General features: G+C 46.0%; 50 protein-coding genes and 2 pseudogenes (2 of these 52 running past the window's edge). 19 read left to right on the forward strand and 33 right to left on the reverse strand.

The window, feature by feature from the left end:
* Positions 1 to 538: the 5' portion of a hypothetical protein gene (locus KGF65_RS01890; RefSeq protein WP_216747943.1), read on the reverse strand. 1,304 nt of this gene lie to the left of the window's left edge; the window shows 538 of its 1,842 coding nt (coding positions 1-538); it begins with the start codon at positions 536 to 538; the stop codon falls past the left edge of the window.
* Positions 539 to 766: 228 nt separating this feature from the next.
* On the opposite strand from KGF65_RS01890, the gene KGF65_RS01895 reads away from it, so the two are divergent.
* The 4 genes from KGF65_RS01895 to KGF65_RS01910 all read left to right on the forward strand — a co-directional run bounded on the left by KGF65_RS01895 (position 767) and on the right by KGF65_RS01910 (position 4,166).
* Positions 767 to 1,273, forward strand: a complete 507-nt coding sequence (locus KGF65_RS01895; protein WP_050339600.1) for a DUF2798 domain-containing protein — start codon at positions 767 to 769, stop codon at positions 1,271 to 1,273.
* Between the two features lie 409 nt (positions 1,274 to 1,682).
* Positions 1,683 to 2,405 carry a hypothetical protein gene (locus KGF65_RS01900; protein ID WP_158296971.1) on the forward strand — a complete coding sequence of 241 codons (723 nt, stop codon included), beginning with the start codon at positions 1,683 to 1,685 and terminating at the stop codon, positions 2,403 to 2,405.
* Between the two features lie 265 nt (positions 2,406 to 2,670).
* Complete coding sequence (locus tag KGF65_RS01905; protein WP_216747944.1) at positions 2,671 to 3,159, forward strand: MerR family transcriptional regulator; 489 nt, start codon at positions 2,671 to 2,673, stop codon at positions 3,157 to 3,159.
* Between the two features lie 80 nt (positions 3,160 to 3,239).
* Positions 3,240 to 4,166, forward strand: coding sequence for a DMT family transporter (locus KGF65_RS01910; protein ID WP_216747978.1), 927 nt, complete (start codon positions 3,240 to 3,242; stop codon positions 4,164 to 4,166).
* Between the two features lie 540 nt (positions 4,167 to 4,706).
* On the opposite strand, the gene KGF65_RS01915 is transcribed toward KGF65_RS01910, so the two are convergent.
* The 4 genes from KGF65_RS01915 to KGF65_RS01930 all read right to left on the reverse strand — a co-directional run bounded on the left by KGF65_RS01915 (position 4,707) and on the right by KGF65_RS01930 (position 9,509).
* The gene (locus KGF65_RS01915) at positions 4,707 to 5,156 is read right to left on the reverse strand and encodes a hypothetical protein (RefSeq protein WP_216747945.1); all 450 of its coding nucleotides are present in this window, start codon (positions 5,154 to 5,156) and stop codon (positions 4,707 to 4,709) included.
* 34 nt (positions 5,157 to 5,190) lie between these two features.
* Complete coding sequence (locus KGF65_RS01920; RefSeq protein ID WP_003639375.1) at positions 5,191 to 5,571, reverse strand: hypothetical protein; 381 nt, start codon at positions 5,569 to 5,571, stop codon at positions 5,191 to 5,193.
* A 13-nt stretch (positions 5,572 to 5,584) separates the two neighbouring features.
* On the reverse strand, positions 5,585 to 6,598 hold the full coding sequence (locus KGF65_RS01925) for a lipoate--protein ligase (protein WP_216747946.1): 1,014 nt from the start codon (positions 6,596 to 6,598) through the stop codon (positions 5,585 to 5,587).
* Between the two features lie 535 nt (positions 6,599 to 7,133).
* Positions 7,134 to 9,509, reverse strand: coding sequence for an SH3 domain-containing protein (locus tag KGF65_RS01930; RefSeq protein ID WP_101873084.1), 2,376 nt, complete (start codon positions 9,507 to 9,509; stop codon positions 7,134 to 7,136).
* A 488-nt stretch (positions 9,510 to 9,997) separates the two neighbouring features.
* On the opposite strand from KGF65_RS01930, the gene KGF65_RS01935 reads away from it, so the two are divergent.
* The gene (locus KGF65_RS01935; RefSeq protein ID WP_050339609.1) at positions 9,998 to 10,456 is read left to right on the forward strand and encodes a universal stress protein; all 459 of its coding nucleotides are present in this window, start codon (positions 9,998 to 10,000) and stop codon (positions 10,454 to 10,456) included.
* A 94-nt stretch (positions 10,457 to 10,550) separates the two neighbouring features.
* Positions 10,551 to 11,453, forward strand: a complete 903-nt coding sequence (locus KGF65_RS01940; protein WP_216746625.1) for an RluA family pseudouridine synthase — start codon at positions 10,551 to 10,553, stop codon at positions 11,451 to 11,453.
* 96 nt (positions 11,454 to 11,549) lie between these two features.
* Here KGF65_RS01940 and KGF65_RS01945 read toward each other — a convergent pair whose 3' ends face one another.
* From KGF65_RS01945 to KGF65_RS01970, 6 genes are all read right to left on the reverse strand, one after another.
* Complete coding sequence (locus KGF65_RS01945) at positions 11,550 to 12,899, reverse strand: LPXTG cell wall anchor domain-containing protein (protein ID WP_216747947.1); 1,350 nt, start codon at positions 12,897 to 12,899, stop codon at positions 11,550 to 11,552.
* A gap of 116 nt (positions 12,900 to 13,015) precedes the next feature.
* Positions 13,016 to 13,879 (reverse strand): zinc ribbon domain-containing protein, encoded by an 864-nt coding sequence (locus tag KGF65_RS01950; protein ID WP_101873081.1) that lies wholly within the window; start codon positions 13,877 to 13,879, stop codon positions 13,016 to 13,018.
* Positions 13,880 to 13,911: 32 nt separating this feature from the next.
* The gene (locus tag KGF65_RS01955) at positions 13,912 to 15,366 is read right to left on the reverse strand and encodes a zinc ribbon domain-containing protein (protein WP_101873080.1); all 1,455 of its coding nucleotides are present in this window, start codon (positions 15,364 to 15,366) and stop codon (positions 13,912 to 13,914) included.
* Positions 15,367 to 15,383: 17 nt separating this feature from the next.
* Positions 15,384 to 15,821 carry a zinc ribbon domain-containing protein gene (locus KGF65_RS01960; protein WP_101873079.1) on the reverse strand — a complete coding sequence of 146 codons (438 nt, stop codon included), beginning with the start codon at positions 15,819 to 15,821 and terminating at the stop codon, positions 15,384 to 15,386.
* Between the two features lie 27 nt (positions 15,822 to 15,848).
* Positions 15,849 to 16,928, reverse strand: coding sequence for a zinc-ribbon domain-containing protein (locus KGF65_RS01965; protein WP_101873078.1), 1,080 nt, complete (start codon positions 16,926 to 16,928; stop codon positions 15,849 to 15,851).
* A gap of 51 nt (positions 16,929 to 16,979) precedes the next feature.
* Entirely contained in the window at positions 16,980 to 18,227 is a 1,248-nt protein-coding gene (locus KGF65_RS01970; protein ID WP_216747948.1) for a hypothetical protein, read from the reverse strand.
* A gap of 387 nt (positions 18,228 to 18,614) precedes the next feature.
* On the opposite strand from KGF65_RS01970, the gene KGF65_RS01975 reads away from it, so the two are divergent.
* Positions 18,615 to 18,935, forward strand: a complete 321-nt coding sequence (locus KGF65_RS01975; RefSeq protein WP_054397942.1) for a helix-turn-helix domain-containing protein — start codon at positions 18,615 to 18,617, stop codon at positions 18,933 to 18,935.
* Positions 18,936 to 19,493: 558 nt separating this feature from the next.
* On the opposite strand, the pseudogene KGF65_RS17390 reads toward KGF65_RS01975, so the two are convergent.
* The 5 genes and pseudogenes from KGF65_RS17390 to KGF65_RS02000 form a co-directional block, all read right to left on the reverse strand.
* A pseudogene (locus KGF65_RS17390) lies at positions 19,494 to 19,759 on the reverse strand (glycosyltransferase); the annotation flags it as partial.
* Positions 19,760 to 19,935: 176 nt separating this feature from the next.
* A complete protein-coding gene (locus KGF65_RS01985; RefSeq protein ID WP_050339617.1) occupies positions 19,936 to 20,136 on the reverse strand; it encodes a DUF2929 family protein in 201 nt (66 codons plus the stop codon).
* A gap of 130 nt (positions 20,137 to 20,266) precedes the next feature.
* Positions 20,267 to 21,415, reverse strand: a complete 1,149-nt coding sequence (locus KGF65_RS01990) for a glycosyltransferase (protein ID WP_181185347.1) — start codon at positions 21,413 to 21,415, stop codon at positions 20,267 to 20,269.
* Between the two features lie 421 nt (positions 21,416 to 21,836).
* On the reverse strand, positions 21,837 to 24,203 hold the full coding sequence (locus KGF65_RS01995; protein WP_216747949.1) for a phosphoketolase: 2,367 nt from the start codon (positions 24,201 to 24,203) through the stop codon (positions 21,837 to 21,839).
* 248 nt (positions 24,204 to 24,451) lie between these two features.
* On the reverse strand, positions 24,452 to 25,177 hold the full coding sequence (locus KGF65_RS02000) for a GntR family transcriptional regulator (RefSeq protein WP_021337648.1): 726 nt from the start codon (positions 25,175 to 25,177) through the stop codon (positions 24,452 to 24,454).
* Between the two features lie 123 nt (positions 25,178 to 25,300).
* Here KGF65_RS02000 and ybaK point away from each other — a divergent pair, with 123 nt between their 5' ends.
* The gene (ybaK, locus tag KGF65_RS02005) at positions 25,301 to 25,804 is read left to right on the forward strand and encodes a Cys-tRNA(Pro) deacylase (RefSeq protein WP_003639395.1); all 504 of its coding nucleotides are present in this window, start codon (positions 25,301 to 25,303) and stop codon (positions 25,802 to 25,804) included.
* Positions 25,805 to 25,808: 4 nt separating this feature from the next.
* Positions 25,809 to 26,588: a hypothetical protein gene (locus KGF65_RS02010; RefSeq protein WP_216747950.1), complete on the forward strand. Its 780-nt coding sequence runs from the start codon at positions 25,809 to 25,811 to the stop codon at positions 26,586 to 26,588.
* A gap of 179 nt (positions 26,589 to 26,767) precedes the next feature.
* On the opposite strand, the gene KGF65_RS02015 is transcribed toward KGF65_RS02010, so the two are convergent.
* From KGF65_RS02015 to KGF65_RS02030, 4 genes are all read right to left on the reverse strand, one after another.
* Positions 26,768 to 27,556 carry a CPBP family intramembrane glutamic endopeptidase gene (locus tag KGF65_RS02015; RefSeq protein WP_216747951.1) on the reverse strand — a complete coding sequence of 263 codons (789 nt, stop codon included), beginning with the start codon at positions 27,554 to 27,556 and terminating at the stop codon, positions 26,768 to 26,770.
* A gap of 397 nt (positions 27,557 to 27,953) precedes the next feature.
* Positions 27,954 to 28,607 (reverse strand): HD domain-containing protein, encoded by a 654-nt coding sequence (locus tag KGF65_RS02020; protein WP_105922483.1) that lies wholly within the window; start codon positions 28,605 to 28,607, stop codon positions 27,954 to 27,956.
* A 9-nt stretch (positions 28,608 to 28,616) separates the two neighbouring features.
* On the reverse strand, positions 28,617 to 29,366 hold the full coding sequence (locus KGF65_RS02025; RefSeq protein ID WP_216747952.1) for a LytTR family DNA-binding domain-containing protein: 750 nt from the start codon (positions 29,364 to 29,366) through the stop codon (positions 28,617 to 28,619).
* 184 nt (positions 29,367 to 29,550) lie between these two features.
* Positions 29,551 to 30,075, reverse strand: coding sequence for a DUF1836 domain-containing protein (locus KGF65_RS02030; RefSeq protein ID WP_003639400.1), 525 nt, complete (start codon positions 30,073 to 30,075; stop codon positions 29,551 to 29,553).
* 165 nt (positions 30,076 to 30,240) lie between these two features.
* On the opposite strand from KGF65_RS02030, the gene KGF65_RS02035 reads away from it, so the two are divergent.
* Complete coding sequence (locus KGF65_RS02035; RefSeq protein ID WP_050339628.1) at positions 30,241 to 30,624, forward strand: hypothetical protein; 384 nt, start codon at positions 30,241 to 30,243, stop codon at positions 30,622 to 30,624.
* Here the strand turns inward: KGF65_RS02035 and KGF65_RS02040 are convergent.
* The 5 genes and pseudogenes from KGF65_RS02040 to KGF65_RS02060 form a co-directional block, all read right to left on the reverse strand.
* Positions 30,614 to 31,164 (reverse strand): annotated as a pseudogene (locus tag KGF65_RS02040) (hypothetical protein). The gene KGF65_RS02035 and the pseudogene KGF65_RS02040 sit on opposite strands and share 11 nt — an antisense overlap.
* Entirely contained in the window at positions 31,154 to 31,435 is a 282-nt protein-coding gene (locus KGF65_RS02045) for a type II toxin-antitoxin system RelB/DinJ family antitoxin (RefSeq protein WP_088770923.1), read from the reverse strand. The pseudogene KGF65_RS02040 and the gene KGF65_RS02045 overlap by 11 nt, the downstream one beginning before the upstream one ends.
* Before the next feature lie 472 nt (positions 31,436 to 31,907).
* On the reverse strand, positions 31,908 to 32,447 hold the full coding sequence (locus KGF65_RS02050; RefSeq protein WP_225083276.1) for an Ltp family lipoprotein: 540 nt from the start codon (positions 32,445 to 32,447) through the stop codon (positions 31,908 to 31,910).
* Between the two features lie 424 nt (positions 32,448 to 32,871).
* Entirely contained in the window at positions 32,872 to 33,291 is a 420-nt protein-coding gene (locus KGF65_RS02055; protein ID WP_088770921.1) for an Hsp20/alpha crystallin family protein, read from the reverse strand.
* A gap of 28 nt (positions 33,292 to 33,319) precedes the next feature.
* Positions 33,320 to 33,661 (reverse strand): hypothetical protein, encoded by a 342-nt coding sequence (locus tag KGF65_RS02060; protein ID WP_050339634.1) that lies wholly within the window; start codon positions 33,659 to 33,661, stop codon positions 33,320 to 33,322.
* A gap of 238 nt (positions 33,662 to 33,899) precedes the next feature.
* On the opposite strand from KGF65_RS02060, the gene KGF65_RS02065 reads away from it, so the two are divergent.
* Both KGF65_RS02065 and nrdI read left to right on the forward strand, forming a co-directional pair.
* Positions 33,900 to 35,270 (forward strand): hemolysin family protein, encoded by a 1,371-nt coding sequence (locus KGF65_RS02065; protein ID WP_216747953.1) that lies wholly within the window; start codon positions 33,900 to 33,902, stop codon positions 35,268 to 35,270.
* A 261-nt stretch (positions 35,271 to 35,531) separates the two neighbouring features.
* Positions 35,532 to 36,017 carry a class Ib ribonucleoside-diphosphate reductase assembly flavoprotein NrdI gene (gene nrdI, locus KGF65_RS02070; protein WP_050339638.1) on the forward strand — a complete coding sequence of 162 codons (486 nt, stop codon included), beginning with the start codon at positions 35,532 to 35,534 and terminating at the stop codon, positions 36,015 to 36,017.
* Positions 36,018 to 36,296: 279 nt separating this feature from the next.
* Here the strand turns inward: nrdI and KGF65_RS02075 are convergent, their stop codons facing one another.
* On the reverse strand, positions 36,297 to 37,889 hold the full coding sequence (locus KGF65_RS02075; protein ID WP_105923851.1) for a sodium:proton antiporter: 1,593 nt from the start codon (positions 37,887 to 37,889) through the stop codon (positions 36,297 to 36,299).
* 126 nt (positions 37,890 to 38,015) lie between these two features.
* Positions 38,016 to 39,179, reverse strand: a complete 1,164-nt coding sequence (locus KGF65_RS02080; RefSeq protein ID WP_056952440.1) for an MFS transporter — start codon at positions 39,177 to 39,179, stop codon at positions 38,016 to 38,018.
* 320 nt (positions 39,180 to 39,499) lie between these two features.
* Between KGF65_RS02080 and KGF65_RS02085 the strand changes: the two genes are divergently transcribed.
* Together KGF65_RS02085 and zwf are read left to right on the forward strand one after the other, a co-directional pair.
* Positions 39,500 to 39,847 (forward strand): SdpI family protein, encoded by a 348-nt coding sequence (locus tag KGF65_RS02085; RefSeq protein ID WP_003639409.1) that lies wholly within the window; start codon positions 39,500 to 39,502, stop codon positions 39,845 to 39,847.
* Between the two features lie 123 nt (positions 39,848 to 39,970).
* On the forward strand, positions 39,971 to 41,458 hold the full coding sequence (gene zwf / locus KGF65_RS02090; RefSeq protein WP_050339640.1) for a glucose-6-phosphate dehydrogenase: 1,488 nt from the start codon (positions 39,971 to 39,973) through the stop codon (positions 41,456 to 41,458).
* 267 nt (positions 41,459 to 41,725) lie between these two features.
* On the opposite strand, the gene KGF65_RS02095 is transcribed toward zwf, so the two are convergent.
* Entirely contained in the window at positions 41,726 to 43,099 is a 1,374-nt protein-coding gene (locus KGF65_RS02095; RefSeq protein WP_216747954.1) for a PLP-dependent aminotransferase family protein, read from the reverse strand.
* Between the two features lie 99 nt (positions 43,100 to 43,198).
* Between KGF65_RS02095 and KGF65_RS02100 the strand changes: the two genes are divergently transcribed.
* The 3 genes from KGF65_RS02100 (at position 43,199) to KGF65_RS17240 (ending at position 45,449) form a co-directional block, all read left to right on the forward strand.
* Complete coding sequence (locus KGF65_RS02100) at positions 43,199 to 44,365, forward strand: aminotransferase class I/II-fold pyridoxal phosphate-dependent enzyme (RefSeq protein WP_101873065.1); 1,167 nt, start codon at positions 43,199 to 43,201, stop codon at positions 44,363 to 44,365.
* Positions 44,366 to 44,372: 7 nt separating this feature from the next.
* Positions 44,373 to 45,242: a 4-hydroxy-tetrahydrodipicolinate synthase gene (gene dapA / locus KGF65_RS02105; protein WP_216747955.1), complete on the forward strand. Its 870-nt coding sequence runs from the start codon at positions 44,373 to 44,375 to the stop codon at positions 45,240 to 45,242.
* Positions 45,243 to 45,317: 75 nt separating this feature from the next.
* Complete coding sequence (locus KGF65_RS17240; RefSeq protein ID WP_080390157.1) at positions 45,318 to 45,449, forward strand: hypothetical protein; 132 nt, start codon at positions 45,318 to 45,320, stop codon at positions 45,447 to 45,449.
* A 433-nt stretch (positions 45,450 to 45,882) separates the two neighbouring features.
* Here the strand turns inward: KGF65_RS17240 and KGF65_RS02110 are convergent, their stop codons facing one another.
* Complete coding sequence (locus KGF65_RS02110) at positions 45,883 to 46,656, reverse strand: sulfite exporter TauE/SafE family protein (RefSeq protein ID WP_216747956.1); 774 nt, start codon at positions 46,654 to 46,656, stop codon at positions 45,883 to 45,885.
* Between the two features lie 127 nt (positions 46,657 to 46,783).
* Between KGF65_RS02110 and KGF65_RS02115 the strand changes: the two genes are divergently transcribed.
* Positions 46,784 to 47,677, forward strand: coding sequence for a LysR family transcriptional regulator (locus KGF65_RS02115; RefSeq protein WP_101873062.1), 894 nt, complete (start codon positions 46,784 to 46,786; stop codon positions 47,675 to 47,677).
* Between the two features lie 92 nt (positions 47,678 to 47,769).
* Here the strand turns inward: KGF65_RS02115 and KGF65_RS02120 are convergent, their stop codons facing one another.
* Positions 47,770 to 48,417 carry an SDR family oxidoreductase gene (locus tag KGF65_RS02120; protein WP_216747957.1) on the reverse strand — a complete coding sequence of 216 codons (648 nt, stop codon included), beginning with the start codon at positions 48,415 to 48,417 and terminating at the stop codon, positions 47,770 to 47,772.
* A gap of 161 nt (positions 48,418 to 48,578) precedes the next feature.
* Here KGF65_RS02120 and KGF65_RS02125 point away from each other — a divergent pair, with 161 nt between their 5' ends.
* Positions 48,579 to 49,103, forward strand: a complete 525-nt coding sequence (locus KGF65_RS02125; protein ID WP_105923849.1) for a GNAT family N-acetyltransferase — start codon at positions 48,579 to 48,581, stop codon at positions 49,101 to 49,103.
* Between the two features lie 273 nt (positions 49,104 to 49,376).
* Here KGF65_RS02125 and addA read toward each other — a convergent pair whose 3' ends face one another.
* From addA to KGF65_RS02140, 3 genes are all read right to left on the reverse strand, one after another.
* Positions 49,377 to 53,129, reverse strand: coding sequence for a helicase-exonuclease AddAB subunit AddA (gene addA / locus KGF65_RS02130; RefSeq protein WP_101873060.1), 3,753 nt, complete (start codon positions 53,127 to 53,129; stop codon positions 49,377 to 49,379).
* Positions 53,126 to 56,725, reverse strand: a complete 3,600-nt coding sequence (locus KGF65_RS02135; RefSeq protein ID WP_101873059.1) for a PD-(D/E)XK nuclease family protein — start codon at positions 56,723 to 56,725, stop codon at positions 53,126 to 53,128. Before KGF65_RS02135 ends, addA begins: the two co-directional genes overlap by 4 nt.
* A gap of 216 nt (positions 56,726 to 56,941) precedes the next feature.
* Positions 56,942 to 57,671, reverse strand: partial view of a DMT family transporter gene (locus tag KGF65_RS02140; protein WP_210847576.1) — the 3' portion only. The gene runs 227 nt beyond the window's last position; the window shows 730 of its 957 coding nt (coding positions 228-957); its start codon lies beyond the right edge, outside the window; it ends in the stop codon at positions 56,942 to 56,944.

The following is a 57,671-nucleotide window of genomic DNA, read 5'->3' on the forward strand; positions in this document are numbered from 1 at the left end:
CGTCGTCATCATCCATAAATCCTTCAGTCTCAACTGGTGTCGAAAATAATGCCAATAAAAACTTCGGAAGACTGCCAGCTTCAGGATTCTCTTTTTTAATTTCCGCCATCACCTTCGAAATGTCAGCGGGCTTCGCATTAATTTGTTTCGTTCGTGCTAAGTAAGTACAGTACGGTTCACCGATGACGACCGGTCCTTCCACCAAGAACTGCGTGCCATCGATGTCGTCATCATGCTTGACTTGAGTCAAATAAGCGCCAATGGATGCTGCTGTCCAATCAGCATGGGACTTACTGATATAATCAGAAAGAGCTGCATCTAGCTGGTTACCCACCGTTTCACTTAAATTATCCCAGCTCAATCCGATGATATCAGAGACACCATCCATCTGATCATATTGTGTCTTAAGTGGCTGGTATTCCGGGGATGCTTTAAACCCAGCCCAAATTGATTTAAATGTTGCCATGTTACCCCTCGTTTCATTATCTTTTGATCTTTTAATTCCAAAAACTGAGCCCACGCCATCACTAACACTCACCAGGCTTGACTGATGGCTGCGTGGTCACGACGCATTCATTTAATAGTTCTATTATACCGTACAGTCCTAATTAGTACTTAATGAGACCAAGTATCTGTCACTAAATCCGTTTTTCTGCTTACAAAATGTAACCGGTTCATAATTTGTCATCAAATTGTTACTTATGTGAAGCCCAGTTTGCATGCTATAGTAATCAACCGATACTAAAATTAGGAGTGTGTCAATAGAATGCCACGTAATTTAAAAGAAGAAGTTGTTTTCACTGCCATCATGGCTGGCTTAATGGTCTTTGTCATGACCGCCTACAACGTTACCCTCGCTCAAGGCTTTAGTAGCGGCTTGGTAATGGCAATCCTTAGTGGCTACCCACTCGGTTTATTCGTTGCGATCCTGTTAGACTTATTGGTCGTGGGACCAATTGCCAAACGATTAGCTTTCAAATATATCATTAATGATTACATGCGTAAAAAGGTCGTCTTAATCGGAATTACGATTTCCGTCTTGATGGTGCTGGGCATGGTGACTTGCATGTCCTTCTTCGGCATCGCAGTCGAAGGTGAATTGGCTGGCGGTCACGTCTTAGCGACTTATGGTCATACTTGGATCTTTAACTTGATTGTTGCCCTTCCACTCCAACTGCTCATCGTTGGCCCAATCGCCCGCGCTGTGCTTGGAAAGATGCAACAAGCAACGGCGAACACTGAGTCCGCAGCTACGGTAGAAGAAGAAGATTAATCGTCACATTTAATACTTGAACGCGTGCCTGACTGGGTAAATCCTAGTTGGGCACGCGTTTTTTGAATTAGACGTCCAATCGTGTCGCTCCTTCGCCCATCCAGCATGACGATTCAACAACACGACTCACAGGTATGACCGTGTTTTAGACATCTCACAGCTACAATGATAAGCTTTCACTGCCAATGCCTGGATACGACCATCTTTTAAATACTTCCGAAGCAACCTGCTGCCAATGTCCAACCCCTGCCACCAATTCCACTGACAAGTTCAGGATACCCCCAACGACTTCACGATAATTTATTCAGCAGTCATACCAGCCGCCACACCGTCCACCCCCAACAGCTTAACTTTCTTAACCGCAATCCATGCTATGCTAATTGAATGAACTTAATTGGGGTGAAACGTATTGAAAAGATGGTTAAGCTTTGGGGGCTTATTCCTATGCTTATTAATGGCACCACTCAACGTCCAAGCACGTGCAGGTGGCAATTACGGCGGTGGTGGTGGCAGTGACTCGACGTCTACTTGGAATCGGTCGAGCAGCGACGAATATTATGATGACCGCCGCGAATTTGACCGTCCCAGGATAATAACTGGTTGGCAGCACAATGCAACTGGTGGCGGTTTCGGCTTACTAGTCGCTGTTATCGCTATTAAACGCTTATTACGACGGCGACGCCAGAACTTATTCGCCAATCAAACAGACCTGCCGCCGACCCTAGCAGCGGCCTTTGAAACGCTGTTCTATGAGGTTGAGGCCGCCTGGACGCGTAATGATTTGACGGCGCTACACCGCTTGATGGGACCAGGATATTATCAATATCAACGCTGCATCATTATCGGTTTTATGATCCAGCGCAAGTTCAACGAGCTTGACTCACTGCACCTGATTTCACTCCGCCAGCTCGACAATGGTCCGGGTCGCGCTATCAACATCTTAGTCACCGCGCAGGCCCGCGACTACTTCCGATATGCCAATAAAAGTGCCACGTTCAACCAACAGGCCAAGGATTCAGCTTACATTGAACGCTTTCAAGAAATTTGGACGGTCAAATGGGATGCCCAGCATCAACTGCGGTGCCACCAAATTACGGCGGTTCAGCCAGATACAGACGACAACGTGCGCTAAGGCTCAAGTACTATGCGTTGATTTTAAGCCATACGCTGTGAACAGAAGCGCGACACACCTTATGCAAGTTGCCTGCAGTGCCGCAACTAATTTTTAATGATTAACCACAAATCGCCCCGACCAGCAGTCAAATTTTCTGCTGATTGGGGCGTCTTGCGTTTCAAGTTGTCATCATGTAATTCAGGGATAATTTGAAACTAAATCGACCCCAATTTCCCGTACATCATGGTATGGTAATGATAACGATTAAGGAGGTATCACGAGGGTGAAAACATACGGAATTGGTGCGGTGGCTGAGCGCATGGGACTTTCAGTTGCGACGATTAGATATTATGACGAGACGGGATTACTGCCATTCGTCAAACGCGACCAGGCTGGCCGGCGCCGGTTTACCGACGATAATATTCAGCTATTACAAATGATTTTGGATTTAAAACATGCCGGCGTTGCCATAAAGGATATTGCCCACTTTGTCTCCTGGCGCTTAGATGGCGACGACTCATTGCACGAGCGCTATCAATTCTTGGCGAAACATGAACAGACGCTCGAAGACGAGATTAGCCAACTCGAAAGTTCGCTGGCCTACTTGCGTTTTAAGAAATGGTACTATCGAACTGCCGAAGAAGCTGGTACAGAGAAGATTCATCTACGGGCTGGTTCCAAACAAGTCGACCCGCAAACTTATCGTGAGTATCAAGAATTACTTCAAGCAGGTCACACCGCTCAGGAACTTGGGAACGGTTCCAAAAAATAATTCAGGCTTTAGACTTGACCTCAAGTTTACTTGAGCTAGTAAGCTATGATTCATCAACTGTTATAGGAGTGTGATGAATGATGTTCTTACTCGCTTTAATTCCAATTTTAATGGGCGGTGGTCTGGCCATGCAGACCGCGGTCAATGCCAAACTACGTCAATTTGTGGGGTCTCCCTACTTAGCTTCTGCGGTCTCCTTTAGCGTCGGTGCGCTATTCTTGATCGTACTCACGTTACTGAGTGGCGTCTCACCGTTCGTCTCACTGACGACAATTGCGACCAACCCGTGGTGGATCTGGCTTGGTGGCCTTTTAGGCGTCATTGGTCTAACGGTCAACTTGCTACTCTTCCCACGACTAGGCAGTATTCAAACGGCGGTATTACCGATTTTTGGACAAATGGTGATGGGGATTCTCATCGACCAATTCGGCTGGTTTGCATCGCCGCGCGAACCGCTGACGATTGTGAAAGTCATCGGATTAGTATTGGTCACCTTGGGCATGCTGGTCGCCACCGTCCGCTTTAATCATGCGACCGCTGAACATCCGGTCAAAGGGCTCTGGCTGTGGCGGTTACTTGGCATCGGTGCTGGGATGCTAATTGCAACTCAGGCAGCCATCAATGGTCATCTAGGCACGATTCTCCAGTCATCCGTCCACGCTGCTATGGTTTCGTTTACCGTCGGCGCAGTGCTCTTACTGTTACTGATTACCGTCTTACGGGTACCCACTAAGCCACTTCAAATCGCCCTTCAAGCTGGTCGAAGTTACTGGTGGATGTGGATCGGTGGCTTCTTAGGTGCAGCCTATGTTTTCGGTAGTGCCTGGTTAGTCCCTCAGATTGGGACGGGTCAAGTGGTCGTGATTGCATTATTTGGCCAATTGCTGTTCAGTGCCATCATTGAACAATTCGGTTGGTTCGAAGCCCAGGCACAACGGGTCAAACTTCCCCGCTTAGTCGGCCTATTGCTGATGTTAGTAGGCGTGATTGGAATTCATTTTTTGTAAATATCATTGACGGGCCTATCTCAAAGTGGGATAGACCCGTTTTTGTATCAAAACAATGCCCGATACTGACCAGGCAATGAAAAAAACGTCTCGTCATTCCTGGCAAATTCGTTGCAATTACTCATCGATTTAACTGTGAATCACAAATACAAAAAAAGACGCGTATCAGCCATCCGAAAATGGTCAACACGCGTCTATTCACGGCACTGGCAAAGCCAGCGGGGGTGACACTCCACAATGTCAGTGACCCAAGCACTCTGAAATACGTCAGAGAAACGTGCCCCGCTATCAATATTAGTCACTAGCCGCTCGCGCGGAACCGTTATTACTAACGATCTGACTCTATCGACTCATCGCAAGAACAACCATAACATCTTAATCTCTAAAATGCAAGGTAGCCGCAAAAAAACGGTGGTGCAATTGACTAGCAATCGACGCCACCGTTCCCATTGGTATTTTGATTTTGGCTTGGCTCCAATATCAATTTTAACAATACCACATGTTTGTAAACATTCAGTAACTGGCAGGTAAAGATTGTGTTTAATCTTCAACCGCCGTGATCTGATTCAAACGGTCGACTTGCGCTGACAACCAGTCCGTCAACAACTTTTCGGCGTTGGCCTGATCAGCCAGCACATCATCAACTGAGCCTAATTCATCGATTCGCAAGCCGGATTGGAGCGCTTCGGATTCGGCAATCATATAGACATTGATTGGCATCGTGTCGTCTGCGACCGTCACCTTGCCAATTTCAGTTAAGTTTGCAAGTGGCAGGTTAATGACACTCGTCTCAAGCCGAAAGCTAATCGCGGGCTCGTGAGTCATCGTCAAGGTGATCTGGGCCAGCTGGTCTTGCTTGACCGCTGCGACCAACTTCGCTAACCACGGTTGAACTTGCGCTGTTAATTGGTCATAGGTGCCCGTTAAACTGGCCTGGGTCACCTTTTCGGCCGTGACATCATCGATAAAAGTTTGTACGTTTCGTTGCATAAAACTCGATCCCTCATTCATTTTGTCAATTTCGTTAATTTGTTCGTCGCCAACGTGTGAGTAGCACCAACGTGTAAAAGTTGATTCCGAGTCCAATCACACCCATAATCTCTAGCAAAAGCTTGATTTCCATTCCAGCCGTACTTTGATAGCCAGACATCAGCGCACTGATGAGTCCAAGACTGTATATCAGCACCACTAGTCCGAGCACGTAGAAGCCCAACATTCGGTTAATATAAACCGCCAGGACGCCTAAAAAGTACAACACGAGCGCAATCAGTAAGCCCTGCCACATTTCTGCGACCGAGATATGCTTGGCTTGCAAGTGAAAATGGCTGGTCGACATCATCCAATTGACGATACCGTAACAAAAAAAGGACACAAACGCAAATGCAACTAAGCGAGTCAGTTTCAACAAATCACTCCTATTACTGGGCAATTAAGTCGATGATAGCAGTCCGTTCAATGCCAGTGAAGTACTGGTTTAAGTCGATATCAGCTAGGGCGTCCGCGATGGCTTCATGGTCATAACGCACCCCGTTCAGCGCTGCTTCGATATCTTGGACGTTACCGCTACCAAAGAAATCACCGTAAAATTTAATATTATTGATCAAGCCGTCATCCACTTTGATCCGGACATCAATGGTTCCCATATCAAAATGTTGCCGCCGTTTAACTGAGAATTCAGGCGATTTGCCGTAAACCCAATCCCAATTAGCATAATAGTCTTCGTAAATTTTATCAATAGCTTTTTGTTGTTCAGGTGTCACGTGATATTCCTTATCGGCGATTTGGTCGAGTGAATCAACGTGAAATAATTCCTTCAATAACGCGTCTTGGAATTCTGGCACCGTGATATTTTGATACTCTGGTGCCAGGTATGGCCGCAAGTTCGTGACCCGACTCCGGACCGACTTGATGCCCTTCGATGCAATCTTATCGGTTGGAACAGTTAACGCCTGTGGCACGACGTTTAAGTCGACATTCAACATCAATGTCCCATGTGAGAAGGTCTTGCCATTCCGCGAATACATAGCGTTACCAGAAAACTTCTTGCCATCAACGAGTAAGTCGTTACGACCACTGACCGTTGCCGTCATTGCACCCATATCGTGCAGTGCATCGATAATTGGCTTGGTAAACGTCTTAAAGTCACCAAATTCTTGGCTATCACTGTCGACCACAAAGCTGAAACAGAGATTGCCTAAGTCCTGATAAACAGCACCACCACCAGATAACCGACGAGTGACGGTAATATGATGTTCACGAACATAATCTGCATTGATTTCTTCAAGCGTATTTTGATTACGCCCAACGATAATGCAAGGTTCCTCATAATAGAACAAGACCAATGGTTCATCAAAATCTACATTGTTCATTAAATACTGTTCCGTAGCCAAGTTGCGGCCAATTTCATGATCTTTCATTGCGACATAGTACATGGTTTAAAATCTCCTTCAGCTTTAGGTTACTTTAATCATACAGCAAGATGAAAAAAGGACCCACAATGTGAGCCCATTTTTTGGAAGAATCATACAAAAAAGTTTAGCGTGGCGTTCTTCACACCACAAGATGACTGATTCACTATCCACATCCATGAACGTTTGATTGGCGGCAATCCGTTCTCCGTGGAGCTAACCGTGCCATCAATAGATGGAGGTTGGGTCAGTCAGTTATCCGAAATTAGCGGAAACGCTGCTATACTGCACTAGCTATCACTTGACGGGTTTGTTACAACAATTGGGTAACGGTTTGATACTGACCTGTGATTCTTCCGATGAATCCAATATAGCATACAATGTAAGCGATTGCAAACCTGGCAAATAAATGTTGTTCCCGTCGACAGATCTTAAAAATCAAAAACGACCTAGTCAGCCGAAGCCAACTAGGTCGTCGAAACTTAATAGCGGCCGTGGTCGCTATCCATTTCACTAACGCTATTATAGAACCTCATGAAAGCAGTTACAACTTAAATGCTTAATTCTTGATCATTGCGACATAGTGGGTCGCTCCAGAGCGACTAAGGTACCGTAACCAAGTATAGCCTTCTGCTTGTACCGTCCCGTTATAGTAGACCGTTTCACCTGGATTATATTGTCCAACGATCCCTGCACGAGTTGTTGGCGCCGTCCGAATGTTAGTCGTCGTGACAAATCGGAATGCACCGGTGGTATTAGTTGGCGTGCTCGTCGTGTTCGATGACGATGATGACGCCCCACTAATCGCAACGTAGTGTTGGGCACCAGAATAGGACAAGTACCGTAACCAAGTTTGCCCATCAGCGGTCACCTTGGCGTTATAGTACACCGTCTCGCCAGCATTGTAAGTGCCAACATTGGCAGCATTACCCGCTGGGGCGTTCTTAATCGCTGTCGTCTGGTTGAACCGGTAACTACCGCTTTGTGGTGTCACTTGTGGCTTTGAAACACTGTTGCCACCGGTATTACCACTGATTTGAACGTAGTGTTGGGCACCAGAATAAGATAAGTAACGTAACCAAGTCTCACCGTTAGTCGTCACCTTACCATTATAGTAAACGGTGTCGCCAGCGTTATACGTTCCCACCGTGGCCGCGTTATTGGCCGGCGCATTCTTGATGGCCGTCGTATTTGTGAAACGATAAGCCCCACTAGTTGCAACGACGTTAGGCTTGTTGACTGGCGCAACTTCATCGCCACTCGTGGCCACGTAATGTTGGGCCCCAGAGTAAGACAGGTACCGCAGCCAAGTCGTACCGCCTGTAGTTACCTTACCGTTGTAGTAAACCGTCTCACCGGCATTGTAAGTGCCAACGACCGTGGCCGACTTGCTAGCTGCGGAGCGAATATTGGTTTTGACCGTGAACTTATAACTCCCACTAGCTGGTGTGACCGTAGCTTGATTTTCATGGTTATTGTTATTATTAGTTGCTTGGCTGATCATGACATACCGTGAGACCCCTGAGTAGGATTGGTAACGTAGCCAAGTGGCATTATTGACCGTCAATTTACCATTATAGTTGACAGTTTCACCGGCATAATACGTGCCAACTGAAGCACTATTTTGGTCAGGTGAATTGTGAATCGTCGTGGTCTTGGTGAACTTATGTGTACCACTCGTTACCGTCACATTTTCGTCAGGTAGCGTCTGAGTATTATTGTTATTACCAGTATTCGTCTGACCATTTAAAACTTCTTGATCCCACTGGTGTAACTGGTTATATTCAATGATGCTGATCAGTGAGCTAGCATAGGTTGGCGCGGTTGCGTAACCATCTTGTTGTAAGAGGCTCGCAACGCGGCGATAGTCCGTGACACCCAGCAAATTACTGTAACGTGGGTTCTCCACTAAGAAGGCGCCGTGGTCTTCAACACTAGCTGACCAGTTCGGATATTTCCGGAACGCATCTTGAATCGTGATGTATTGTGAACCGTTCCATTCCTGAGTCGGGAAGTAAATCGATTGTCCTTGATAACTCCCCTTGATACCAAATAAATTATTACCGGCAGTGGCCAATTGTGACCGGCCCCAACCACTTTCGAGAATGGCTTGGGCGGCGGTTACGGATGGTAAGACTTGATACTTATTCCAACCAGAGACCGCACCCGCTTTAATCTGACTTAAGAAGATTTCTTGGCTGGTAAGTGCCCGCGTTGCCCGTGCTGCCACAGCTGGTGATTGAATCGCAGCCGCAACTTTGGCCGTCTCAACTTGTGGCGTGGCTTTTGGCGTCGCCTGTTCAGCCGCTGGTTTGGTTTCTGCGGACTTAGACTCTGCCGACTTCGCTTCTGCTGACTTGGCTGCAGAATCCGCCGAAGCAGCCGATTTAGCAGCTGAACTGGTCACTGCCGAATTGGCGTGGTCGCTTGTCGCTTGGCTATCTTGGCTGGTTGCCGCACTTGCTTTAGCCGTTTCATCTAACTTGTCGACCGCACTTGTCGTTGAAGCCGCCGTTGCACTGGCCGCAGTCTCATCCTGCTTGGCTGCTTCCGATGACGAGCTTTGCTGGTCTGTACTGTCAGCTTTAGCGGACTGACTGGTTGCTGCACTTGCCGCCCGCACCGTTACCCGGCTGGTCGCACTGGTAGCCGCTGCATCCGACTTCGATGCTGCTGAAGTCGTTGTCGTGCTTTCAGTAGCCTGGCTGGCAGTGGATGCTGATTGCGTCTCACTACTCGTCGCTGCCGTATCCGTCTGGCTCCCCGCGCTCAGCGTCACTTGCTTGCTGGCAGTGGAGGTCGCACCACTCTCCTTGGTTGCAGAAGATGGCTTGGTGGCCGTCGCTGTCGTATCCGCCTTACCACTTAACATTGGTAATAAAGCGGTACTCAATAATAATGAGGTTACTACTTTTTTCGTCATTCCTATTTTCAATTTGATTTCCCCGAACTTTCCGTGAGTTAGTCGTCAATACAACTGAATGTATCCCCGTTGATACCTGCTGTTACAAAGTAATATTAGCATGTCGACCAGTCACTTTCAAACAAGTTTGCTTTCAATTATTTTATTAATAGCAAACCATTGATACCGTTATCATTTTGAAACGGGAACTAGTTAACTTTCGCTTACCATTGAGTCAATCAACAATCTGCTGAAACTATTGCTAATACTGCATTTTAGCCGTACCCCAGCATCGAAATTTATCAGCAGTCCCTGATTATGCCATTAAACAGACTGCAAATGAGTTTGAATTTAAAATTGTTGCGTCGTGAAAAAATTTGCCGTTTTCCAGATCTATTAATATAATTATCCTTACTAACTGAAATCGAGGCATTAATCAATCGATTTAAATTGCTTACATGTATCAAATTTAATGATAAAATGTAGTTATTAACTAGCCATATCAAACGGGGGTAACCATTATGTTACAACAATATCAAAATATCTTGGTACCAGTTGATGGCTCCAAGGCTACCGATGAAGTTCTTCGTCGGGGCATCGAAGTCGCTAAGCGTAACAAGACGCATCTCGACATTTTAAATGTGTTGGAAGTTAACCAATTCAGTGATACGTACGGCGGTGCGGTCAGTGGTGACGTCATCTACAAGCTATCTGAAGACGTTCAAAAGCGCTTGGAAGAACTCAAGCAACAGACGATTGACGCTGGCGTGACGGACGTTGACATCCACGTTCGTTTTGGTAATCCGAAGACGGTTATCGCACGCGAATTTCCAGCTGACCATCACAATGAATTGATCATGATTGGTTCGACAGGGCTTTCTGCAGTTGAACGGTTAATGGTTGGGTCGGTAACGACTTACGTTAGTCGCAACGCGATCTGCGACGTTTTAATCGTTAAGCCAACGGACACCGAAGAATAAAGCAATATAAAAAGTCTGGATGCGCTCCAGACTTTTTATTTGCCACTAATTTTCCCGACGCCAATCACTTTTAAAGAACAGGAGTAGACGACCTTTGACGTGGACTTATGATCTCAGCATTCCGCCAACTTTAAACCAACAAACGATCCGTACCTGTCTGCGGTCGTGGCTCATTCCTAAGCGTATTCAGGGCCAACTACGGCAAACCCGCCGCATTCAACTCAATGGTCAGCCCACCACAATTGCCAAAACTGTGCAAACTGGGGACCAGCTCACGTTGACGTTTATTCCCAGCGACTTCCGGACGCCAACGTCTAACTATCTGGCGGTCGCGACTAACCCTGTCGATATCTTATATCAGTCAACTGATTTATTGGTCGTCAATAAAGCCGCGGGCATCAAGTCGCATCCAAATCAGCCTGGTGAGACCGGCTCGGTTTTAAACGACCTAGCCGCCGCACTCCAGCCCACTCAGCAAGCACCATACATGGTTCACCGATTAGATCAAATGACCTCTGGCGCAATGCTAGTCGCCTTGAATCCCGTCGTGGTTCCGATCCTGGACCGGCTCATCAGTGAAAAACAAATTCGACGGACGTATTATGCGTGGGTTCGTGGTCATTTTGCCACGCCAACTGGGCATTTCACCGCACCAATCGGTCATGATGCCACCGACAAACGCAAACGCTGGGTCAACACGGCCGATGCCCAGCCAGCACTCACCGATTATGAAGTACGTGAGACAACGGCCCAGCAGAGCTTAGTCAAACTGACCTTGCATACTGGCCGTACCCATCAGCTACGGGTTCACCTGGCTGCTAGCGGCCACCCCATTATTGGTGACCCACTTTACGACTCGCAAGCGGAGTCGGCGCCTCGGCTGATGTTACATGCCCAATTGTTGGATCTACAACTTCCATTTAGCACCACACGGGTGACGGTACCGGCCCCATTGCCAAGTTTATTTAATCAGACAGACTTATTGGACAGGTATTAAACACAAGCATGCTAACAATTTGAAAATTAATTAGATACTAAATATGGAACGTCCCTTTTATATTAAGGGACGTTCCTTTATGTGCACAATCACATTTTAATGAAATTTCCGAAAGCTAAGTGCACCTAACCCTGACAATAAAATCGTCCCGACAAGTGCAAACCAACCACTATTTGCTTCATCAGTTTGTGGTAATGTAGCTTTTTTTTGACCATCACTTGAATTCGTATCAGCCTGCGCTGTTGCATCCTTAGTACTCGTTGACGTTGACACTTTTGATTGACCACTAGCATTTGAACTAGTACCCGTAGTGGCATCTGTTGACGTCACATCTTTGTTAACCGCTACTGATTGATCACTATCGGCCCTAGTCGAAGTCGTCTTCGCACTTGAAGTCTCAGTAGCACTAGCATTTTCCGCACCATCTGTACTGGTACTTGACTCACTATTCACAGTATTACTAGTAGCATTGTCAGAACTCGTGGTAGTCCCAGTATTACTGCTTGAGTTCGTATTAGTCGAGGTCGTCGCACTATCACTTACGCCTGCATTGCTATTTGAATTCGTATGGTCTCCTACTTGACTTTCAGTACCGCCAGCGTCATTGTCAGCTGTTACTTGATTGATCAGCCAAGCTTGGACAACCTCCCAGGAGCTTCGCCTAACAACCACATACTTAGTCTTACCTTCATTATAAGTATAATTTAATCCAACATCGCCTATACCCGTGGCATGTAATTTTGAGGAATTATCTGATAATAAATAGTCTCCGTTCCCATCACCACCTACAAATCGAGCATTTTTCAATGTCGCTTCAATTTGGCTTGCTGAAGCACCAATAGTAGGTAAAGCATCGATTGCCTGGGTCAAGCTAGCGTGAGCAGCATTACTCTCGGAATCAATATTACTATCCAGTGGACGATTAGCATCATCATTTTCAAAATATCCTGAGTCCTCTTTTGAGACTTTAATAGTTACAGATTGGCCATCATGCGTAACTTTATAACCGGCGGAACCATTCGTTAGCGAGTATTCATCACTAGGTGTACCATTCATAAGAATATGCGTGGGCAAGCCTTGTTCCATATCCGCATCAAGTGCAGAAAAATAATCCGCAGTTTTCGTAAATTTGGTATATGTTTTTAAAACGGCACCAGTATCATTATCTACTATATTAAATGTAACAAAATTAAATCCATAGGTATCGGCAAAATCCTGGCTATCAGTTTCACCCTCCTCAGTATCAAAGAAATACCAGTGATTATCCACTTTAGTAAAAACTGTTCCATCAGTATCGTTATAAGTATTTCCTGTAGGAATGGCCGAAACCGTTGCCGCCTCAGCAACGGTTGATGCTCCTAATGATACTATCGTCGTGCTAGCAACCCCCACTCCCAATAATGCCGTGGAAATCATCAATGTACGAACTAATTTTTTCGTTGTCATCTAAAAATACACTCCTTTTAACTTCTCCAAAACAACTAGCAACAACCGTCTATTATGAACCGCCATCCCCCCTTTAACGGACCAGTGAACATACATAATACTGTGCGACTAATTGTCTAACGCCAAATTCCTGATACATTTTGCACGTAGCCCACCAGCGACCCCCAGAAAATATTAAGTACGATAAAAATGAAGATGCTAAATACAACCGTTAATGCAACTTCCGCCAATAATACCGCGTAGAATTTATCCATTCGGGCTCTTTGAACATCATTGACGATGATGAAAATGAATGCTGCGCTCATTAAAACGTTCGATGGCACCATAAAAATTAGTAACAGTGTTAAGCCAGAGAAATTACCTGAACTAGTGATAACACTCATTAATAAGGTAATCAGATTTAAAATCATAATTAAATTTGTTACTCCCGCAAACTGATTAACAAAGTCCCAGAAATCAACATGTTCTGGCGTCAGCGCTTGTCGAAAGCCATACGCAATAGCTGTATAAATGGCGTAGCCAACAATAATCAGTAAGAAAATTGTTAATCCAGTCTTAACGATGACACCATTAATATCCAATGCTGCCATCATGTCTCGTGCCTCAGTTCCCACGCTCTTGACTACTAAGGCCCGTACTTTTTGAATTAATGAGACAATCGTCAAAACCATCAATAAGGATTCAACAACCATTGATGTCAAACCAAAAAAGCGGTTGGCATCAACTAATGGTCGGCTAGGATGACGCAATGTCTCCAAATACCAAGCAAAATAATTACCAGAAAAACGTTTCACCGAAGCAATTGAATCTGAGGTACGTGATGAATTATAGTCAGTCGCTTGTGGTGTAGATTGCGGTATTGGCGCTGATTCTACTGGTTGCCGCACCTCTTGAACGGCATAGCCACACTTCGGACAGAACTTAGCATCGGGTTTAATTTCGTTGCCACACTTTGGGCAAAAAACGGGTTGATTCGTCATTGATATGCTCCTCGTTGTTTTTAGTGATTGTGCTATTCGTCAAAAGACTCATGTTCATCGTTCGTCTTTTGACCATTTGTTATTTTTGAAAATTGATAACCAAACGTCGTATCGTTGCCTGTTGGGGTCATCGTGGCAGTGTACTGATATGTCTGTACATGAGCATAATCCTCAAGATTGAATCGATATTCGATTGAGTACGTGACCAAACTCGACCCATTAGGCCCCGGCACGACCTGTTTTAGGGAAGAATCATAACTAACCGACTCAATATCGTCATCGTCAGAGTAATCTTGAGTCATCTTGACAATCTGGTTGTAAGCCGCGTTATCTCTACCATTAGTAAAATAATCCGCCAGCGCAGTATTTTGACTGTCAGTGACATCATTTATATCCGTGCCATTAGAAATCTGATCCATACACATTATTAATCGCGACACCAAACTATCGGCCTCTGAATGGCTAATCTGATTGGGATAATTGATATCAACGGTCGATTGATCGTCACTTTTCTTCAAGTGAATTGTCTTAGAATTAGCCATGCCCTCGCTCGACGTATAACGGGCATACACTGCCATATCAGACGACCACGGCTCATCGTTGAGCTCAAAGTGGCCACTAGTATCAGCAGTCCCGACTTTTTGACCATTTAAATAAATCGCTGACGCCGGTACTGTTTGCAATGTCGTCGAAATAGTTGTTAGCGGTAAGTTATAAGTTCGATTACTAGTAATATAATATTGACCACTGTTAGATAGCTGATGTCCTCTGACTGTACCATTAACTGTCAATTGATATTCTCCCGGTACCAATGCCCCCAAGGACTTAATATCATCATCACGCTCTGCAGTCCCCAGTGACCGGTCATCAAGCTTAATTTGATTTCCCGCTAGATTAGTTGTGATTTTAGGGTAAATTGGCTTTACTATAATCTGATAGTTAGGAAACACGAGCCAGCGGTGCCCGCTAACACCATACCTGAAATGATTGTCGTGACTGATGCCCCGGATCAATAAGTCCCGTTGTAAGGTCGTCAACGCTTTGGGATGGTGATGGTAATAGCGATAGATTGGTAGTAACTTTTGCTTATTCAGTCGCAAATCAGTGCTGCTACTAGTATAGTAGTCTGTTAATCGCCGACCTCTTTGCGTATTGGCAATAGCCCGATTTAACGTGGCCGTACGTGAATAATATTGACTTCCCCAAAGCAGCCCACCGCCAAGGATAATGATTACAAGGCCGCTGCTAAGCCAGGTTAACTTTTTTCGTTTCGACCATGCTGCGCGGGAATGTGACAATTCAAATTGTTGCCGCTGCCCCGTTGCTTGATGCGTGACAGTTCTTTTGTCGGCCACTAAATGATAGCCACACTGCGGGCAAATAACATCCGTCGGCGCAACTGGATACCCACAGTTCTGACAAAACCGATTAGCACCCCCACTCGGTTGATCGTTAGCCGGTGCTAACCGCTTATTCAAGTTTCGCATCTTATCCTCCTAGCCACTCATTGCCGATCCTGAACAATTGCCTCTGCATATAGACATAATTGTTCAGCAGGTCGCATTTCTGGTTGAATCTTAACATTGACAACACCGGCATATCGCTTGGTCAGCAACAAGACATAAAGATTCTTCATCATACTTTCCCACATCGCCTTGGCCCCTGAACGAGGAATAACATCACTTTCAGCAAAAATTAGTCCAGCCGAACGATATCCTACTGGAACTGCTGGTGCACTCGTAATCATGAATGTTTTAGTCATCGCAACTTCATCAGGAGTTAGTTCCAAATCAAAAAGTGGAAATGTTTGGTCACTGGAATGTGGCATAATTGCATACTCATCATTTGGTGATAATGCACCGCCACATTTCAAACAGAAATTGGCATCGGCCGCATTTTGGTTGCCACACGCTGGGCAAATTCGGTAATACGTTTGTTTCATCGTTGGACTAACCTTCTTTTCTACAATTTAATTAATTTGTTCGAACTTTCCTGTCGAACGATTTAGCTCCGCCAGAATACTATGAATGTTATCGTAGCGGAACGTATTCGCTGACGTATCTTCTCCTGCTGCATACAGTTTGATTTCATAAACGTCCGGATTTGGTTCACTTTCTGTAAAAGTAAAATCATCCGGGTCAATGTCCTCAGCGTCCGCAATAGCCGCGACAGCAGTCTGAGCAGGGCCTGACAAATCATCATATGATTTTCCCGTTTGAGTAGCTGAGCTATCATTGGCATCATTTGCGCTTGGCCCAGCATCAGGTGCCGTATCATTTTTTGCGGAGTCCACTGTCACATCTTTGGCCTTACTGGTCTTTTTAGCTAGTAAAGCAATCGTTCGATGGGTATCCCCGCCACTAGTCAGATTGGCTTTCTCACTGACCGTCGATTGGGTACTGATTAGCTTAAATTGATAGCTTCCGGGAAAGAGTGGCCCTGCTTTATAGGTAGCATGCTTGCTTTTAGTTGTTGTTAAGACCGTGCCATTGGCTTTGATGGTGGCATTATTCACATTAGTTTCAATCTCCGGGTGCATCATTGTAACCTGTAATTTATAGACTGGAAAAATCAGCCACTCATGGCCCGCTGTCACAACTCGAAACGTCTTGTCACTCGTATAACCATTATGGTTTAAATCGACTGCCATATCCCTGACGTATTGTGGGTGCTTACGCGTGTACGTCATAAATGGTTTGACCGTCTTAGCAGTAATCGTCACACTCGGATCATCACTAACTAGTTCGGTAGCAAATTGATTGGGTTGATCATCTGTCACCTTCTTAACAATCGCCGCCACTTTCCTAGGCTTAACTACTTGCGTCTGATAGATTGAAAAACCGATTGTCAAAATAATTAGTCCTAATACCACGACACTACTGATAAACGCCCATTTTGGTAGTCTTAGATGTTGCGAACGTCCATCTGATTGACGATGACTAGTCCCAGCAGTATCTGTCACGGCAACGGCACTTAAATCTTGACCACACTGATCACAAAAAACGTTATCATCGGCATTTTCTCGTTGGCAATTTGGGCAAACTTTCATGCCATAATTCACTCCTCTTTCTGACCTTATTACAATTCATACCACGTTAATTTATTCCCCAGAATAGTGGGTTGATACAGTATGGAAACCAGACTGATCTGTCGACGCCTCTTGTAAGTAGCCTTCCGAATTAATCCGATAACCGGCTACATATGGCTCTGTATCAGGATCAACGTTATGTGCTTGCATGTTTTCAGTGGAATGGTCCTCATAGACCTGTACATACAGCATGCCGTTATCAGACATTTGTGGAATAAACTTATAATCTTCCTGAGTGAAGTCCGAATTGTACATATCTGTCTTTTTAAACTCTGTCCATACCCAGTCATTTACCTGTTGCGTCGTCAAGTTATGTTGATCCACTGATGACGTTTTCTCATTACTGTCAGTTGTAGTATCACCACTATCATCCGTGGTATCACTGCTACTATCAGCGGTATCCGCTGTGCTTGAGCTGTCATTAGAATCCGTATCTTTTACTAGCTGCATATTCTTAATTGCACCACTCGTCTGATAGAAAATAGTCAACCGACCATCTGCTAAATGAACTTTGTTCAGATTTAGCCCGTCACCAACATACGACTTCAACATGTAAGTTTCGTCAGAGAGTTTCTTAGACGACAAATGATCATTAATTGCCCAGGCGCTACCTGGCACTTCGTTAGCTTTCTGAGCATCATAGATGTTATTAGCACCGTTCATATCTTGCTTCGTAATTGTGAAATCGGTACGCATATAAGGATATTCTTTCATATAAGGATCAGCCCGCTGAAAAGGGCTCCGCCATTTACCAATCAGCTTAGCTGGGGCTCCTGATCGCCACTTTGCCTGACTTGTACCGTCGCTTAAGATATAGTCGTTATCCAAATTGCTTGAATTATCAGACAAATGATAAGCATACTTACCACTATCAACCCAACTAAGTTTTAACTGGTGTTTCGTCCCATTATCATCAATAGTGAGCTGGTATACGTTCTGATCTTTTTGATATTTAAAAGATTGAACACGCCCACCACTTAGCTTCTGTTGCTTACGATTAGATAGGCGCCAATACCAGTGCCCATTTAACTGATAAAATTTCGAGTAATTTTTAGGTTTGGCATTGTCCTTACCACCATCAGCTGGAATTCGAGTAGCTAATTTCACCAACAATCGATCAGTAGCTGTTTTGGGCTTAGCAGTTTTAGTGACACTTTGACTCGTCTTAGTTATTGTTTTTGATTGGGAAACCTGTTGACCACAACCTGCTAGGACCAACAAACTCATGAGACTTCCCCCGATTAACAAAGACCCTTTCATTTACTTCCTCCTCCACCGTTATGGTAATCACTACCAAGAACAATAAGTTACCATGGTTAATTACGGTTTCACTAATTTCTCCATAAAGAGCATTTAATGACATTATATATTAATAAAAGATGCATTTAAAGACACTTTTTGAAATAACTCTTATTATAAAATTCAATAATCCTATCAAACGCCTTTTCGAACATCTACTAGACCAAGCTCGAATTTTGTTTTGTACATAAATCATTGATTGTGGTATCAATCAGTCATAATAAAGGTTAATATAAAGTAATTAATGACACTTTATACGTATTAACAGTGTACTTACAGCTCTGTTTCAAGCATAGTGAAACCTCTAAAATTAGTGCTAAGACGCTTAATGGATTAAGGAGGATTCCCATGTTACCCGAGATAGGCAAAATCATTCGGCAACGCCGACAGCAACACGGCATCACCATCGAGCAATTGGCCGAACAATCCAATGTTTCAATCTCGCTAATTTCTCGACTCGAACGTGGTAAGGTCGATAACATTAAACTACAAAGTTTGACCGCAATCGCTGAAACTCTGAATTTAAAAATAGCGGACTTCTTTCGCGACGAGCTTCTCCAATCACCTAATATTGTTGCATTACTCGACTACCTGAGTGATCTGCCAGCCCATCAACGTGAAGAACTTGCCGGTACGTTACTCAAACTACTCCGACTATCCAAATCGTGAGCATTTGTGCAACGCACTCCGGACAGTTAGTTCACCATTGAACCCCGTGATTCATCTACACTAAAAAATGATTCACCTTCCTCTGATAAGAAGGCGAATCATTTTTAATTTATCAATCTTGTTAGCGGTCGGTTAAGCGCCCTTAAAGCCAGCATGCAGTTCTTAATGATGCGTTGTCACTAATAGCCCACTCATCACTGCCAATATGATACCCACCGCCATGGCTTTGAGTGGTTCACGAACGATGGGGGTGGCGGTCAAAGCTTCGACCATCGCCCACCTAAATACGTTACAGCGAGCCTTAATATGGCGCCCCAAAAGATTGTGACTAGTAAACTAGCCAGCCACGTTGTCTTCAATATAAAGCTCCTCCAATGCGGCCAGGCACGGCTGACCTCTCGATTGAATGTATCAAAGTCGTCACGCGTTTGTAAATTGATTAATAGAATTCATAACTTTTATATAATGGTTTCATCAAAAGAAAATCCCCGCCATCAATGGCAAAAAAGCTCAGCACCGACCATTCAGGCCCTAGGTACTGAACGACTATCATGAGCGCTATGACAGGTTAATGTCCCCACTGCTCAAATCCGCATGCCAATCTGATTCGACGCCCGTTTGCGGGACATATTGGCGATTCAATAGTGCCAGCCACTGCCGGACAATCTTGCTCAAGGTAAAGTCATGACTGCGTTGCCGAGTGCGGCATATTCAGCGCGACAGTCAAAATCAGTTAACAGTGGCATTAAGCCAGTAATCAGGGCATTCAAATCGTGGGCCGGAGTCAACACACCGTACTGGCTACCCTGCAAGTACTCGGCTGACGAACAGGACGCCAGCTTGTCATGATTTAACCATCTTTAAGGCTAAAGAATAACTAGCACAACGCGTAACTGAAGTCAAAAAAAGATTCACCTTCCCACAATCAGAAGGTGAATCTTTTTTTATGCTGCTAGCTTCATCTTGCTCATTCCACGGTCGATACAGTGGTTAAAAACGCTCATCGATGCGTCGTTCTCACCAACAACCCACTCATGACGGCCAACAACACACCGACTGCCATCCCTTTGAGTGGTTCCCGCGTCAACGGGGTCGCCGTGAGTGCTTCGACCATCGCACCACCTAGATAGGTTACGACCAGGCCTAATACTGCGCCCCAAAAGATTGTGACTAGTAAACTAGCCAGCCACGTCGTCTTCATCAGCTGCTCCTCCACATCTTGCCAGATTGTCCTGACGATTAGTTCGAGTGTATCAGAGCCCGTGGCGGTTTGCAAATCCGTTATGATTTCAATTAATTCCATCTAATTGATTAATCAGTCAAAACTATCACTAGTTTTCACCAACACCCCGTTGCAGGTCCCAATCCATATCCAGTGTCGATTGCGGGACGTATTGCCGGTTGAGCAATGCTAGCCACTGGCGCACGATTTTACTTAGGGTAAAGTCATGACTGCGGCGGCGGGCACGTTCAGCATAGTCTTGCCGGATTTCTAAATCATGCAATAACGGCAATAACCCCTTCACAAAACCGTTCACATCGCGGGCTGGCGTCAAGACGCCATGCTGGCCTGCTTGTAAGTATTCTGCCGAACCGGTATTCCACATTGAGACGATTGGTAGCCCCATTGCCATGGCCTCACCCATCACTAGGGGCATTCCTTCCCAACGCGAGGTCATCATGAACACACTGGCCTTCTCGTAGTGTTGCCGTAACTCGGTATCCTTTAAAGCCCCGCGATAAATGATGCGTTCACGAACGTTCAACTCGTCCATCAACCGTTGGAAGGTCGCTAGTTGGTCATCAGGCCCAGAACCCGCAACGGCGATTTGCCAGTCATCCGGGAGTGCGCGCGCCACCGCTAACAGGTAGTCTAATCCTTTATGTTGTAAATCGATCCGTCCGGTATACGCAATCACATGCTGATTAAGGTCGGCTTGGTGTCCCTTAGGTTGCATAGTCGGCGGATTGTAGATCTTGACCGTATGTGAATTAAACCGTGAGTAACCTTCCCAATCAGAATCGGTCAAGGTGACCACCGTATCAGCTGCCAGTAAGCCGGCAACTAATTCATCGCGCATCTGCGCGTAATATTGATTCAAATAAATATCGACGTTGTTATGCATCCACGCAATCACGTTGACCCGCGGCAGCGCCCGCTTGATTGCCGGTGCAAAGCTCGTTAAGAGCCCGCCTGGTAAAATGACCGCATCATAGTGACCCTCTTCTAAGGTCGCAATCAAGTCCGTGATTTGGGCCTCGTACACTTGTAGCGGGGCTGCGCCAAAATAATTTAACACCGTGGCGCTAGCCGGCCGCCGAGCGGTAATCAGTGGCGCGGCTAGTTCATAAAAAGACCGTGGTTGCGCTAAAGAATAAAAGGTCACATCTGCTTGTGACGTCAATGCATTTCCGAGGACGGTCGTCGCACGTTTGACACCATCCATCACTAAATTTTCGACTGTAAGTAAGATTTTCATCCGCATCGTTGGCTAGTCCCAAATGACTAACCGCTCCTTTCCACTTATGCTTGGTTCATGGAACCGGAATTGGCGACGTTGAGGAATTAATTGGTCACACTCAATTCTTCATTAAATTCCCTTTGACATGCCAGCTAATATCAGTTTGGTTAGCTTATTATAACAGGTGTAATTAAAAAATAATTAGAATATGCTCTGAACACTTTCGACAGCTGATGGTTTACACAGCAAATTGTTAGTTTTCAGTGTCGTCAGTCATCTCCGGATATCAGAATAAAACGAACATCGGCAGCCAAGCAATGAGCCAGCGTCAGTCTTACTGCCACTAGAAGCTTCAGGATCTGTTTCAACGCAAAAAACCGCCGTGATACCGGAGGCACAAGCCGGTATCACGGCGGTTCAGTTATCTTAAATGACTAGGTTATTTCAAACCTTTCCATTGCCAGTCGTTAACTTCTGGCAAGTCGGTTCCGGCGTCACGGATGTATGCGTTGTGTTTTGCGAGCATGTTATCCATGTCTTGAACAAAGGCTGCACCGGTGTTTTCCATTGCTGGTTGCGCCGCAATTGCAGATTTTGCTAAGTCGAAACGGTCCATTTGGTTCATGACCCGGACATCGAATGGTGTCGTAATGTCACCATTTTCACGGTAGCCATGAACGTGTAAGTTGTGGTTGTGACGATCAAAGAAGATGTCACGAACCATGTCTTCGTAACCATGGAAGGCGAAGACAACTGGTTTGTCCTTAGTGAAGTAATGGTCAAATTCAGCGTCTGACAAGCCACGAGGGTCCTTTTCAGGGCTACGTAACTTCAAGATGTCGACCACGTTCACGAAACGAATCTTCATTTCTGGGAAGCTTTCGTGGAGCAATTGGATTGCGGCCAACGTTTCAAGCGTTGGTTCCGTTCCGGCAGCAGCAAACACGATATCTGGTTCGCTACCTTGGTCCGTACTTGCCCAGTCAATGATACCAAGACCGTTGTCAACTAATTGCTTAGCTTCTTCAATGCTGAACCATTGTTGACGTGGGTGCTTCGACGTAACCACGTAGTTGATCTTTTCTTGGCTACGGAAGATGACGTCCCCAACAGCTAACAAGGAGTTGGCGTCGGCTGGTAAATATTCGCGGATATATTCAGGCTTCTTTTCAGCCAGATGAGTCAAGGCACCTGGATCTTGGTGGGTGTACCCATTATGGTCTTGTTGGAACACAGTTGAAGCCGCGATAATGTTGAGTGACGGGTACTTCTTCCGCCAGTCAAGTTCGTTGGCCTTACGTAACCACTTGAAGTGTTGCGTCAACATTGAGTCGACAACCCGTAAGAAGGCTTCGTAACTTGCAAACAAGCCATGACGACCAGTTAAGACGTAACCTTCTAACCAACCTTCAGCTTGGTGTTCAGATAACTGAGCATCCAAGACCCGGCCAGCAGGTGCTTCGTATTGGTCACTATCTGGGTGAATATCTTCCATCCATTGACGGTTAGTGGTTTCAAAGACACCATATAACCGGTTTGACATGGTTTCATCAGGGCCAAATAACCGGAAGTTATCTGGGTTCTTCTTGATAACATCACGCAAGTAGTCTGACCAAACGATCATATCTTGCTTAACGTTCGCACCATGCTTAGACGTATCAACGGCGTAATCACGGAAGTTAGGTAAGTTCAAGGCCCTTGGATCAACCCCACCATTAGTGATTGGGTTAGCGGCCATCCGTGCATCGCCAGTTGGGATAATTTCTTTGATATCATCCTTCAAAGAACCATCTTCATTGAAGAGTTCCTTTGGTTGATATGATTCCAACCAGTCAACTAACGCATCGGCATGTTCCATGTCGGTTTGGTCAACAGGAATTGGAATTTGGTGAGCTCGGAATGAACCTTCGATCTTGTCGCCATCCCATGACTTAGGACCAGTCCAGCCCTTAGGTGCGCGGAAGACGATCATTGGCCATACTGGTAAAGTAGCGTCATCGTTTTCACGAGCGTTCTTTTGAATGGCTTTGATCTTTTCAACGGCTTCATCCATGGCCTTAGCTAAAGCTGGGTGAACCTTTTCAGGATCGTCACCTTCAACAAAGATTGGTTCCCAGTTCATGCTTTCGAAGTATTGCTTGATCTTTTCATCAGAAGTCCGACCAAAGATCGTTGGGTTAGAAATCTTAAAGCCGTTAAGGTTCAAGATTGGTAACACTGCCCCATCGTTGATTGGGTTGATGAACTTCGTTGATTGCCATGAAGTTGCTAATGGGCCGGTTTCGGATTCCCCATCACCAACAACAACTGCGGCGATTTCATCAGGGTTGTCAAGGATTGCCCCAACACCGTGTGAAATTGAGTAACCAAGTTCGCCACCTTCGTGGATTGAGCCTGGTGTTTCAGGAGCAGCATGGGAAGCCACGCCACCTGGGAATGAGAATTGCTTGAAGAGTTTTTGCATCCCTTCAACATCCTGCGTAATTTCAGGATAAATATCCGTGTAAGTCCCATCAAGGTATGAGTTGGAGACCATCACTTGGCCACCATGACCTGGACCTTCAACGTAGAACATCTTCAAACCGTACTTGTTGATGACCCGGTTCAGATGCGCATAGATGAAGTTTTGGCCGGCAATCGTGCCCCAGTGACCGATTGGGTGAACCTTAACGTCACTAGCCTTTAATGGCCGTTGTAATAAAGGATTATCTTTTAAATAAAGTTGACCAACTGATAAATAGTTGGCAGCACGCCAGTACTTATCAACTTTTTGCAAATATGCTGGTGATGAGTAATCTGTAGACATTTTCAAAACACTCCTTAATTTGCTTTTTGCTTGAACGTTAGCTGTTTAGCTGTTATCGTTTACAAGTTCTATTCTACCAAGTTATTTTGAAAAATCAACCTTTTTGTTAATTGGAACGGTCCAATTTTTAAAAAATTCGCAAAAAATGAGGCGTATCCCTTGGGACGCCTCATTTTTTAATTCGTAAATTTTTTTGAACTTGATCACTTATACGGCCTAAATGTGACCCAAATTGTCCCGGCCGCTAATTAATTATTCGTCGAAACGAACGTCGTGTACTTCATGTATTGATAATGCAGACGCATGTTGGACACTTCAAATGGCGTCCCATCATCCAAGAAGAAAATCCCACTCATCAATCCGACTGGTTCGTTTGGTTTGAGGTGCAATAATTCTTGGTCGTTGGCATTCGACGCATCCGCCGCAATCGACAAGAACGACTTGGTGACCGCAGCGTGCAACGTCTCCTGAACATAGTTAAAAATCGAGCCGCTGACGACTTGCCGGTTCAATTGCGGCACGAGTTTGATTGGAATATAGCCACTCTCGATCATGAATGGTTGGTCATCCAGCAAACGTAAGCGCTTAATTTCATAAACAAATTCATCTGCGGTTAAAAATAAGTCCTGTTGCAACTCTTGACTTGCAGGAATGACCCGAAAGTCTAATAATTGAATACTAGGCTTAGCACCTTCAGTGTTCAAACTATCCGTAATTCCTAAATTTGTCCCTTCGTATTTAAATGAAGATTGATTTTTAAGATATAATGGATTAATGAACGTTCCCGAGCCGCGCTTCTTGAAAATCAGGCCCTTATTCGCTAGCACATTTAAGGCCCGTTTAATTGAGCTCCGACTTACTTGGTACTGTTCGCTAAGACTACGTTCATCCGGTAGCTTTTTATCAACAAATTCATTCGCCATGATGCGTTTATTCAAATCAGTAATGACTTGTTGATAGACTAAGTCAGCCACGTTAATCCCTCCTTTGAGCTTATTTCGTAACTCAAGTATAGCAGAATTAATTGGCTTTGGGTGAATTGTTCCGGTCCATTTTATAAATTGGACCGTATTTTTAATAAATGTGAGGTAAATAGTATGTCTAAAAAGAAGAAAAAGGACCAGTTAGGTAAGACGCTGGTTGAAAAGATTCTGGATAAAGCCAACATTAGTTATCAACAATACGAGTTTCCAACCGAAACTGAAGGCGACGTTCAACAATTACAAGTCGACCATCTCGGTGTCGATGAACATCATATTTACAAAACACTGGCGTTGACTGGTAACAAGACTGGCCCGGTCGTTGGCGTGCTCCCCTTGGATGAGCATCTCAGCTACAAGAAACTCGCCAAGTTATCCGGCAACAAGAAGGTCGGCATGATTCCGCTCAAGGATTTGGAACGCACGACTGGTTACCAACACGGCGCGAATACCCCTGTCGGCATCTGGGAGACTAAAAAGTTTCCGATTTACATCGATGAAGTCGCCAAGCAACAAGGCAAGATTTTGGTTTCATCAGGTAAGATCGGTCGTTCGATTGAAATTGACGCTGACGATTTACGCAAACTCGTCCATGGGACCTTTGGCGCAATAACGGAGTGACCTTGTGGAAAACTTATTTAAAAATAATGGCCTGGCGCTACTGATTTTGATTGGCGTCCCCGGCGTGTTTGCTTGGCTGCTCACACTGGTCAATCGTCAGACCAAAGCCAACTTAGTCAACCACTACGGCATCAATAGTCAGGTCTACTGTGGCTTTCTCGGCATCATCATTCACGAGCTCAGCCACTTGATCGTCGCCCTGATCTTTCGGCACGGCATCCACTCGGTGCGCCTACTGAAGTTGCCACGTCTGCACCAAGTCGACGATTCCGATGAAGCAATGGCGTTAGGCTACGTCAATCACACTTGGAATCGGCACAGCCTCTATCAGGTCATCGGCAACCTGTTCATTGGCGTCGCACCCATCTTTGGTTGTACCGCGGCGTTGCTCGGATTGGATCGCCTACTTGCACCCGGACTATTCCGCGCCGTCTTTTTAATCGCCGATACGCCCGAACAACCCCAGTGGGCAGCTAGTCTACATGCGCTCACCACGACGCCGGTCAGTTGGTGGCAAGCCCTACTACTGTTGTTTTTGACCCTGACGATCGTCATCGGGGGCTTCGACCTGAGCCCGGCGGATTATCAAAATAGCGCGATTGGGCTGTACAGTACGGTCGGACTGATTATTGTGATCACCTTTATTTTGACGCTCATTGGCATCACGGGGTGGTTACACCAGTTGGTCACCTGGGGGTTACTAGTCGCCATGATTCTGAGCTACTCGCTCCTACTTTCACTGATTGTCATGGCAGTGACCCGTTTGCTCAGTAACCGGGCTTAAGTCTCATTTCATATCTAAAACGGGGTTCCTTGCAGCTTTTGAATGCTTGCAAGGAACCCCGTTTTAATTTTCGCCATTTATTGATTTTTGCCAACTGCCAAATCGCCGTGGCGCAGGCACCATACTCAGGTGGTCAGTCCCTAGTTTTTGCAGTCAGGCCCGCCGAGTAACCACGGCATTTATTTAATCGATTCACCAATGTCACGCGCCTGTTGAGTCACTCGCCAACGCCAAAAGCTCCAGACACTCACAACAATCACCAATCCGATGACCGCTCCCCAGAAAACTTGAATATTAGACACGTTCGTTGTCAGTTGAAATAGCGACCCACAATTATTCAGAATGTGAATCATAATTGGCACGAAGATCGTCTTGGTCAACCAGTACGCTGTCGCCAGGACCCAACCCATGCCGGCATAGACCAACCATTCATAGACAGTCTTCGTCTGATGAATTAATCCAAATAACGTGCCACTAACTAGAATGGCCAGCCATCCGGCCCGGGGTTGAAAGAAATAATCCATCAAGACGCCCCGAAATGTCAATTCTTCCATGATGGGACCGACAATTCCCATCGTGAGTAGCCACAGTGGCAACGGTGCGCGTTTCAAGAGGTCTTCAATCGTTGCCTGGTTCTCAGTGATAGGTATCAGCAATCCGATCCCCACATTAACAATCAGAAACACTAACAGACCAACCAAGATTGCCAACCAATGACGCTTCAATGACCATTGCTGCCGCTGAATCGGCCGACCACCGCGATAAATGTACCAGGCCGCACTGACCGTGATCAAGCTGATAATCAGCGCCGCCACGAATAAACCAGTCTGAAAGCCGAAATCCCCGCTTCGATTCCGACTAAATTCCACGATGCTCATTGGAATATCAGTCAATTGAATCAATAGGTAGATCATGACTAACTTAAAAATCGCGACTGGCAAGCCTTGTATTTTGAATATTTTCCCCATTTAACACCCTCCAAAACTTTGACCGGTTGGACTCACTGACCCAGCGTTAGTGCTGCCACCAGATGAGTCCCCCGTCAATTTTTAATTGATTGCACTATCATTACGCCGCGTCTTAAACACTTTAGCGGTCAACAGTGGCAATCACTTGCGTTAATTCCATTCTATCGAATAATGCAGATCAATAGGAATTATTTTTATTAACGTCCGCAAATGCCTGATTAACGTTCACAAAGCAAACACATTTGATGAACTCGTGATACATTCAGGCATGTTCTGATTAACCATTGCACCACCAACCTCAAGCTACACAAAAACGACCAAGGTTGCTGTTCCCTGGCCGTTTTGACTTCAATATTCAGTTCAACGGAATCAGCGCATGCTAACTGGCTCGCGCCACTTATTCGTCATCCGCGGTCCATTCCGCCTTGAATTGGTCCACAAACGCCCGCATGACGTCGGTCCGCCGCTTGGCTAACGCCTTGGCCGCCGGAGTGTTCATCATGTCAGCCAGCTTGAACAACTTCTCATAAAAATGATTGATGGCCGTTCCTGGTTGTTGTCGATACTGTTCCTTAGTCAGGTGCTCGCGCGGGGCAATCGCTGGATCATAGATTTTCTCACCGACGTGGCCTGAGTAATACAACGCCCGCGCGATACCAATCGCACCAATCGCGTCTAATCGATCTGCATCTTGCACGATTTGACCTTCTAATGACAATTTTTGCGCGCCATTTAATGACTTGCTAAATGACATGTGGTCGATAATATCAAAAATCGCCGTTTGATCAGCAGTCGAAACCCCAAGTTCACTCAACTGGTCAGCTAAATCGTGATGGGCCTGTTCAGGATCAACCATCAACTTATCATCGATCACGTCATGCAGCCAGGCTGCAGCGAGGGTCAAATTCAAGTTGGCCTGTTCAGCTTGAGCCAAGCGCCGTGCTAAGCGGTTGACCCGTTCGAGATGGTCGCTACCGTGGCCACTATGATCCTGCGCCAACTTTTGTCGTGCGTAGGTTCGAATGGCCGTTAATTGTGTTTCGGTTATCATCCACTCACCCTATTCTTGTGTTTGATAGTACGCCTTTAATTTCTTGATCGTCCCACGGCTAAAGGTTAAGTGGTCTCGATTGTCCATACTAATGACACCCTTGTTAAAGTCCACCGTAATCACGTGTTCAAGATTTAAGGCATAGCTTTGAAACTCGTTGAAGAATCGCATCGCCGTCAACTGCTGCTTAATCGTATTCAAATTCTTATGTACGACATAAGATTGTGAGGTCGTCACGATGCGGGGCGTCCGCAGACCATGGACCTTCTCACAATAAACGATATCTTTGAGTTTCAAAGTTAATAATAACGCGCCACTTCTTAAAGTTAAAGTCGGTTCTGCCGACCGTTCAAGCGTGACCAACCGCTTCTTGACCACTTCCAAGACTTGTTGGACTTGGGGCACAAATTTGGTCTCATCGAACATGTTCGCCTTTGAAATGAACCCGGTCGGCGTCGTCATCGCACTCAACGTCTCCGGCATCATGTCATCTCGAATCGTGACATACACGACAAAGCCATCTGGATCATAATCGCGAATTTTTGAAGCAAGCTGAATCCCATTAATTTCACGCTGTAACACAATATCTAAAAAATAAAGATTTGGTCCGCCACCATTTTTGACCGCTGCCAACACATCAGCTGGCTGCCAAGCCGAAACGAGCTCATAATTAAAATGCAATGCATCTAGCTGTTTCGTAATGATGTCGTTTAACCAGAGACGTTGCTGTTCCTGATCGTCACTGATAAAAACCTTCATATCAATCACTCTTCCCAATGTAAAGCAGATTAACAAACTAACCACCCAGTACTAAAATCTGCTCTACGCCCATTTAAATTGTTTACAATCAGCCTTTATCATACTAAAGCCCCGTCATTCCAGCAACTAAAAAAACGTCGGTCAGCTAAATAAAACTGTGAAATCAGCTCACCCACGTTAGATGCTACTTTTCAATTTGTTGCGGTTTAATTTGGGCTTGATTCAACCGTAGTAACTCGTCTGTCCGCAATTTGTTGACGATCAGTTGTGCTGCGGCGGTCGTCAAACTGTGACTCAGATCTTGGTCTGAGATCGTAATGGGATCATCAGGATGATGCAGTTGATTCGTCAACGCCGTAATGAAGTTATCGTAAGCGCGCTTTGGATAACCGGTTGCCGTTACTTGATCAATCCCCTGCCGAATTTTATCAAGCGGATAACTTGGTTTGAGTAAACTAATCACGATGATATCCGCCAACTGCATAATTTGATACTTTTTCTTAACAGGCGACAGAATCACCTTGTGTTTGACATAATTGTTGATCATCGCGGCCGTCACCGGATCAGCCCCCAGTGGTTGCAACGTTTCGTTGATCAACAGTAGGACCTGGTCCATGTAGAGGTCAAAGTTCGGAAGTTCGGTCCATTTTGGTAGGATGACCTTGCTCATCCGTTGTTGCCAGTCGGCGTACGTCTCATTAGCTGCCATCAAAATCCCTCCTCAATTGCTGATTGATGTCCGTTTAAGTTATTTCTATTATACCTAGATTAACTAGTCTTGTAAACTAGATGACATTGTAAATCACATTAATTTCGGAATATGTTACCATTGTATGAGTTAATCAAAATACAAATGAAAAGTAGGTTATCTGGTATGTATGAAATGACCAAAAAACTGCGCGTCGGTGATGACGTCAAAGCATTGATTCCACAAGCTGTGATTGCAGGTCTCTGGGACCGGCTCAAAGCGATGCGCAAAGAAAAGTTACTAATCGATAGTACGATGGCCGTCATGTTTAGTGACGACTATGAAGACGACAAAATCTTCTTCATGACACTTCAAAAATCCGGCTCATTCAACAATGAATACGAAATGGCTTATGACGGGCCCAAAAACTTTCTCGGTCACGGGACCATCGTGATTATCAAGGACCGGCCGAAGACGATTCAAATGAGTATCTCGGCTGCCAATAAACAGGCGGATGAAGATAGTGAAGACAACGCGGATAAACCATCTGATTCTGAAACTACTGATTAATTGAACCAGTACTCAATAAAACGGACGAGCAACCCAGTGATGATTGCTCGTCCGTTTTATTTTCCAGATCATTTCTGGATTTAACTTCTCGGTGTTCATCTGAAACATTCTTTAACAACTTTTAGTTTCTTTTGTGTGAATTCTGATTTACTTTTTTGAGTCCTTCATACTTGATCCCTGTTGAATAATATTTTGATCCTTGCCCTTTCTCTTAGCTTTCAGGTCCAGTACAAAATCTGAAATTTTATTCTGATCTAGCTTACTCAAATGACCAATTTCTTGAAAGCTGATATCAGCGTTGGGAAAACGATAAAGATTACCAAGATCAACCCATGACGGCTTCTTCAATCCAGCCACTTTCCAATCTTTAATTGGATAGTATTGTTGTCTGATATAAAATGATTTATTTTGATACTTACTGGTAATTTTATAAGCTTCGACCGTTTGCTCTGATACCTTACGGATTAATACTGGCCGAGACTTGCCGCCGTTGGTTTCTACAAAGCTAACGTATAGACTGATTAAGTCATTAGTCCTCATCGGGATCATTGAGCCAATCGGCGACTTCTTTAGCGTCTTTAAATGTGATTACTGGCGTATCTTCGGTCACTTTTAAAAAGCGTAAACTCGCTTTTTCTTCTTCACTTAAAGACACATCAAAAGGCAAAGCACCATTAGCAACAATCCGCTTGTAAAACATGTTAATCGCTGTAGTTGGGTTAAGACCCAACTCACTTAAAACTGCCTCAGTATTATCGGCCAAATCCTTATCAATCTTAACTTGCACCCGTTTCTTTTCCTTAACTGCCATATTGTCTCGTCCCCTTTCATTAGTTTCTACCACTATACTACCTTTTGAGTACCTTCTCAATTATTTAAGTCCCTCAAAACTGTGATCTTAGGTTTGTTGCTCTTTCGTTAATAGAACCCCCTAAGATGGTTCTCGAAACATCCGTATACACATTCTACAGCTGTCTCCACTGCCGAATTTAATATAAGATTGATTCAAAACGGCCTAAACAGGCTTATATAGCCTTTCATTCTCAGTCACTTTCATCATAAACAAAGTGTTTTACGGCATGCAATTTGTTTTTTCCACCAAATGTGAATTAAAGTTTGCGTCGTGCCATATAAACTTTTTCAACATTTTAATATGCAGATTATTGGCTGACAAACAGAAAGCTATAGCCCAAGGACGCGTCCTAACCATTCTCAGTGCTAAATGATAACTAATACTAAGACTATTCATTCGACCATCATTCAATGCAGTCCCTTGTATTGGCTTACGATGGGAGATGCTGAATCGCGTAGTCCGCCTGTTCGCTTGTGAACTGTTCACCATAATCAGAGGTCAATTGTTCCCGAATTGATTCAGTCGACATGGCCATGTTCTTCTGGTAACTTTTGGCCTTTGCCAGTGCATTGGCTTCCCAATCGATACCTTCGAGATGTTCCATCGCATAAGTGACCGCTTCGGGTGTGAAATTCTCGCCATAGGAAGAAGCTAGTTGTTCGCGCACACCAGCTTCTGACATATCCATGTGCCGTGCATAACTCTGAGCTTTCTTCAAAGCCGCCTGATGTTCCATGGGCACTTTGCTTTCCGACTTAGTTGACGCTGCTGGTTTGGCCGGTTCTTCTGATTCTTTTGTCTCTGTTGTTTCTGATTTGTCTTCTGCTTCCGCTGTCTCAGATTCAGTCGTCCGTTCCTGCTGGGCAGTTGTCGATTGACTCGACTTTTCATTGTCTTTGCCACTGCCCAAACTAATCCCCACGATTAGTACCAATGCAATGACCGCCCCATAAATTACCTTCTTTTTCAAAAAAAACCCCCTTAATTCAATTCACCTAACTAATGGTTTCAATAATAAAGAATTCTACAGAAGTCTGAGATGACCGTAAAGTTAAGGGCTGAATCCCTTTATTTATGAAGTGATTGCGTCCCCCAGCGACCGATTAGGCCATCTCCCGCTTAAGAAACAAAAATGTGCACGTCATGCCATTTTGACGTTTTGCAGAAAGTACCGCAGTTAGCTTCTTTCTGCAAAACGTATCGTATCAATAGCGAATTTGTGCTTAATCTCGCCCCCCTGCCCACAGATCCGCCCAGACACTGCAGTAGCGGACTCAACAGATCCGTGAGTGCAAAAAAACTAGCTTCAGAAATTAATTCATTTCCAAAGCTAGTTCACGTTTAATCGTTAAACTGAGTGTCACACCATCAAGGCACAACATGAACTGATATTCTTATTGAACTTCAATCTTGCCCGCCGAATCGGCCACCTTTTTCGGTAGCGTCACCGTCAGTAGTCCTGCTTGGTAGTGGGCTTGAATTTGATCACGCACCACATCGGCAAGATGGAACTTCCGGGTGAAGTCTGCATCCATTCGTTCACGATGCAACATCCGCCCATCATCGTTACGATCATCCTGTGAGCGATGCGCACGAATCGTTAACCATTCGTCAGCATAGTTCACCGTAATCGCCTGCTTATCAAAACCGGGTAATTCGGCTGTTACGGTGTAATCATCATCGTGTTCGACCACGTCAGTCTTCATGCCGACATGGGCATTCAAAACGTTCTCTGCCTCGCGGTGGGCACGTTTTAATAATCTTGCTGGGTAAAGCAAATCATCTAAGTGATGACCTAATAATTGCTGGCGCATATGAATAACCTCCGTCTCAAATCAAAGTTTAGTAAGCCTGTTGGTGAATGGCTTCAGCAAGTAAATCTAAGGCATGGTCACGTGTGCCGACTTGATCCATATCGAAAATAATTGAATCAATGTCGCCACCCTTGAAGTCAAATTGTTCGAAGTAGATATATGGGTCTTCGCCGTCGACCTTTAAGAAAGCGGCTTCAATCTTTTTCCCAAAACCTTGGGCCCAATCGGCATCGGCCATTTGACTAAAATCAGCACGGGTCACGTAACCATGGTCACGAATTAAATCCATCGCTTTGTTGACATCACTATCTTGATAAACCAATTTCTTCGAATCCTCATGAATCTTAGTTTTCGTTTCTACTGGCATCATTGAAGATCTCCCTTTACTTGATATACCTTTAGTTTAGCACCAATTTTTGAAAACGTTAACTATCTTTCTCATTTCCAGTAAATTCGCTGATATTCGGCCTGACTTTTCCCTTTTCAAACTTGACTTACCAATTGCATCACTATCTCAAGGGCTGACAAAAACGGGGATAAGCCTTATAATATAAGCTACTTCGCGTTATAATCAAAGTAACTAATATTATGAAATGAGGAATGTTTCTTTGGACAGTGGCCAGATAATTGTTAATTTAGTCATTATTGTCATTACATTCTTCGTTGCGGCGTTCTTTGTGGCCTGTGAGTTTGCACTCGTTCAGACCCGACCCAGCGCCCTCGAAGAAGAACAAAAAAAGCGTGATAAACCGTCAAAACGGATTGCAACTTCACTTCACATGGTTCGTAATCTGAACGAGTACCTCTCAACAACTCAAGTCGGGGTCTCATTAGCCGGAATCATCTTAGGTTGGATTGGTGAACAAACCACTGAACACTTTGTTCTCGATTTCTTATCAATCTTCAACCTCTCCGTTTCAACGACTGTCCTCCGGGGAATCAGTATCGTAGTTGGGGTCTTCCTATTGACTTACTTGGAAGTCGTCTTGACCGAAATCGTACCGAAAAACATCGCGATCGATATGCCGTTGAAAGTCATGGCGGTCATTACGACGCCATTACGGTGGTTCCACGTAGTCTTCTACCCATTCGTGTGGTTACTCAACGTTTCATCGGCTGGCGTGGTCAAAATGTTAGGGATTCCAGTGGCGAACGAAGACAACGACGTCTATTCGCAAGCTGAAATCCTGAACTTATCACGTAACGCCGTGACTGGCGGTGAGTTGGAACGTAACGATTATCTTTACATGGAACGGGCATTTGAGTTCAACGACAAAATTGCCAAAGACATCATGATCGACCGGACGCAACTGGTCGTCATCGATATCAATGACACCGTCAAGCAAGCGATTCGCGTTTATTTACAGAAACGCTTCAGTCGCCTACCCGTCGTTGCCAACAACGATAAGGATAAGATTTTAGGTTACGTCTACAACTACGATTTGATTTGCCAAGGTGAAGTCGACGATGATATTCGCGTCAACAAGTTATTACGAAACATCATTACGATTCCAGAAACGACACCGATTCAAGCGATCCTCCAGAAAATGATCGACAAACAAACCCCAATCGTGGTGGTTGTCGATGAGTATGGTGGGACCAGTGGTATCGTGACCGATAAAGATATTTATGAAGAATTATTTGGAACGGTCAATGATGAAATCGATAATGTGTCGAACGAATACATCGAAAAGCAAGCCAATGGCACTTACCGCATTAGCGGAAAAATGACGATTTATGATTTTGAACGGTACTTCAAGACCGACTTACAAGAATTTGAGGATTCAGATGTCGTTACATTGACGGGTTACATTCTGGACAACTTCCCGAAAATTCAAGCTGGTGATACCATTCAAATCGGCAACTTCAATTTCAAAGCGCTTGATTTTGAAAATGCCTACATCAACTGGTTTGAGGTCAGTTCACCAACGACCCCAGCCACTCCTGATGACAATGATGACCAAGAACAAGCTAACTAGATAGAACCACTCAGCCACGTTGCTGGGTGGTTTTTTTGTGACATCAATGACTATCTAGACGGGTTGCAGGTCTGGCCTACTCACGTAAATTTCAGGGCGCTATTGGTGGACCCACGACTTTCTCATTTAATAAACTTTAAATTTCCCTTAAGCCGCCATTTATCCGCCTAAACTTAGGCGATTCGGAACCCGCGTCGTTTGCAATTAACTAGTGCCCAGCGTAAACTAAGACTAATGTAAAAACAGAAATGAGGAACGACTGTGAGTGAATCAACGATTAATATTATTTATATTTCCATCGAAGGAAACACCCGCTCATTTGTCACCGGTATGCAAGACTACGCCAAGACCCAGCATGCCGCTGATGATAGCAATCCATTAGTTAATTTAAAGGAAATTACCGAACAATCTGAGTTCGAGATTGAGACTGAACCCTACTTTGCCTTCGTCCCAACTTACCTCGACGGTGGTAACGGCATTGACAACGGGGTCAAAGAATTAATGACCAACGTTCTCGGTGAATATTTGAACTATGACCAAAATTCACGCTACTGCTTAGGCGTTGTTGGCTCTGGTAACCGGAACTTCAACGAACAGTATTGCCTGACTGCTCGGCGCTACGCTGAACAACTTGATACCGATTTCATCGCCGACTATGAACTTCGTGGTACTTCGGTCGATACCGAACGCATCTACAATGTCATCAAGGAACGCTTAGCAGCTTACCGCGATAACCAACCACTCTAACGATTTCAAAAAGGTCCTAGCAACCGCACGTCTAATGCGATTGCTAGGACCTTTTTTGTTTGTGCGACGACTTATATGGCATTGATGTTGATTTACCAATGACATGAAGCTCAAATTACCTAATGCTCGATAGCCAATTGCGCCAGAATAGGTCTCGTTCACTCGCCATTCCCACGGGTTCCCGACTGGACGATCATCGGCGAACGAATAATAAGACACATTATCGGCACTTTTAAATCAGAATCCGTGACGCATTAACTAGCACAATCGGCCTATGCCTTACTCGTTGGGCTTATCCTTATCAAAAATCGTTGGCCCGATGATCAGTGATTCAGCTAATAGTGTTTCGTTGTATAATTTGAACACGTATTTTTGATACTTAACTTCGCGCTGCGAAATCATGTCCAAATAGTCGCGTTCCCGTGCTAAGGCGTTCATAAATGCGCGCATTTCCAGTTCTTTTTCCGCCCCCGTAAATTCAGGATGGCGGACGACATCGAACCAGGCACGCGTAAAATCACGCGTTCGCGTCCGCTGCTTTTGCGTCATCAAATCAAAAATAACGGACTGTTTCACGTTCGCCGGCAAGTACATTTTTTGGACCGTATCAATGGCCTGATGCACCATTTCAACACGAATTTTATCAATCTCACTGGTTGCTTCATCATCCGTGATGGCGGGTTTTAAGAGCCACCGAAAGATAATCGTTGGGACCACCATGCTCAGAATAATCAAGGTGCTAGCCGCCATCAGCACTAGACTAAAGTCCGTTCGCCCAACTGCCGTATCCGCTAAGGTGTAAGCCAACGCCAAGGTCACCGCCCCGTGTACACCACCTAGGGAAAAAATCCAAGCTGGGCGATTTTTGAAATTTAACCGTAACCGGCCGTAAACATACCGAACCAAGACCGTGCTGACATACAGGACAACCCCAATCATCAAAAAGTTCAGGGAGCCATGTCCAAAGTGGTCGTTCACCAAAATTTGAATAAACATAAAGCCTAGCACCACGAATACCATGCTGTTGAATATTTCGGTAATCATGCTGACTAAGTCGAAGGCAAAATGTACTTGCTGCGAATTGAGTAGTCGACTCCGCTGGGCTTCCGCATTGTGTACCAACCCCGCAACGACCACGGCAATAATTCCAGACACGTGCAGGGCTTCGGCAGCATAATACAAAATAAAAGGCGTAATAATATAAATTAACAATGACGCATTCAAGGCATTATACGAGGACCGAAGCCACACCTGGCGTGACAGCACCAGGATCCAGGCACTAACAAACCCGAACAGCACGCCACCGCCCGCTGAAATCATAAAATCCATCATCGTTTGGCCGTAATTGATATAACCGTTGGCATACCATAAGACAGCCATGTTCAATAAAATAATGCCGGAAGCATCGTTGAATAGCGACTCCATTTTCAAGAAGGTGCCCTCAGTGGTCGGCATTTCTAGACCATTCGTCACGGATTCCATTGCCGTCGCATCCGTCGGTGTACTGATTGCCGCGAGAATAAAAGCTAATGGCAAACTAACGACGCCCAGTGCGGCTAAACTAAAGCCCGCAACAATCATCGCCAGAATAACTAAAACCACCGTTGTTTGAATAATGTGTTTGAATTCCTGCCCGACGACATTCAAGCGCGTTGCTTGACCTTCGAAAAATAGTAACGGTGCAACAATTAGGCCGATGAAAATCTCAGAATTGAATTTTTCAATGTGGTTCCCTAAGATGGGCACACAAAACAGGACCATTCCCACTAACAGGCTAAGATAGTTGACCGAGATTTGTGGTATTACCCGGGAAATAAAGATACTCACAACAGCTGCGATGACTAAAATAAAGGTCGAAATCATTAAGTTCACGTACTCACCCCATTTTCAATAATTAACTTAGATGCCCTTGCATAGCCTTATCTGTCTGGTCATCGAAGTAAAAAAGCTTCCAGAGTGACTGGCTCTGAAAGCTGATTTGCATTTTAATCGCACAGCCTAACCGTTTAATAAATGTTCACGGCGTGCGCGCCATAACACTAATGCCAAGCTTCCGAGCATCAAAACCGTCACCGTGATAAATAGCAACGAGTATGAGAATTGGGCCACCATCATCCCACCGAACAGTGGTCCCACGGCCCGGCCCAGCGATAATGCCATGTTATAGCGGCCCTGATACTTGCCGCGTTGATCATCCGCCGCCATGTCGTCGACCCATGCTGGTGCGATTGGCAATCCAATCACTTCACCAATCGTCAAGACGACCATGATAATAATAAAATCAACATATTGGCGCGCAAAAACGAGTCCTAAGAACGACAACGCAAATAAGGTAATTCCAAAGCCAATCTGGGTGCCAATTTTGAACCGCTCGTTAAATAGCGACACGATTGGTTGACTGACGATAATCAGCAAGCCATTGATCGTCCAGACTTCACTATAGCGCCTGAACGGAATTCCTAAGTTGGTCATGTGTACGGACAAAATACTCTCCCACAGCGCATAACTGAGATAAATCGTAAAAATCATCAGGCAGATCATCCAGATCAATTGACGATGATTACTGGGAGTCGTATCCGCAGCCTTAGTTGTTGCCGTCGCTGTCCGGTGCGCCGGTGTCACGTTGAAGGTACTGATCGTTATCGCCATCAATCCCAGATAACAAATCGTCGTCACGATGAAGACCACGCTAATGCCTAAGTCTAGCAAGTAGCCGACGAGTAACGTCCCAATAACGACGCCGACGTTGAGGGCGAGGTACAACATATTGAAGACGTACCGATTAGACCTCGTCGTCACCGTGGCCGCATACGCATTCACGACCGTCATACTGATACCATCACCAAAGCCGACGATAATTAACCCGATCGCGTATGGCCATAAACTATGCCAGAATATCAGCGTTGCCAGCATGACGGTTGAAATCCCGCCACCCAGTAAAGCTGTAAAGTATGGCCGCCAATGGTCAAACAAGTGTCCACCTAAGTAGTTGCCGGCAATCATCGCCATCGACATCAAAAATAGCACAATGCCTGAAAAAGTCAGGCTCTGTTTCAAATAATTATGCATATAGATGGTTGTGAGTGGCCACATGAAGGCCGCCCCCGCGTTGTTCAGCAAGTTAGCCAAAAAGAGCCACCGCAACCGAACTTCTTTTTGCATCCGCTCACCTCAGTTCTAAATAATTTAGTTAACTCATTGTCAAAACTATCCCTAGCTAGTATACGCTACTCGGCCGGGTTTACCACCCATCAGCCTCAGCAGTCCCTCCATTCAGTTTTCCGATATAAGTCAGGACACCGCTGGATTGTTCAGCAGGCCGAACCAAGACACATTTTGCGATAATAACTCGGATTTATCAAAAAAATTAAAATTGAAATGTCCGGTTTTTGAACCTGATTGTCGACTCATACCCCTAATGATTGCTATAATATAATAAACACTGCCAACAAGTGTAACTTACAAACAATTGAGGTGACAACATGGCGAATAATAGCTTTGGGTTAGCGTTAGGATTCTTCGTAATTCTGCTGCTTTGGATTTATCAACGCGTCCGCATGCCAAAAATGCGCTCACTGGCGGGCTATATGTCACGACGCGCCATCCAAAACGAGAAGACGTGGCGGTTTGCACAGCGCTTTTATTCAATGGTTGGTATCGAAATTTTCTCCATTTTATTAATTGGCGCTCTGGCTGGCGGCTTATTCCAGATTGCCCTATTACAAAGCTTCAAGTTTCAGGCCATTGCCTTGGCAGTTGGCCTAATTGTTCAAAACATGGCCACCGAACACGAACTGAAATTACAGTTTCCTAAACAGTCGCAATCGTAATTCCAGTGCTTTATAATTGACCATTTCGATTAATTGCTTAATATTGATACTGGTAGTTTATCCTAAATAACAATTGACAAGCATGTTTCAGTTTAAAATACTCTAAGTAAAGAAGTGAAATTGATGAGTAAAGAAAAAATTGCCTTATTCACCATCTTTGGTGGAACTGGTGACCTTGCCCAACGGAAATTATATCCGTCGTTATTTAAGCTATATCAAAAAGGTTATCTCCAGGACCACTTTGCCGTGATTGGCACGGCGCGTCGTCCATGGACTGATGAACATTATCACGAAGTCATTAGTGACTCACTGGCTGATTTAGACGCTGACCAAAAAGACGTCGACCAATTTGCCAGCCATTTCTACTATCAATCACATGACGTGACTGATGCGCAACACTACATGACCCTGAAAAAGTTATCAGAAAAGTTGGACGCCCAGTATGGTTTACAGGGCAACCGGATTTTCTACTTAGCGATGGCCCCCAATTTCTTCGGGACGATCGCGCAACACTTGCGTTCTGAAAATATCTTAACGGACAATGGGTTCAACCGGGTGATCATTGAAAAGCCATTCGGTCATGACTACGCCAGTGCTAAAGAATTGAATGATCACTTAACGGCGACCTTCAATGAAGACCAGATTTACCGGATCGACCACTACCTTGGTAAGGAAATGATTCAAAATATCACGGCTATTCGGTTTGGTAACAATATTTGGGAATCACTATGGAACAACCGCTACATCGACAACGTGCAAATCACCTTGAGTGAAAAGCTCGGTGTCGAAGAACGGGCCGTCTACTATGACAATAGCGGGGCCTTGCGCGACATGGTCCAAAACCACATCTTACAAATTCTCAGTCTATTAACGATGGATCAACCCGTCGAATTCACTGAAAAAGACATTGATGTTGAAAAAGTCAAGGCACTGCGGAGTTTACGGCCATTGAAGCCTGAAGAAGTGGCAACTAACTTTGTTCGTGGGCAATATGGTGCTGGCGATGACGGCGTTAAGGCTTATCGTGATGAAGATAAAATTTCACCAGATTCCAACACCGACAGTTTCGTTGCCGGTAAGATCATGATCGACAACTATCGCTGGTCAGGTGTGCCATTCTACGTCCGGACTGGTAAGCGTTTGGCTGACAAGTTCACGCGGATCGACGTGGTCTTCAAGCGGCCAGTCGTTAACATTTTCAACCACGAAGATGTGCTTGAAAATGATGATGCGTCAACCCGTCTTGATCCAAATATTCTCACCATCAACGTTGAACCAACGGAAGGGTTTGAATTACGGATGAACGCCAAGGCAGTCGGCCAAGGTTTTGCAACGACACCGGTCAAGCTGAACTATTCCCACGACGCTGAAGCGACCGCGGGCAGTCCAGAAGCTTACGAACGGCTCCTACACGATGCACTGAATGGTGACGCTACGAACTTCACCCATTGGCAAGAAGTTGCTGATTCGTGGAAATTCGTCGATGTCATTCAGAAGTATTGGGACGAACATCAACCGGACTTCCCTAACTACCGGCCTGGGACAATGGGCCCAGACGCCGCCGATGAACTCTTGCACAAAGACGGTCATCGTTGGGTTTACCGGAACTAAAGTATTAATTTAAATTACTGAACAAATAAAGGTTGGCATGACTCGCTGTGAGTGATGCCAACCTTTTTTGTACGAAATGTGCGACTGCGGGCCTCGATTTGCTTGTTAGGTAGCCCCCACCGTTTTGCTTGATTAACAGCGATTAAGGCCCAACATAGGCATCAGTTGACTTGCGGCTCATTAGTCGGTGCAGACCCGCTCGTTTGCATGATTGCCAAACCAACTACTCATCGCCCCTGCCCAGACAATGACTAAGCTAAACTAGGATTACGCTCCCGTCGCACTCAGCCGTTCACAGACTTGCATCAGTCGCTGAACACCGACCTTTAAATCTGACAGTGTCAGCCCCGCAAAGCCCAACAAATAATAGTCGGCTGAGGGCATGGCCGTCCAATTGGAATTGAGTGGATAGATGCGCACTTGCTGTTGTTCCAAAGCTGTGAGTAAAGTCGCCTGGTCGATACCTGGAATCTGAACGACCAAATGAACCCCTGCCCCCGTCATGATGGGCCGAATCTGTTTGCTTCGTTTGAGCTGATCACACAAGCAGCGATATTTTTGCCGATTCGTACTACGATTACGACTCAGATGCCGATAGTAGGCGCCATCATCAAAGTAATTGACCATCGCCTGCTGCAACAGGCCCGCCACCATTTCTGCCTGATACTGATAGTGTTGGTGATAGACCGAGACCAGCCGTGGTGGTAAGACCAGGTATCCCATCCGCAACGTCGGGTCAATGCCGCGCGAAAATGTGCCCAGGTATGCGACTTGGTTGGCCGCCGCTAATGACTGGAGCGCCGGCAGTGGATGCGCACGATACCGATATTCGCTGTCGTAATCGTCCTCAATAATCAGGTGGTCATCCCCTGCCCACTTCAACAATGCCAACCGCTGTTCAATCGGTAGGACGACGCCTAATGGAAATTGATGCCCGGGAGTCGTATAAACGACTTGCGGATTCACTCGCCGGACTGTCGCAAGATCCAGTCCATCGGCAGTTACCGGGATATTCACCGCCGTATGACCATAGCTGGCAGCTAAGTCCGATAATCCCCGGTAACCCGGATTTTCGATACCGAGTGTGGCGCGCGGTAAAATACTCAGTAAAATGCCGAGACCCGCTTTGGCGCCATTGGTAATCACAATTTGCTCCGGGGTAGCGTGTACGCCCCGCGTCGTTTTAAGAAACCGCACCAGTGCCGCCCGCAATGCTGGCAAGCCCTGGGCATCCGGATAAATGGCGGTCGGTTGCTGTTCCGTTTGTCGGAGGGCTAAGCGCACTGCGCGTTTCCATGCATTCCAGCTTTGGGACAACAGTTGGGTCACGCCGTAACGAAAATCGTATTTAACCGGGATGGGTGTCTTAGGGGCCACAATTTGATCCGTACTTGGTTGGTCCGGTGACCAATCCGCCTGGTCACGATAATAATAGCCGCTACCAGGAACACTATAGACGATTCCTTCCGCAACCAGCTGATCATAGGCTTGCGCGACGGTCGTTTTCGAGACGCCGAGATTTTGCGCCATTTTACGAATCGACCAGAGCGGCTGATTGGCCCGCGTGTCATCATAATCAGCACGTAATTGCCGGTAAAGTTGCAGGTACATTGGCGTTCGTTCAGAGCGATTTAGTGGCATTTGACAACTGTCCTTTCATTTTTGTCAAAATTGTCTATTTTTCAGATGACAATTATCCCCTATTATAGACGGTAATCACCAAGAGAGGAAGGTCTCAATATGCAAACGAATATCCGTATCCAGCAAATTCAAGTCTCTGGCATCCGTCGCTTTGACGAAGCCATCAGTACGATTCCTGACATTCTCAAATTAACCGTTGGCGAGCCCGACTTACCGACACCCGCACACATCAAAAAGGCGGCCATTGCCGCCATTCGTGATGATTGGACCCACTACTCACCATTGATGGGTTTCGCCGCCCTGCAGCACGCGGCCAGTACTTATTTTAATCAAAAATATCAATTAAATTATGACCCAGAAGAAATCATTGCCACGGTCGGTGCAACAGAAGCGGTTGCCACGGCGTTACTAACGATTCTGAACCCCGGCGACGCAGTACTACTACCGACGCCGGCATATACGAGTTATGAACCGGTCGTGTCCATGGCCAACGCACAGTTAGTTCCCATCGATACCACCACGACCGGCTATAAATTAACACCGACCGCGCTGCAAACGGCACTGGATGAGCACGTCCTCGACCACGTCAAAGCGTTGATTTTAAATTACCCGACCAATCCAACTGGCGTCACCTACACCCGAGACGAACTGCAAGCGCTCCAAAAGGTGATTGCCGCCGCTGGTATCTATGTCATCAGTGATGAGATTTACAGCGAACTGACTTACGAGCAAGCGCACACCGCCTTTGCCACCTTGTATCCAAGCAAAACGATCACCATCAACGGGCTCTCAAAATCACATGCGATGACCGGCTGGCGACTGGGCTTTATTTTAGCCCCGCACGACCTGATTGCCGAGATGAAGAAGACCCACCAATACCTCGTGACCTCGACCAGTTCAATTAGTCAGGCCGCTGGAATTGAAGCGTTGACCAATGGCTTGGATGATGGCCCCGAAATGCGGTCCGTTTATCAGGAGCGGCGTGATTATATGGTCAAGCGACTCAGTGAGATTGGCCTCAATTATATTTATCCGACCGGCGCCTTCTACATCTTCGTGCAGTTGCCGACTGATTTTGAAGGCTCAAGTTGGGACTTTGCGACCCGGCTCGCTCACGAGGCCCATGTCGCCGTCGTTCCCGGCTCCGCATTCGGGGCCAGTGGTGAAGGTTGGTTTCGAATCAGCTACGCCGCCAGCCAATCAGTCCTACGTGAAAGTATGAATCAACTTGCATTATGGCGGGTCCAAACCGCTAGTCAGGAGTAAACAGAACATGAAATTATCAAGCGCCCACATCATCACCGCGATGGTCACGCCGTTCGATGAACAGCACCACATTGATTACCAGCAACTTGAACAACTCATCGAATATTTGCTGGCAAACGGGACTGAGGGTCTAGTCGTCGGCGGTACGACTGGCGAAGGCCCCACGTTAAGCATTGCCGAAAAACGCGACTTATATACACGGACCGCCCGTTTTGTCCACGGCCGCGTGCCAATTATTGCCAACACTGATAGCAACAATACCGCTGAAACGATTAAATTCACCCACATCGTCAGCCAAATTATCGGTATCGACGCCGCGCTAGTCGTCGTACCACCGTACAACAAGCCGAATCAGGCTGGGATGCTCGCCCACTTTACGGCGATTGCGGAACAGGGTGGCCTCCCAGTCATGATCTACAATATTCCCGGACGCGTCGGCGTAAAAATGAACGTTTCAACGATTCTGACGTTAGCGCAAAATCCGAATATTGTCGCGGTCAAACAGTGTGGCACCGACGAGGAACTGGCAGCCATCATCGAGGACGCGCCCCACGATTTTCTCGTGTACACCGGCGAGGACGCACAGACCTTGACGGCGTTGGTCTACGGCGGACAAGGCGTTGTTTCTGTCGCCAGTCACCTATTTGGGTCCGAAATGGCAGCGATGCGCACTCATTTAACGACAGGCGAAGTTGCGGAAGCGGCCCAAATCCAGCGCCGACTGATTCCAAAAATGACCGCCCTCTTTAATCAGCCCTCACCAGCACCGGTCAAGGCCGCCCTGAACGCACAACACCATCGAGTAGGCACACCGCGCTTGCCAATCCTACCGCTATCGACCAGTGAGCAACGTCAACTACTCAACTGCCTAGCTTAATGCAAAACGATTGGTTATCACGTGCATCTGGCGTATACTGAGCTTAGAATCAATATTGAAAAGTGGTGACCAAATATGTGTAGTTGGGCTTTTACAGGTGGCATGCCATTCATGTGGATGGGTGGCTCCTTTGGCATCATCGGTTTCTTGATTTTGCTAGCCGTGGGCGCCTATTTTCTCGGCACACGGTCACGCCATCATGACTAATATTAGTGGTGGTCGACTTGACCAATCAAAAATCGCGATCATTTTGAGACGTGACTCAAGATGATTGCGATTTTTTGTGTTGATGTATTAAATGCAACGGCCGGCTGATTGTACATGAAACTTGGCAGATATGACTGTTAAATTACTAGACCTGAATGTTGAATTGTTACCGCAGCTAAAAAAACGGCGTTGTCAACATTCGAGGGAAATGCTAACAACGCCGATTTTATTGACTCACGTGAAACGTTTGATGGTACGGTGTTTCTGGGCGCTGCTAGTCCATGGGTATGGCTTTGAATTAGCATCCGGCGCCACGCTTCATTTTTTATAGCACTTAAGTTGCATTTTGTAACCACAATTCAGCTGGAATCATTTAAACGCCAGTGTGTTACACCCGATTGGAGCCGCAGCCACAATTTACAGCAAAACTACATTACAGTCCATACGCCGACTTGAACAAGCTAGCCGCTAATCCCAGCGCACCAATGCCAATCACAATTTTGAGCAACTGAGCAGGCACATGTCGAACAATGTGTGGTCCAAGACTACCACCAATCAAAAAGCCGATTCCCAAAGGTATGACATAGTGCCACTTGATTGGTGTCTGCAAGCCATAAACAACGGCCGACACGATGTTCGCAAGTCCCAACGCCAGATTTTTCTGCGCATTATACACCGCAAATGGCGTATCACTAATAAACGATAAAATCGACAACATCAGGACGCCACCAGCCGCACCGAAGTAACCGGTGGACGTCCCCACTAGGAAAATCCCGAGCCAGGCCAATGCCGTGACCCATTTGGGCGTAACGACGACTTCTCCCGGCTGCTTAACGTGAATATGCCGTGGAATCAAAACTAACACGGCGGCGACTAAAATGAAAAACGGCACCACTTTGGCAAAAGTCGCGGCGGGAATCACAAATAACAAAATGGCGCCGACGATACTGCCAATCAACGTCAGTGGTAATAAAACTTTGAGCTCGCGGCCGTGCCCTCGTAATTCACGCCGCGACGCTGGTACGGCGCCAAAACTCGTAAAAACTAAGCCAACCGTATTGGTCACATTGGCCGTCACCGGTGGCAGGCCCAAAGCCAATAGCACCGGATATGAGACCAGCGACGCCAAGCCAGCGGCAGTACTAACGATTCCGGCAACGATACCAACAACAATTAAAATAATAATCAATGTGCCATACGCGAACATTTTGCAACGTTCCCTTCTCTCTTAATAGTCCTACCATAGTCACAACGATTAGCATAGTCAAATAAACATGTTATAATAGCAATTCATAATACTAGTTATCAAAATACTGTTATATAAGGGATTATCAATGAATATTAAAGAATTGCAATATTATCTCGTGCTCACTGAGCTCAAAAGTTTTTCACAAGTCGCCACCCGTTTTCACGTCAGTCAGCCGACCATCACTGCGGCGATTAAACGACTAGAACGTGAATTAGGCACTCAGTTACTGATTCGCGCCAATCCGCACTTGCCGGTACAACTCACCACGACGGGGCAGCAAGTCCAACAGCATGCCCAAAAAATACTGGCGGAGACCCAACTCATGCGTCAAGAAGTCGCCCATACCACCACCGACCAGCTGGTGATTGGAATGCCGCCGATTATCGAAATTAATTATTTTCCGCGCGTCGCCAGTCAACTCCCAACCACGCTTTTCAACCAAATTCAGCCCGTCAGTCAAGGATCACTAGCAGCCTTGAAAAGCCTCCAAAACGGACAATTAGACCTGGCCGTCTTAGCCTATCTCAATGTTTTCGATGCCCCAGCGATTCAACTGACGACATTTGATACGCAGGCATTCAGTATTATTGTCGCGACGGACGACCCTTTGGTTCAAGCGGCAACTGTGCACTTTAAAGACTTACGAGAACGGCAATTTGTCGCCTTGAAGGACAATTTTGTCCACCGCCAAGCATTTCGCCAATTATGTCGGCAGCATCATATTCGACCTAATGTAGTCTTCGAATCTAACGAAATCGGTAGTATTTTGAATATGATTCGTAACCACATGGGAATCGCTCTACTCAGTAATTGCGTCGCACTACCGGCAGGCTTGACCCGCATCGCCTTAGCTGATAGCGAGGTACCAACGTTTAATGTTGGGGTCGCTTATCGCCGCGAGATGCAATTTAGTCCGACCCAGGCCGCGCTCCGCTCTAACTTGATTGCGGCCTTTCAATCGGTGGACTGGTCGGTTTAAGTTTGAGGTGACGTTGCGAGAATCAAAAAACTCACGATCATCCGACAAAATCCATCGTCGCATGACCGTGAGTTTTCTTAGTTATCATGATATTACTTAGCAGCTTGTTGCACTGCGGTTTCAATTGGCGTCGTTCCGTTGATTAACGCAATCGTTTGACCAATCGTTGCGGGTGTCCGCAAGGCTTGCACGGTGAAGGTCGCAACGTCATCACGAGTAATTTCGCCGCCCACTTCCGGATTGACCGTTACTTGACCAGTTCCAGCGTCGTTCAACAACGTTCCTGGTTGCAGGATCGTATAGTCCAGCTGAGTGCGCGTCTTCAACCATTCGTCGGCATAATACTTTGCGACATAGTAAGGTTGTAATGCACGTGGCCACCGACTGCGGTCTGGGGTAAACTCGGCGCTAATAATGACGTAACGTTTAACGCCGGCAATTTCGGCCGCTTCCATCGACTTGACGGCACCGTCCAAATCAATCATCAGCGTCATATCGTAACCAGTCTGACCACCAGAACCAGCCGAAAAGGCGATGGCGTCCATCCCTTTGAAAGCCAAGGCTAAGTCTTCAGGCTGAGCCATCAAATTGAACTGGACGGGTTCAGCACCCGCATCTTCAAAGGCTTCCGCCTGTTCAGGTTGTCGAATACCGGCGTAGACTTGATCGCCTTGAGCCACCAATTTTGAGACGATTTTTTTACCAATCTGACCATGGGCACCAATTACAAAGACTTTCATCGAGTCACTCCTATCATCATTATCAATTCACTGACATCAGTTCATTATATAAGTTCTATTATAAAACTTACCCCGTCAAAAAAGAATTATTGTGTTCCTGATTTGTCCAGGTTAATGAATTGGCTTATAATGTGTGCATCTAAACGAGAGTAGTGATTCTTATGTCAAAATACATTCGTCAAGCCACCAGTGCAGATTTACCAGCCATGATGGCGATTACTGAACAAGCCAAAACGGCCCTAGCCGCTGACCAGATTCCTCAGTGGCAAGATGGCTATCCCCAATCAGTGGACCTTCAAGCGGATATTGATGCCAAACTCGCATGGGTCTTGATCGTCGACGGCCAAATTGCCGGAACCGCGACGCTACTGACCACACCGGACCCCAACTATGCTCAGATCAGCGATGGCTCCTGGAAAGAAACGACTCATCATCGTTACACTTCAATCCATCGCATCGCCATCGCAAATGGCTACCATGGACAGCATTTAGCCGATTTTTATTTCAGTAATTTAATGACCATCAGCTATCAACTCGGATTTCGCCAAATCCGCATTGACACTCACCTGTCAAACAAACGGATGCAACACGTTATCACCAAAGCCGGCTTTGACTACCGCGGCGTGATTTACATTGATCATCAACCAGATGAGGCGCGGAATGCTTATCAGATTCTGTTACCGTAGCGACTGCCCCCTTGATTTCAAAAATAAATTTCTTAATTTTCAGCTGATTTCTAAACTAAAGCTGGTGGACATTCAATCAATCTCGGATGTCCACCAGTTTTTTTGAAGCTTGCGAATTTTCATTAAAGCTTTAAATTTTAGTTCACGGTCGCTAATTACCGTCCAACCAGCAAGCGAGATTCAGGCTCAAAAGCAACCGCCGTTCATTGGTAGCGTCCTAAATAACTACTAAAGCAGTAAACCAATTTGTATTGACCTGCCTTGATTTGCAGACTAATCTACCGGCACAAAAACATGCTGTGGCAACGAATACAAGTAGCGTTGGATGACTTTTGTGTCACGATACATTGAATTCAGCGCTTCGGCATACAACTTGACCTGACCCGCATAGCGTTGTTTGAGGTCAGCCGGTTGTTTGACATGGTCCGTCTTATAATCAAACAAAATCAAGCCGTCGTCAGTCTCCAAATAGCCGTCAATAATCCCATGAATTAAGACTTTGCTATCCTCTTGATCATCGACATCGAAAATTTGACGTGCCGGAATTAGCAACGAAAATGGCACTTCACGGTGGACCTTATCAGGATGTGCGAGAATCTGTTCACCGAGGTCGCTCTGATAGAATGCGACCACCGTCTCAACAGCGATTCGGTCAGCGACGGGACTTGTCAGTACTCGTTTCGCCACCAAATCGTCAATCGTTGCCTGAACGGCTGCTTCGTCGACGGGTTTCGTCACGTCTAATTGTTCCATGACCAAGTGGGTCGCACTCCCAACCTCCGCACTGGTTGGCGCTTGTGTGGTCTGTAGGAATTGCGGTAAGTCTAGTGAACCCGTCACGTAGCGCGAGGTTGGTCGAACGCGTTGGCGACTGATCGTTGGGTTCGCATTCATCAACGGCGTGTCAGGATCTTCAAAGATTCGTTTGACTTCTGATACCGACTGATAGGCTGTCGTTGTTGTCGATGCCTGGTGTGGATAATGGAAATTCAACAACGCAGCGAGTTGCTCGCGCGTTGCATGATCGACATCAATACTGACTTGTTGCTCGACTAACTGAACGGCATCTAACTGTTCATCGGTCGTTGTGGTCGTATCATCAGCCGCAATCGTGGTCGCATCACCCAATTCGATGGCAAACTTGGTGGGATCTCCTGTCAATTCATAGCTCGGCCACTCGTCGCCCCAATAGTCGCGCATCGCAGGGTGACGAATCAGGGTCATCCCCACCCAGTCGAGTTGATTGGTGGTGGCAACGCGGGCTTGTGCACTGAGCACGCGGCCGTCACTAGTGAACGCCTGTCGCCATTTTTCGGTTGCAGTATCAATATCCTTGATGGTTCCCACCAAATAGAGCTGTTGTTGTGCCCGCGTGATGGCCACGTATAACTTACGCATTTCTTCGGCACGCATCTTTTGGCTCACAACTTGCTTCGTCACAATCTGCGGCAACGTCGGGTATTTGACCCGTGTCTCAGGATCTAGATAAGTAATCCCGATTCCGGCTTGTCGGTCCAATAACGCACTGGACCGTGTGTCGGTCTGGTTAAATTGCTTGTCCATATCCATGACAAAAATAACGGGATATTCCAACCCTTTACTCCCATGAATCGTCATGACACTAACAGCCTCGGCATCCGTCTCTGCCACCGCTGACGCTAAATCCTGATCCTTTTCTTGCATCCGCCGAATGAACCGAACGAATTGGAACAGGCCTTTAAAACTCCCCTGTTCATAACTGTACGCCCGTTCATATAGGGCGTGTAAATTGGCTTGTCGCTGTTTACCAGCTGGCATGCCGCCCACGTAATCCAAAAAACCAGTTTGCTCATAGATCTGCCAAATCAGCGTCACGATTTGGTTGCGGCGAGCTAAGTCCCGAAAATCACCGAGTTGCTTCAAAAACGTTTCGATTTTAGCAAAGACTTGATCCCCATATTCAGTCGCGGGGCCGCTCGGGTACTGGTGATAAAAGTCCTGAACGGCTTGGAAATAGTCACTCGTTTTATTTTGAATCCGCAAATAAACGAGCTGATTTTCATCAAGACCGACGATTGGTGACCGCAACACGGCGACCAACGGAATATCTTGATATGGATTGTCAATAATACTGAGTAACGACATCATGATGCGAATCTCAGTCGTTTGAAAATAGTTCTGTGCATCGTTAACGACGACTGGGATGTGGTAACGCTTGAAGACGTCAATAATCGTCAAATTATGATTACGGGTTGGAACTAGTAAGGCGACGTCACTATAACGAAACGGTCGATAAGTCCCCTCACCCCGATCATAAATTGGCTTATCTTGTGCCTTTAATGCCAGAATTTTTTGCGCAACCATCGTGATACTGCCAACTGACGAATCATCGATTGAAAAGTTAGTCTCGTCTTCTTGAGTTAGTTCCGCTGGCGCATCCGTTTCAGTCTGGTACAACAGCAGATTCGTCGTCTGCGGCATATCGGTCGGATAATCTTTCGGCCCGTATTTCAGGTAAGCATCCTCGTCGTAGTCGATTTGTCCGACCGGTGCATCCATCAACTGACTAAAAATGAGGTTGGTCAAATGGTCAACATTGGCCACTGACCGGAAGTTATCGGCTAGCACGATACGATCGCCATGGGCTGGATTATCGGCAAAATCATGATATTTGTGTAAGAACAGAAGCGGATCCGCCAAGCGGAATTGGTAAATTGACTGTTTGACGTCGCCCACCATGAACATATTGCCTGGTTCATCACGCGACAACAGCTGCAAAATAGATTCTTGCAAACTATTAATATCTTGATATTCGTCAACCATGACTTCATCAAACTGAGCTCTTAATTGATTTAAAGCGGCTTGACCACTCTCATTATCACTCGTAAGAATTTGTAGGGTCAGATGTTCCAAGTCAGAGAAATCCAAGACGTGCCGACGTCGTTTTTCAGCAGCAAATGCCGTGCTGAACTGACTCGTCGCCTTCACCAGTTCTTGAACAATCGCCTTGGCACCGACCATGATATCTAAGACTTGTTGTTCTTCGGCAGCGAAGTACCGTTCACTAAGCGTCGCCATCTGCTTCTTAATCCCATCAATCAGTGTGCCCATTGCTTTGGCATGGGCAGTCTTGTCCGGGTCATCTTTATACGTCTTTTTAAGTCGACCAACTTTGAATTGGTTGATTTGCGCTCGCAACTCGTTCCAACTTGCTGTCGATAACTGGTCACGCAAGGTTGTTAACGTGGTTGCCACGCTTTGCAAGGCATCCAGCGACTTCGGTTCTAAGTCAAAGTCAGTGACGATTTTCTGCGCTTGCGTTAATTTTTGTAACATGTCATCAACATTATCTTCTAGTAGTGGTAATAGTTGTTGTTGATAAAATGCGCTACTCGTCAACGGACCATCGTCAATCTGATAAGGTTTGGTCAGACCATCTAGCCATTCTTGCGGCGCTGGTGTTGATTGCGCAAAGTCGAATAGTCGAAAAATCAACCGGCTTAGCCCATCATCACTGCGGTCGTTTGAAAAGTTCGCGGTCAATAAATCAAACTTTGCGCCGTCTTTTTTATACAACTGTTCACGGACTGCATCCCAGACCTGGTCTCGAATCAAGAGTCCTTCCGTGTTATCCGTTAACAATCGGAACACGGGATCTAAATCAATCACGTAATAGTAGCGTTGAATGATGCGTAAACAGAACGCATCCAGCGTGCTAATATTGGCAACCCCTAGCAAATTCAACTGTTGCCGTAATTGCCGGATTACTGGTGACGCCGTTGTTTCACTAGGATTTTCAGCCATCAACGTCGAAATCCGCTTGTTGATTTGCGATTCCAACTTTTGTTTCATATGCTTAGCAGCCAAATTCGTGAACGTGACCACTAGCAATTGGTCGATATTAGTTCCGGCTAAAATTTTACGCATAATACGCTCGATTAAAACCGTCGTCTTCCCCGAACCAGCTGAGGCTGAGACAAGTAAATTATTGCCTTGTTGCTTGATCACCGCTTGTTGGCTTGCGGTGTACTGGGTTGCGCCACTCATGATAAACTGCCACCTTTCTCGTCTTTCAATAAATCAAGTACTTGTTTTGCGGACAGCGGTGGTAAATCGCGATAAGCATTTTCCGCCAACATCGCATCAAACTGCATGATAGCCAGGTATGGCGAATATTGTAAGGCCGTTGTCTTATCGTTGAGCCGGATTGGGTTCAGTTGCACTTGCCCCGCAAAAATGGCTTCAGCTGCGGCGACAATCAGCTGACTATTATGGGCTAGTAGTCGTTCCAATTGCTCGTTAGTGACCAGTGATGCTGCCCGACCGCCACTGTACGAGCCGTCCTTTCGTCGCGAAAATGGATACACTTTCGAGGTTCCCGATTGTTCCTGAACCTCACTATCCAAATGTTCCAGCAGTTGCGGATCGTCCAATAGGATTCCCTTGTACTTATTTTTCTTCAAAAGTGCGGCTTCAAAGCCCCCTTGAATTTCTTTAGGTTTCAAGGTCGGGTTCTGAATATGCATGTAGAGCGCACCCGCCAATTTAACAGCTTCCTGGTCAGAACCGACTAATTCAGATTCATTATGCAAGACCGCATCCAAGTACGTTAACATTTGCATCGCTAAGCCATAGTATGCTTCTTGGAAATCAAACTTGTGTGTGGATGATTTGTAATCCACGATTCCCAGATAGCTTTGGTCGGCCACTTGAATCTGATCTAACCGGTCGATTTTCCCCCGGACGTGGACACTGTGAGTCGCATCGATTTGGAAATCTAAGGCTTTTAAGCCGTGCTCCTTACCAACATTTCCGAAGAGCACTTCGGTTTGACGCGGTTCGGCCGCCGACAACTTACTCTGATTACGAATGGCAAACGCAATTTGGCGCACCGTGTTGATCAACTGCCGTTGGAGATACGCCATGCGATTAGAACTCGTTAAAATCGTAAATTGGGGTTGGTCGAGAATCTCGCGAGTCACCGTTTCCAAATAGTGACCCAACTGCTGATCACTGGCTTGGGCCAACGGAATCTGATCCGTCCGAAGCGCTTTAATCAAGCCATCCAATACCGCGTGGAAGAACTCACCGGTACTAGCGGCGGATAGTTCGAAGACGTCCCGTTCGCGCAATTTCAAGCCGTACTTTAAGAAGTAGGCATACTGGTTGCGATAAAATTCTTCTAGTTTGGAAATGGAGGTATAAATTTGATGACCATAGAGTGCCTCGACACTTGCGGCCGTCAAAGTGACGGGTTGGTTACGATAACTGAGTCCCGCCATCAATTGCCGCGCTAACGACCCAAATTGTGGATCCCGAGTCAATTGTTGACGCAGCCAGACCCAGACTGGCGCTGGTCGTAATGGTTCGCCAACGCGATTGCGGTCAGTATTGGTCGTCAGCACATCTCGATAGACTTGGATCACATGGCTGAGCGTCCGGCGTTTGGTGCCGACAAACGGTTTAACGTCGGGGCTAGTCGGGTCAGGCGTTCCCAAATACGAGTGCTCCTTTAGATTAAACTGTTGTTGAATCCGCCGAACATAGGTCGACCAATTTAGATCTGTTTCCTGGTCGTCCTTAAACGGTGCACTAAAGAACAAGTGCTGACGCGCACTCAAAAAAGCCAGGTAATTCAAGCAACTTTCATCGCCCAGTTGAACGACGGCTGAATCATTCAGATAGTGGTCACCATCTAAAGTAGCTAGGCTTGGTTGTAAATTCTCTTTATCGACATCGCTCAATAAGTTGTTACTCATAATGCGGTCGGGCATGACTAAATCAGTCGCACCAATCATGAAGACGACTCGGTGATCCTGGCTTTGAACGATTCCACTTTCAGAAATTAAGACTTGGTCCAAGGTCGATGGAATCTGTGAGTAGCTAGCGCCTTCAAATCCGGCCTGTAACAACGCTAAGAAGTCCGTAATTTCAAACGGTTCAGACCCCAAAATCGTCACGTATTCATCGAGCATGTCACAAAATGTCTGCCACGTCTGTTCCGGTTCTGCTGCGGCCTGAACATCTTGGCGGTCCAAAGCCTGGTCACGCCACGCTAGAAGCTGTTGTGTGACACCGTGAGCCGTCAAAAAATTAACAAGTACGGTGACGGCTGTCTTGCCATCGGGCGCTTGCTGCATTTTTTTGAAGAAAGGTGGGAAAATCGTCGCCACAAAGTGATGAATTAAATTGATTTGCCGCGAAATTTCGATGTTTTGGTCGGTTTCAATCCCAATATCGCCTTCCGTAAGTTGGAAATACTGCCAATCTTCGGCTTGTAACCACTGTTGACCATGATACCCACTCTTCAAAATGAAGTTTTCAGTTAAATCGACCGCTTGACGATAGGCTTCACGGTCCATCGGTTGCCCGTCGATTTGTGGAATCAGTAATTCGGTCTTGAGGACCCGCATCACATCGCGGTATTGATACTGCTGTTCATCCATGTCAAATAACGCATTGACCAATTCGACCAATGGGTGATCAGCCATGGATCGTTCTAAGTCAACGAAGTATGGGATTTCGAGTTGATGAAAGGTGGGCGCAAGCATCGTCTTATATGAGTTTAGATGCCGCGTCATAATCAAGAAATCACGATAATGATAATCATCGGCCGGATTCACATGTTTCTGAGCGACCATATCACGAATCATACGACCAACTTGTGCCAGTTCCGTTTGCCGACTATCTGTTCTGAAGAGATGGACGTTGGGATTAGGCGCTTCTTGGCCAGTTGCGGCCTGAGGGGTTCCACGCCAAAAGTCGTCTAAGGACGCCAATCCGGCTGTCACTCGTGGCTCAGTCGCTTGAATGTCCTGTCCAACCGGAATTTGGCGAATTCGGGCATACTGATAGAGTCGATAATAGAGTCGACCTGATTGATAAAAGAGCGTGCCATTATCCGGCGCCTGGTCAACGACTTTGTGGTCCAACACCAAACTAATGGTCACGTCCGCGCCCTGCTCCAGCATGGTTGTGATGATTCCCTGTTCCTGAGCGGGCAATTGTGCAAAGCCCGCCAGTTCAACGTAAACGTGCGTGCCATGTAAGTCCTGATGACGTAGGTAAGCATTCAGTTGAACCAAAACATCGGCTGGTTTTAAGTATTTATCCGCAGTCGCTGTGACAAAATCAGCATAAACGATTGCGAGGTCGTGCATTTTCGCTTGTAAGTCACCAGCTTGGGCATTGGCAGCCAGTTGAGCCACATCTTCGGGCTGCAAGTTGGCTAGTTGCAGTTCGTTAATTTCACTGGCCAGTTGTGTCACAAATCCAGTTTGTGAGATTTCACCACCAAATAACCGCAGCTCATCGGCGTGTTGCTGCAAAATGCGATGCAGTAACATATTGATGCCCGCCGCCGAAAGCCGAGGAACTTGATAAGCCGCCTCGTTTTTCATTAAATACCACGCCAAACGCGTGAATGAAAAGACCTGGACTTGGCTTTGCGCGTACAAACCAGTTTGGCCATCGGCTTCTGCAAGCCGGTTCAACACGTCCACTTCTGTATCGAATTTAATATGATTGGGTACTAAGTAGAAATACTGATCATTGGGTCGGGCACGTAACTTCGCGACTAACTGTTCAACCATCTTCGACCGGTGATCCAGCTTGGCCGGCCCCAACACGAATTGTAAACTCACCTTGAATTCCCCCTCTAAACCTGAACAAACGTTCTCATTGAAGTAATCTTATTATCGCATAGTTTTGCACCGAAAAAAAGCCTTCATGCATCGATTTTTTAAGACACTGAAAATAAAAATTGGCGCTCATTCTGACTGGAGAATGAGCACCATTTTAAACTTCATAAACGCCCCCATGTGACGGTTCGTAGCCCAATAGATATCGAGACGGTAGCTTTAGAACAATCGAATCAGCGCCACGCCCAAAATCATCACTAGTAATCCTAAGAGTTGCGCGCCAGTAACCGGGTTACGTTTGGAAGCAAACCAGCCAAATTGGTCGATCAACAAACTTCCAGCCATCAGACCAACTAACACGATAACGACCGCTAACCCCGTTCCAACCGCTGGTGCCAGGTAGACGTTTCCCAGCACATACAACGACCCAATCATGCCACCAATCCACATCCACCACGGATTCGATTGACCGGCTGGTGTCTGTAATTTTAAGCCAGGATGCAAGATTGCAACGATGATAATCAGTCCGATAGTTCCGACCAAAAACGAGATAAACGCCGCGTGGACGGTCGACCCTAACACTTTACCGAGATGCCCGTTGACTGCAGTTTGGGCCGCACTTAACATCCCCGCAAAGACGCCTAAGAGCCGCCACAACCAGAGCGCTGTCTGCTGAGTTGCTAATTGTTGTTCCGCGGACTCGGCAATGCGGTTATGGCGATTATCGAGCCACCCTTTGACCGCCACAGTAATGATGACCCCGACTAAGACGAGCACCGCACCCAGCACCCGAATAGGCGTCAATGCACGGGTAGCTGAATCAAACCAGCCAAAATTATCGATTAAGAGTCCCGCTACAATTTGGCCAAGCACCGGCATAATCACCGTTTGGACACTGCCTAACTTCGGGAAAAGTAAAATATTACCCGTCAAATAAATAATTCCGAAT

The organism is Lactiplantibacillus sp. 30.2.29, assembly GCF_018991255.1.
In the GTDB taxonomy this organism is placed as follows: Bacteria; Bacillota; Bacilli; order Lactobacillales; family Lactobacillaceae; genus Lactiplantibacillus; species Lactiplantibacillus pentosus.

What these genes read in the sequence shown, in the direction of transcription:
- KGF65_RS02015 (WP_216747951.1), bottom strand. Translation starts at nt 27,556, where the DNA reads ATGGGGAAAATATTCAAAATACAAGGCTTGCCAGTCGCGATTTTTAAG.
- KGF65_RS01935 (WP_050339609.1), top strand. Translation starts at nt 9,998, where the DNA reads ATGTTACAACAATATCAAAATATCTTGGTACCAGTTGATGGCTCCAAG.
- KGF65_RS02020 (WP_105922483.1), bottom strand. Translation starts at nt 28,607, where the DNA reads ATGATAACCGAAACACAATTAACGGCCATTCGAACCTACGCACGACAA.
- zwf (WP_050339640.1), top strand. Translation starts at nt 39,971, where the DNA reads ATGAGTAAAGAAAAAATTGCCTTATTCACCATCTTTGGTGGAACTGGT.
- KGF65_RS17240 (WP_080390157.1), top strand. Translation starts at nt 45,318, where the DNA reads ATGTGTAGTTGGGCTTTTACAGGTGGCATGCCATTCATGTGGATGGGT.
- KGF65_RS02120 (WP_216747957.1), bottom strand. Translation starts at nt 48,417, where the DNA reads ATGAAAGTCTTTGTAATTGGTGCCCATGGTCAGATTGGTAAAAAAATC.
- KGF65_RS02100 (WP_101873065.1), top strand. Translation starts at nt 43,199, where the DNA reads ATGCAAACGAATATCCGTATCCAGCAAATTCAAGTCTCTGGCATCCGT.
- KGF65_RS02055 (WP_088770921.1), bottom strand. Translation starts at nt 33,291, where the DNA reads ATGCGCCAGCAATTATTAGGTCATCACTTAGATGATTTGCTTTACCCA.
- addA (WP_101873060.1), bottom strand. Translation starts at nt 53,129, where the DNA reads ATGAGTGGCGCAACCCAGTACACCGCAAGCCAACAAGCGGTGATCAAG.
- KGF65_RS02085 (WP_003639409.1), top strand. Translation starts at nt 39,500, where the DNA reads ATGGCGAATAATAGCTTTGGGTTAGCGTTAGGATTCTTCGTAATTCTG.
- KGF65_RS01975 (WP_054397942.1), top strand. Translation starts at nt 18,615, where the DNA reads ATGTTACCCGAGATAGGCAAAATCATTCGGCAACGCCGACAGCAACAC.
- KGF65_RS02125 (WP_105923849.1), top strand. Translation starts at nt 48,579, where the DNA reads ATGTCAAAATACATTCGTCAAGCCACCAGTGCAGATTTACCAGCCATG.
- KGF65_RS02035 (WP_050339628.1), top strand. Translation starts at nt 30,241, where the DNA reads ATGTATGAAATGACCAAAAAACTGCGCGTCGGTGATGACGTCAAAGCA.
- dapA (WP_216747955.1), top strand. Translation starts at nt 44,373, where the DNA reads ATGAAATTATCAAGCGCCCACATCATCACCGCGATGGTCACGCCGTTC.
- KGF65_RS02030 (WP_003639400.1), bottom strand. Translation starts at nt 30,075, where the DNA reads ATGGCAGCTAATGAGACGTACGCCGACTGGCAACAACGGATGAGCAAG.
- KGF65_RS02115 (WP_101873062.1), top strand. Translation starts at nt 46,784, where the DNA reads ATGAATATTAAAGAATTGCAATATTATCTCGTGCTCACTGAGCTCAAA.
- KGF65_RS02095 (WP_216747954.1), bottom strand. Translation starts at nt 43,099, where the DNA reads ATGCCACTAAATCGCTCTGAACGAACGCCAATGTACCTGCAACTTTAC.
- KGF65_RS01955 (WP_101873080.1), bottom strand. Translation starts at nt 15,366, where the DNA reads ATGCGAAACTTGAATAAGCGGTTAGCACCGGCTAACGATCAACCGAGT.
- KGF65_RS02060 (WP_050339634.1), bottom strand. Translation starts at nt 33,661, where the DNA reads ATGATGCCAGTAGAAACGAAAACTAAGATTCATGAGGATTCGAAGAAA.
- KGF65_RS01960 (WP_101873079.1), bottom strand. Translation starts at nt 15,821, where the DNA reads ATGAAACAAACGTATTACCGAATTTGCCCAGCGTGTGGCAACCAAAAT.
- KGF65_RS01895 (WP_050339600.1), top strand. Translation starts at nt 767, where the DNA reads ATGCCACGTAATTTAAAAGAAGAAGTTGTTTTCACTGCCATCATGGCT.
- KGF65_RS02045 (WP_088770923.1), bottom strand. Translation starts at nt 31,435, where the DNA reads ATGGCAGTTAAGGAAAAGAAACGGGTGCAAGTTAAGATTGATAAGGAT.
- KGF65_RS01950 (WP_101873081.1), bottom strand. Translation starts at nt 13,879, where the DNA reads ATGACGAATCAACCCGTTTTTTGCCCAAAGTGTGGCAACGAAATTAAA.
- KGF65_RS02110 (WP_216747956.1), bottom strand. Translation starts at nt 46,656, where the DNA reads ATGTTCGCGTATGGCACATTGATTATTATTTTAATTGTTGTTGGTATC.
- ybaK (WP_003639395.1), top strand. Translation starts at nt 25,301, where the DNA reads ATGTCTAAAAAGAAGAAAAAGGACCAGTTAGGTAAGACGCTGGTTGAA.
- KGF65_RS01910 (WP_216747978.1), top strand. Translation starts at nt 3,240, where the DNA reads ATGTTCTTACTCGCTTTAATTCCAATTTTAATGGGCGGTGGTCTGGCC.
- KGF65_RS01915 (WP_216747945.1), bottom strand. Translation starts at nt 5,156, where the DNA reads ATGCAACGAAACGTACAAACTTTTATCGATGATGTCACGGCCGAAAAG.
- KGF65_RS01965 (WP_101873078.1), bottom strand. Translation starts at nt 16,928, where the DNA reads ATGAAAGTTTGCCCAAATTGCCAACGAGAAAATGCCGATGATAACGTT.
- KGF65_RS01995 (WP_216747949.1), bottom strand. Translation starts at nt 24,203, where the DNA reads ATGTCTACAGATTACTCATCACCAGCATATTTGCAAAAAGTTGATAAG.
- KGF65_RS01970 (WP_216747948.1), bottom strand. Translation starts at nt 18,227, where the DNA reads ATGAAAGGGTCTTTGTTAATCGGGGGAAGTCTCATGAGTTTGTTGGTC.
- KGF65_RS01990 (WP_181185347.1), bottom strand. Translation starts at nt 21,415, where the DNA reads ATGAAAATCTTACTTACAGTCGAAAATTTAGTGATGGATGGTGTCAAA.
- KGF65_RS01925 (WP_216747946.1), bottom strand. Translation starts at nt 6,598, where the DNA reads ATGTACTATGTCGCAATGAAAGATCATGAAATTGGCCGCAACTTGGCT.
- KGF65_RS02080 (WP_056952440.1), bottom strand. Translation starts at nt 39,179, where the DNA reads ATGCAAAAAGAAGTTCGGTTGCGGTGGCTCTTTTTGGCTAACTTGCTG.
- KGF65_RS01945 (WP_216747947.1), bottom strand. Translation starts at nt 12,899, where the DNA reads ATGACAACGAAAAAATTAGTTCGTACATTGATGATTTCCACGGCATTA.
- KGF65_RS02025 (WP_216747952.1), bottom strand. Translation starts at nt 29,366, where the DNA reads ATGAAGGTTTTTATCAGTGACGATCAGGAACAGCAACGTCTCTGGTTA.
- KGF65_RS01985 (WP_050339617.1), bottom strand. Translation starts at nt 20,136, where the DNA reads ATGAAGACGACGTGGCTGGCTAGTTTACTAGTCACAATCTTTTGGGGC.